At 70.1% G+C, this 54,917-nt stretch carries 58 protein-coding genes, 3 tRNA genes and 2 pseudogenes (2 of these 63 only partly in view); 29 read left to right on the top strand and 34 right to left on the bottom strand.

Annotated elements, in window-relative coordinates:
- Window positions 1-1,277 carry the 5' portion of a molybdopterin-dependent oxidoreductase gene (locus tag ASG70_RS13425; RefSeq protein WP_156399995.1) on the bottom strand. 307 nt of this gene lie to the left of the window's left edge, so the window shows 1,277 of its 1,584 coding nt (coding positions 1-1,277); the start codon lies at window positions 1,275-1,277; its stop codon lies beyond the left edge, outside the window.
- Window positions 1,278-1,353: 76 nt separating this feature from the next.
- Between ASG70_RS13425 and ASG70_RS13430 the strand changes: the two genes are divergently transcribed.
- Complete coding sequence (locus tag ASG70_RS13430; RefSeq protein ID WP_056884358.1) at window positions 1,354-1,587, top strand: hypothetical protein; 234 nt, start codon at window positions 1,354-1,356, stop codon at window positions 1,585-1,587.
- Window positions 1,588-1,617: 30 nt separating this feature from the next.
- On the top strand, window positions 1,618-3,156 hold the full coding sequence (gene purF, locus ASG70_RS13435; protein WP_056884359.1) for an amidophosphoribosyltransferase: 1,539 nt from the start codon (window positions 1,618-1,620) through the stop codon (window positions 3,154-3,156).
- Window positions 3,157-3,187: 31 nt separating this feature from the next.
- Here purF and ASG70_RS13440 read toward each other — a convergent pair whose 3' ends face one another.
- Together ASG70_RS13440 and ASG70_RS13445 are read right to left on the bottom strand one after the other, a co-directional pair.
- A complete protein-coding gene (locus ASG70_RS13440) occupies window positions 3,188-3,424 on the bottom strand; it encodes a hypothetical protein (RefSeq protein ID WP_056884360.1) in 237 nt (78 codons plus the stop codon).
- 151 nt (window positions 3,425-3,575) lie between these two features.
- Window positions 3,576-4,079, bottom strand: a complete 504-nt coding sequence (locus tag ASG70_RS13445) for a hypothetical protein (protein WP_156399996.1) — start codon at window positions 4,077-4,079, stop codon at window positions 3,576-3,578.
- Window positions 4,080-4,317: 238 nt separating this feature from the next.
- On the opposite strand from ASG70_RS13445, the gene purM reads away from it, so the two are divergent.
- The 4 genes from purM to ASG70_RS19370 all read left to right on the top strand — a co-directional run bounded on the left by purM (window position 4,318) and on the right by ASG70_RS19370 (window position 6,977).
- Entirely contained in the window at window positions 4,318-5,430 is a 1,113-nt protein-coding gene (purM, locus tag ASG70_RS13450; protein WP_056884362.1) for a phosphoribosylformylglycinamidine cyclo-ligase, read from the top strand.
- A gap of 49 nt (window positions 5,431-5,479) precedes the next feature.
- Entirely contained in the window at window positions 5,480-5,857 is a 378-nt protein-coding gene (locus ASG70_RS13455) for a hypothetical protein (RefSeq protein ID WP_056884363.1), read from the top strand.
- Window positions 5,858-5,886: 29 nt separating this feature from the next.
- Complete coding sequence (locus ASG70_RS13460; RefSeq protein WP_056884364.1) at window positions 5,887-6,381, top strand: hypothetical protein; 495 nt, start codon at window positions 5,887-5,889, stop codon at window positions 6,379-6,381.
- Between the two features lie 125 nt (window positions 6,382-6,506).
- Window positions 6,507-6,977, top strand: a complete 471-nt coding sequence (locus ASG70_RS19370) for a hypothetical protein (protein ID WP_056884365.1) — start codon at window positions 6,507-6,509, stop codon at window positions 6,975-6,977.
- An 86-nt stretch (window positions 6,978-7,063) separates the two neighbouring features.
- On the opposite strand, the gene ASG70_RS13470 is transcribed toward ASG70_RS19370, so the two are convergent.
- The 4 genes from ASG70_RS13470 to ASG70_RS13485 form a co-directional block, all read right to left on the bottom strand.
- Window positions 7,064-7,612, bottom strand: a complete 549-nt coding sequence (locus tag ASG70_RS13470) for a cysteine hydrolase family protein (protein WP_082590763.1) — start codon at window positions 7,610-7,612, stop codon at window positions 7,064-7,066.
- Window positions 7,609-9,150 carry a cytosine permease gene (locus ASG70_RS13475; RefSeq protein WP_082590765.1) on the bottom strand — a complete coding sequence of 514 codons (1,542 nt, stop codon included), beginning with the start codon at window positions 9,148-9,150 and terminating at the stop codon, window positions 7,609-7,611. Before ASG70_RS13475 ends, ASG70_RS13470 begins: the two co-directional genes overlap by 4 nt.
- Window positions 9,151-9,289: 139 nt before the next feature.
- Entirely contained in the window at window positions 9,290-9,487 is a 198-nt protein-coding gene (locus tag ASG70_RS13480; RefSeq protein WP_056884366.1) for a DUF3073 domain-containing protein, read from the bottom strand.
- A 167-nt stretch (window positions 9,488-9,654) separates the two neighbouring features.
- Window positions 9,655-10,764 (bottom strand): Glu/Leu/Phe/Val dehydrogenase dimerization domain-containing protein, encoded by a 1,110-nt coding sequence (locus ASG70_RS13485; protein ID WP_200949282.1) that lies wholly within the window; start codon window positions 10,762-10,764, stop codon window positions 9,655-9,657.
- A gap of 199 nt (window positions 10,765-10,963) precedes the next feature.
- On the opposite strand from ASG70_RS13485, the gene ASG70_RS13490 reads away from it, so the two are divergent.
- The 3 genes from ASG70_RS13490 (at window position 10,964) to ASG70_RS13500 (ending at window position 12,913) form a co-directional block, all read left to right on the top strand.
- Window positions 10,964-11,152, top strand: a complete 189-nt coding sequence (locus ASG70_RS13490) for a BldC family transcriptional regulator (protein WP_056884367.1) — start codon at window positions 10,964-10,966, stop codon at window positions 11,150-11,152.
- 100 nt (window positions 11,153-11,252) lie between these two features.
- A complete protein-coding gene (locus ASG70_RS13495) occupies window positions 11,253-12,413 on the top strand; it encodes a CaiB/BaiF CoA-transferase family protein (protein ID WP_082590767.1) in 1,161 nt (386 codons plus the stop codon).
- Between the two features lie 119 nt (window positions 12,414-12,532).
- The gene (locus tag ASG70_RS13500) at window positions 12,533-12,913 is read left to right on the top strand and encodes a hypothetical protein (protein WP_056884369.1); all 381 of its coding nucleotides are present in this window, start codon (window positions 12,533-12,535) and stop codon (window positions 12,911-12,913) included.
- 95 nt (window positions 12,914-13,008) lie between these two features.
- On the opposite strand, the gene ASG70_RS13505 is transcribed toward ASG70_RS13500, so the two are convergent.
- Window positions 13,009-16,296: a response regulator gene (locus ASG70_RS13505; RefSeq protein ID WP_056884370.1), complete on the bottom strand. Its 3,288-nt coding sequence runs from the start codon at window positions 16,294-16,296 to the stop codon at window positions 13,009-13,011.
- 132 nt (window positions 16,297-16,428) lie between these two features.
- Between ASG70_RS13505 and ASG70_RS19700 the strand changes: the two genes are divergently transcribed.
- Both ASG70_RS19700 and ASG70_RS13515 read left to right on the top strand, forming a co-directional pair.
- Window positions 16,429-18,687: a patatin-like phospholipase family protein gene (locus tag ASG70_RS19700; RefSeq protein ID WP_200949283.1), complete on the top strand. Its 2,259-nt coding sequence runs from the start codon at window positions 16,429-16,431 to the stop codon at window positions 18,685-18,687.
- A gap of 38 nt (window positions 18,688-18,725) precedes the next feature.
- A complete protein-coding gene (locus ASG70_RS13515) occupies window positions 18,726-19,358 on the top strand; it encodes a DUF2231 domain-containing protein (protein WP_056884372.1) in 633 nt (210 codons plus the stop codon).
- A 10-nt stretch (window positions 19,359-19,368) separates the two neighbouring features.
- On the opposite strand, the gene ASG70_RS13520 is transcribed toward ASG70_RS13515, so the two are convergent.
- On the bottom strand, window positions 19,369-19,695 hold the full coding sequence (locus ASG70_RS13520) for a spore germination protein GerW family protein (protein WP_056884373.1): 327 nt from the start codon (window positions 19,693-19,695) through the stop codon (window positions 19,369-19,371).
- Window positions 19,696-19,776: 81 nt separating this feature from the next.
- On the bottom strand, window positions 19,777-20,163 hold the full coding sequence (locus ASG70_RS13525) for a hypothetical protein (RefSeq protein ID WP_056884374.1): 387 nt from the start codon (window positions 20,161-20,163) through the stop codon (window positions 19,777-19,779).
- A gap of 173 nt (window positions 20,164-20,336) precedes the next feature.
- On the opposite strand from ASG70_RS13525, the gene ASG70_RS13530 reads away from it, so the two are divergent.
- The 4 genes from ASG70_RS13530 (at window position 20,337) to ASG70_RS13545 (ending at window position 22,862) form a co-directional block, all read left to right on the top strand.
- Window positions 20,337-21,005 (top strand): helix-turn-helix domain-containing protein, encoded by a 669-nt coding sequence (locus ASG70_RS13530; protein ID WP_056884375.1) that lies wholly within the window; start codon window positions 20,337-20,339, stop codon window positions 21,003-21,005.
- A complete protein-coding gene (locus tag ASG70_RS13535) occupies window positions 21,002-21,715 on the top strand; it encodes a class I SAM-dependent methyltransferase (RefSeq protein WP_056884376.1) in 714 nt (237 codons plus the stop codon). Before ASG70_RS13530 ends, ASG70_RS13535 begins: the two co-directional genes overlap by 4 nt.
- Window positions 21,712-22,311, top strand: coding sequence for a hypothetical protein (locus ASG70_RS13540; RefSeq protein ID WP_056884377.1), 600 nt, complete (start codon window positions 21,712-21,714; stop codon window positions 22,309-22,311). Before ASG70_RS13535 ends, ASG70_RS13540 begins: the two co-directional genes overlap by 4 nt.
- A gap of 77 nt (window positions 22,312-22,388) precedes the next feature.
- Window positions 22,389-22,862: a GNAT family N-acetyltransferase gene (locus tag ASG70_RS13545; protein ID WP_056884378.1), complete on the top strand. Its 474-nt coding sequence runs from the start codon at window positions 22,389-22,391 to the stop codon at window positions 22,860-22,862.
- An 859-nt stretch (window positions 22,863-23,721) separates the two neighbouring features.
- On the opposite strand, the gene ASG70_RS13550 is transcribed toward ASG70_RS13545, so the two are convergent.
- From ASG70_RS13550 to ASG70_RS13565, 4 genes are all read right to left on the bottom strand, one after another.
- Window positions 23,722-24,141 carry a hypothetical protein gene (locus tag ASG70_RS13550; protein WP_156399998.1) on the bottom strand — a complete coding sequence of 140 codons (420 nt, stop codon included), beginning with the start codon at window positions 24,139-24,141 and terminating at the stop codon, window positions 23,722-23,724.
- A 302-nt stretch (window positions 24,142-24,443) separates the two neighbouring features.
- Entirely contained in the window at window positions 24,444-25,517 is a 1,074-nt protein-coding gene (locus ASG70_RS13555; RefSeq protein WP_056884380.1) for a sodium:calcium antiporter, read from the bottom strand.
- Between the two features lie 130 nt (window positions 25,518-25,647).
- Window positions 25,648-26,001: a DUF1622 domain-containing protein gene (locus ASG70_RS13560; RefSeq protein ID WP_056884381.1), complete on the bottom strand. Its 354-nt coding sequence runs from the start codon at window positions 25,999-26,001 to the stop codon at window positions 25,648-25,650.
- Window positions 26,002-26,049: 48 nt separating this feature from the next.
- The gene (locus tag ASG70_RS13565; protein ID WP_056884382.1) at window positions 26,050-27,780 is read right to left on the bottom strand and encodes a ubiquinol-cytochrome c reductase cytochrome b subunit; all 1,731 of its coding nucleotides are present in this window, start codon (window positions 27,778-27,780) and stop codon (window positions 26,050-26,052) included.
- A gap of 165 nt (window positions 27,781-27,945) precedes the next feature.
- On the opposite strand from ASG70_RS13565, the gene ASG70_RS13570 reads away from it, so the two are divergent.
- Window positions 27,946-28,503, top strand: coding sequence for a MarR family winged helix-turn-helix transcriptional regulator (locus ASG70_RS13570; protein ID WP_235531498.1), 558 nt, complete (start codon window positions 27,946-27,948; stop codon window positions 28,501-28,503).
- Window positions 28,504-28,519: 16 nt separating this feature from the next.
- Here ASG70_RS13570 and ASG70_RS13575 read toward each other — a convergent pair whose 3' ends face one another.
- The 4 genes and pseudogenes from ASG70_RS13575 to ASG70_RS20435 all read right to left on the bottom strand — a co-directional run.
- On the bottom strand, window positions 28,520-28,990 hold the full coding sequence (locus tag ASG70_RS13575) for a hypothetical protein (protein WP_156399999.1): 471 nt from the start codon (window positions 28,988-28,990) through the stop codon (window positions 28,520-28,522).
- A 294-nt stretch (window positions 28,991-29,284) separates the two neighbouring features.
- Window positions 29,285-30,331, bottom strand: coding sequence for an SDR family oxidoreductase (locus ASG70_RS13580; protein WP_056884385.1), 1,047 nt, complete (start codon window positions 30,329-30,331; stop codon window positions 29,285-29,287).
- A 62-nt stretch (window positions 30,332-30,393) separates the two neighbouring features.
- Entirely contained in the window at window positions 30,394-31,665 is a 1,272-nt protein-coding gene (locus ASG70_RS13585) for a glycoside hydrolase family 15 protein (RefSeq protein WP_200949284.1), read from the bottom strand.
- Between the two features lie 72 nt (window positions 31,666-31,737).
- Window positions 31,738-32,163 (bottom strand): annotated as a pseudogene (locus tag ASG70_RS20435) (trehalase-like domain-containing protein); the annotation flags it as partial.
- Between the two features lie 1,111 nt (window positions 32,164-33,274).
- On the opposite strand from ASG70_RS20435, the gene ASG70_RS20440 reads away from it, so the two are divergent.
- The 4 genes and pseudogenes from ASG70_RS20440 to ASG70_RS13595 all read left to right on the top strand — a co-directional run.
- Window positions 33,275-33,980: replication initiator (locus tag ASG70_RS20440; RefSeq protein WP_369818914.1), on the top strand; the 706-nt coding region annotated here is incomplete at its 3' end.
- 1 nt (window position 33,981) lies between these two features.
- Window positions 33,982-34,543 (top strand): annotated as a pseudogene (locus tag ASG70_RS20060) (replication initiator); the annotation flags it as partial.
- Between the two features lie 282 nt (window positions 34,544-34,825).
- Window positions 34,826-35,038: a helix-turn-helix domain-containing protein gene (locus tag ASG70_RS20065; RefSeq protein ID WP_235531500.1), complete on the top strand. Its 213-nt coding sequence runs from the start codon at window positions 34,826-34,828 to the stop codon at window positions 35,036-35,038.
- 176 nt (window positions 35,039-35,214) lie between these two features.
- Window positions 35,215-36,309 carry a tyrosine-type recombinase/integrase gene (locus tag ASG70_RS13595; RefSeq protein WP_200949285.1) on the top strand — a complete coding sequence of 365 codons (1,095 nt, stop codon included), beginning with the start codon at window positions 35,215-35,217 and terminating at the stop codon, window positions 36,307-36,309.
- Window positions 36,310-36,321: 12 nt separating this feature from the next.
- On the opposite strand, the gene ASG70_RS13600 is transcribed toward ASG70_RS13595, so the two are convergent.
- Window positions 36,322-36,398: transfer RNA gene (locus ASG70_RS13600), tRNA-Phe, on the bottom strand.
- 171 nt (window positions 36,399-36,569) lie between these two features.
- On the opposite strand from ASG70_RS13600, the gene ASG70_RS13605 reads away from it, so the two are divergent.
- Window positions 36,570-37,493: an NADP-dependent oxidoreductase gene (locus tag ASG70_RS13605; protein ID WP_056884388.1), complete on the top strand. Its 924-nt coding sequence runs from the start codon at window positions 36,570-36,572 to the stop codon at window positions 37,491-37,493.
- A gap of 60 nt (window positions 37,494-37,553) precedes the next feature.
- Here the strand turns inward: ASG70_RS13605 and ASG70_RS13610 are convergent.
- From ASG70_RS13610 to ASG70_RS20070, 9 genes are all read right to left on the bottom strand, one after another.
- Window positions 37,554-37,627 (bottom strand) — tRNA-Asp (locus tag ASG70_RS13610).
- Between the two features lie 30 nt (window positions 37,628-37,657).
- Window positions 37,658-37,730: transfer RNA gene (locus tag ASG70_RS13615), tRNA-Glu, on the bottom strand.
- A gap of 136 nt (window positions 37,731-37,866) precedes the next feature.
- On the bottom strand, window positions 37,867-38,253 hold the full coding sequence (locus tag ASG70_RS13620; protein ID WP_056884389.1) for a GntR family transcriptional regulator: 387 nt from the start codon (window positions 38,251-38,253) through the stop codon (window positions 37,867-37,869).
- On the bottom strand, window positions 38,250-39,302 hold the full coding sequence (locus tag ASG70_RS13625) for a PHP domain-containing protein (RefSeq protein WP_056884390.1): 1,053 nt from the start codon (window positions 39,300-39,302) through the stop codon (window positions 38,250-38,252). The genes ASG70_RS13620 and ASG70_RS13625 overlap by 4 nt, the downstream gene beginning before the upstream one ends.
- A 15-nt stretch (window positions 39,303-39,317) precedes the next feature.
- Entirely contained in the window at window positions 39,318-40,760 is a 1,443-nt protein-coding gene (locus ASG70_RS13630; RefSeq protein WP_056884391.1) for a GuaB1 family IMP dehydrogenase-related protein, read from the bottom strand.
- Between the two features lie 26 nt (window positions 40,761-40,786).
- The gene (locus tag ASG70_RS13635; protein WP_056884392.1) at window positions 40,787-41,644 is read right to left on the bottom strand and encodes an SDR family NAD(P)-dependent oxidoreductase; all 858 of its coding nucleotides are present in this window, start codon (window positions 41,642-41,644) and stop codon (window positions 40,787-40,789) included.
- On the bottom strand, window positions 41,641-41,871 hold the full coding sequence (locus ASG70_RS13640) for a hypothetical protein (RefSeq protein ID WP_056884393.1): 231 nt from the start codon (window positions 41,869-41,871) through the stop codon (window positions 41,641-41,643). Before ASG70_RS13640 ends, ASG70_RS13635 begins: the two co-directional genes overlap by 4 nt.
- Complete coding sequence (locus ASG70_RS13645) at window positions 41,868-43,019, bottom strand: hypothetical protein (RefSeq protein ID WP_156400000.1); 1,152 nt, start codon at window positions 43,017-43,019, stop codon at window positions 41,868-41,870. Before ASG70_RS13645 ends, ASG70_RS13640 begins: the two co-directional genes overlap by 4 nt.
- On the bottom strand, window positions 43,016-44,020 hold the full coding sequence (locus ASG70_RS20070; RefSeq protein ID WP_056884395.1) for a pirin family protein: 1,005 nt from the start codon (window positions 44,018-44,020) through the stop codon (window positions 43,016-43,018). Before ASG70_RS20070 ends, ASG70_RS13645 begins: the two co-directional genes overlap by 4 nt.
- Before the next feature lie 60 nt (window positions 44,021-44,080).
- Here ASG70_RS20070 and ASG70_RS20075 point away from each other — a divergent pair, with 60 nt between their 5' ends.
- Window positions 44,081-44,884: an alpha/beta fold hydrolase gene (locus tag ASG70_RS20075; RefSeq protein WP_056884396.1), complete on the top strand. Its 804-nt coding sequence runs from the start codon at window positions 44,081-44,083 to the stop codon at window positions 44,882-44,884.
- On the opposite strand, the gene ASG70_RS20080 is transcribed toward ASG70_RS20075, so the two are convergent.
- Window positions 44,881-45,621 carry a hypothetical protein gene (locus tag ASG70_RS20080; protein WP_056884397.1) on the bottom strand — a complete coding sequence of 247 codons (741 nt, stop codon included), beginning with the start codon at window positions 45,619-45,621 and terminating at the stop codon, window positions 44,881-44,883. The two genes, ASG70_RS20075 and ASG70_RS20080, sit on opposite strands and share 4 nt — an antisense overlap.
- A 361-nt stretch (window positions 45,622-45,982) precedes the next feature.
- Here ASG70_RS20080 and ASG70_RS13665 point away from each other — a divergent pair, with 361 nt between their 5' ends.
- A complete protein-coding gene (locus ASG70_RS13665) occupies window positions 45,983-46,192 on the top strand; it encodes a hypothetical protein (protein WP_056884398.1) in 210 nt (69 codons plus the stop codon).
- A gap of 70 nt (window positions 46,193-46,262) precedes the next feature.
- Here ASG70_RS13665 and ASG70_RS13670 read toward each other — a convergent pair whose 3' ends face one another.
- Entirely contained in the window at window positions 46,263-46,685 is a 423-nt protein-coding gene (locus ASG70_RS13670) for a hypothetical protein (RefSeq protein WP_056884399.1), read from the bottom strand.
- 297 nt (window positions 46,686-46,982) lie between these two features.
- Between ASG70_RS13670 and ASG70_RS13675 the strand changes: the two genes are divergently transcribed.
- Window positions 46,983-47,282 (top strand): hypothetical protein, encoded by a 300-nt coding sequence (locus ASG70_RS13675; RefSeq protein ID WP_056884472.1) that lies wholly within the window; start codon window positions 46,983-46,985, stop codon window positions 47,280-47,282.
- 397 nt (window positions 47,283-47,679) lie between these two features.
- On the opposite strand, the gene ASG70_RS13685 is transcribed toward ASG70_RS13675, so the two are convergent.
- Window positions 47,680-48,243, bottom strand: coding sequence for a DinB family protein (locus ASG70_RS13685; protein WP_235531501.1), 564 nt, complete (start codon window positions 48,241-48,243; stop codon window positions 47,680-47,682).
- A gap of 456 nt (window positions 48,244-48,699) precedes the next feature.
- On the opposite strand from ASG70_RS13685, the gene ASG70_RS13690 reads away from it, so the two are divergent.
- A complete protein-coding gene (locus ASG70_RS13690) occupies window positions 48,700-50,028 on the top strand; it encodes a hypothetical protein (protein WP_200949286.1) in 1,329 nt (442 codons plus the stop codon).
- A gap of 161 nt (window positions 50,029-50,189) precedes the next feature.
- On the opposite strand, the gene ASG70_RS13695 is transcribed toward ASG70_RS13690, so the two are convergent.
- On the bottom strand, window positions 50,190-50,486 hold the full coding sequence (locus tag ASG70_RS13695; protein WP_056884402.1) for a hypothetical protein: 297 nt from the start codon (window positions 50,484-50,486) through the stop codon (window positions 50,190-50,192).
- A 771-nt stretch (window positions 50,487-51,257) separates the two neighbouring features.
- On the opposite strand from ASG70_RS13695, the gene ASG70_RS13700 reads away from it, so the two are divergent.
- Window positions 51,258-51,533 (top strand): hypothetical protein, encoded by a 276-nt coding sequence (locus ASG70_RS13700; RefSeq protein ID WP_056884403.1) that lies wholly within the window; start codon window positions 51,258-51,260, stop codon window positions 51,531-51,533.
- 110 nt (window positions 51,534-51,643) lie between these two features.
- On the opposite strand, the gene ASG70_RS13705 is transcribed toward ASG70_RS13700, so the two are convergent.
- The gene (locus ASG70_RS13705; RefSeq protein WP_082590806.1) at window positions 51,644-52,369 is read right to left on the bottom strand and encodes a YdcF family protein; all 726 of its coding nucleotides are present in this window, start codon (window positions 52,367-52,369) and stop codon (window positions 51,644-51,646) included.
- Window positions 52,370-52,388: 19 nt separating this feature from the next.
- Window positions 52,389-53,156 (bottom strand): GntR family transcriptional regulator, encoded by a 768-nt coding sequence (locus tag ASG70_RS13710; RefSeq protein ID WP_056884404.1) that lies wholly within the window; start codon window positions 53,154-53,156, stop codon window positions 52,389-52,391.
- A 165-nt stretch (window positions 53,157-53,321) separates the two neighbouring features.
- Here ASG70_RS13710 and ASG70_RS13715 point away from each other — a divergent pair, with 165 nt between their 5' ends.
- The 3 genes in view from ASG70_RS13715 to ASG70_RS13725 are tightly spaced (at most 12 nt apart) and all read left to right on the top strand, a layout consistent with a single transcriptional unit that may run on beyond the window.
- Window positions 53,322-53,786, top strand: a complete 465-nt coding sequence (locus ASG70_RS13715) for a hypothetical protein (RefSeq protein WP_082590771.1) — start codon at window positions 53,322-53,324, stop codon at window positions 53,784-53,786.
- Window positions 53,786-54,034, top strand: a complete 249-nt coding sequence (locus ASG70_RS13720) for a hypothetical protein (RefSeq protein ID WP_156400002.1) — start codon at window positions 53,786-53,788, stop codon at window positions 54,032-54,034. Before ASG70_RS13715 ends, ASG70_RS13720 begins: the two co-directional genes overlap by 1 nt.
- Window positions 54,035-54,046: 12 nt before the next feature.
- Window positions 54,047-54,917 carry the 5' portion of an FtsK/SpoIIIE domain-containing protein gene (locus ASG70_RS13725; protein ID WP_056884406.1) on the top strand. It continues 731 nt past the right edge of the window, so the window shows 871 of its 1,602 coding nt (coding positions 1-871); its start codon is at window positions 54,047-54,049; its stop codon lies off the right edge, out of view.

Consider the following 54,917-nt stretch of genomic DNA (forward strand, 5'->3'; position numbering starts at 1 on the left):
GGGGTGTCGATGCGGGCCTGCGTCTTGACCGTGCCGTCGATGGCCCAGTCGCGCTGGGTCCAGTACGCCTTGTCCTTGGCGTAGGTGGTGGCGGTCAGCCTGGTGAGCCACTTCGTGGCACCGACGAACCCGTACAGTCCCGGCGTGACGAGTCGGGCGGGGAAGCCGTGGCGCGCGGGGAGCGGCTGGCCGCCCATGGCGACGGCCACCATGGCGTCGCGGTCGTCCGTGAGCGCCTCGACCGGGGTGGAGATCGTCATGCCGTCGGTCGACTCGCTGAAGATCTGGTCGACGCCCTGCTTGACGCCTGCGCGCTCGAGCAGGTCGCGGACGAGCACGCCCTGCCAGCGGGTGGAGGAGATGTAGGGACCGCCCACCTCGTTGCTGACGCAGTTGAGGGTGATGTCGCGCTCGACCATGGGCATCTTCACGAGCTCGTCGAAGGTGATCGAGAACGGCCGCTCGACCATGCCGTCGACCTCCAGCTTCCAGCTCTCCACGTCGACCCGCGGGATGACCAGGGCCGTGTCGACGCGGTAGAAGTCCTTGGGGTCGGTGACGAACTTGGTGATGCCCTTGACCTTGCCGTCCAGGCCGGTCGGCAGCGGGTCCGCCGTGCTCGCGGGGGCGGGGAGGCTCACCGAGGCCGGCAGCGTCGGGGCCGCGGCGAGCCGCTGGCCGAGGGCACCGACCGCGGCCGCGCCCACCGTGGCGCCGGCGGCGCCGACGAGGAAGGTGCGGCGACCGGTCGTCGACGGCACGCCGTCGGCCTGGGCCGAGTGGTCGAGCGGTGACTCGTGGTGGTCGCCCGCGGATGCGGACGCGGCTGCCCGGTGGCCGGGGAGCAGTCGTAGAAGTCCGTGGAGCACGGCGACACCGACCACTGCGGCGGCGAACGCGGGCAGGACGTCGACCGGCGAGGCGGTCGGCCGCAGCAGGGCGGCCAGGCCCGCAAGGCCCGCGAGCACCACGACGAGCGCGCCGGCGAGTGACGGCCTGCGTCGCGCCACCAAGCCGATGCCCAGCGCGGCCAGCGCGGTGACCACGGCGACGCTGCTGAGCAGGACCGCCTTGTCTGCGGTGCCGAACGTCCGCACCGCCCACTCCTTGACCGGTGTGGGCGTCGCGTCGACGACGGTCGAGCCCACCGCGAGCACGGGCGATGACGCGGGGTCGACGAAGGCAGCGACGAGGTGGCCCACCGCCATCCCGGTGAGGGCGGCGAGGAGGCCGCACACGGCGTACCCGAGGCGCTGGGTCTTCGTGGTCGGCTGCATGGACGTCATTCGTACCCCGCCCCGCTGTGGATGGGTACGGGTCCGGCGCCCTGCGGTGGGCGGGTAGCGTGACAGTGTGCCTCCCACCCGTCGTCGCCGGCCCAACTTCGTCGCCTTCATCGCCACGGGGGCGATCCTCGGCTTCGTGGTCGGGTCCGCCTACGCCTACCTCGGCGGGAGCCAGGACACGACGGAGTACGGCCGCAGCTTCAGCGACTCCTCGGCCGTGCTCTTCCTCGGGCTTCTGGGCGCTTGCGTGCTTGGGCTGGCGGCTGCGGTCCTCGCGGTCCTGCTGGAACGCCGCGACTGAGGCCTCCGCCGCTGTGGGAGACTGGCGCACGTGGCACGCGGCGACGGACAGCTGACGCACGACCTCCTCCCTGGTGAGAAGGGCCCGCAGGACGCCTGTGGGGTCTTCGGCGTCTGGGCTCCCGGCGAGGAGGTGGCCAAGCTCGCCTACTACGGCCTCTACGCGCTGCAGCACCGCGGGCAGGAGTCCGCCGGCATCGCGACCTCCGACGGCCGCTCGATCCTCGTCTACAAGGACATGGGGCTGGTGTCCCAGGTCTTCGACGAGCGCTCGCTCGCCTCGCTGCGCGGCCACCTCGCGGTCGGGCACTGCCGCTACTCCACGACCGGTGGCTCCACCTGGGAGAACGCCCAGCCCACCCTCGGCGGCCACGCCGAGTCCACCGTTGCCCTGGCGCACAACGGCAACCTCATCAACTCCGCCGAGCTGCGCGACCTCGTCGCGGACCGCAAGGCCGAGGGGTTCAACCACGGCGGCGGCGAGCTGGTGCGCGGCAACACCACCGACACCGCGCTGGTGACCGCGCTGCTCGCCGATGACCCCGACCGCTCGCTCGAGGCCGCGGCGATGGACCTGCTGCCCCGGCTCCGGGGTGCCTTCTGCTTCGTCTTCATGGACGAGCACACCCTGTATGCCGCCCGCGACCCGCAGGGCATCCGCCCGCTGGTCCTGGGCCGCCTCGAGCGCGGCTGGGTCGTCGCCTCCGAGACCGCGGCGCTCGACATCGTCGGCGCCTCGCTGATCCGCGAGGTCGAGCCGGGCGAGCTCATCGCCATCGACGAGGACGGCCTGCGCTCGCAGCGCTTCGCCGAGACCGACCGCAAGGGCTGCGTCTTCGAGTACGTCTACCTGGCCCGCCCCGACACCACCATCAACGGCCGGGGCGTCCACGAGTCGCGGGTCGAGATGGGTCGCGCCCTCGCGCGGGAGCACCCGGTCGAGGCCGACCTGGTGATGCCGACGCCCGAGTCCGGCACCCCGGCCGCGATCGGCTACGCGCAGGAGTCCGGCATCCCCTACGGCCAGGGCCTGGTCAAGAACTCCTACGTCGGCCGCACCTTCATCGCCCCGTCGCAGACCATCCGCCAGCTCGGCATCCGGCTCAAGCTCAACCCGCTGCGCGAGGTCATCAAGGGCAAGCGCCTCGTCGTGGTCGACGACTCCATCGTGCGCGGCAACACCCAGCGGGCCCTGGTGCGGATGCTGCGCGAGGCCGGCGCAGCCGAGGTGCACGTGCGGATCTCGAGCCCGCCGGTGCGCTGGCCCTGCTTCTACGGCATCGACTTCGCGACCCGGGCCGAGCTCATCGCCACCGGCATCGGGGTCGAGGAGGTCTGCACCTCCATCGGCGCCGACTCCCTCGGGTACATCAGCGAGGAGGGCATGGTGGCCGCCACCGAGCAGCCGCGCGACCAGCTGTGCACGGCGTGCTTCTCGGGCCAGTACCCGGTCGAGCTGCCCGACTCCAGCCGCCTCGGCAAGAACCTCTTCGAGACCCTGCCGCTCGACGTCGACGGCGTGAGCCTCGGGGTCTCCGGCGGGGCCGCCGACGCGCTCACCCGCCCCTGACGCCCAACCTTCTCTCGTTCGAGGTATTCGCCTACCCGGACCTGGTTGCCGAATACCTCGAACGAGGCTGGGCCGAGGACGGTCGGCGCCGGGCTGACAGCCGGGCATGGGCGGCGACCACCTGGTCCATGAACCGCCGTTCCTCCAGCCGCAGCCCCACGAGGTCAATGCGCAGGACGGTGTGGTCGGCCAGCGCGAGCTCGTTCTGGCGCAGGTTGTCGTCGGTGACGGCCAGCCCGAACCGGTGGCCGACGCCGTCGATCTCCACGGCGAGACCGATGTCCTCCCACGCCGCATCGAGGTAGACCCGTCCGCGAACGCCGTGGCGCAGCGCCTGTCGGGTCGGCTCCGGCAGGCCGCGGGCGCGGCACAGGCGTGCGAAGTCGAGCTCCCCGAGCGACTGCGCACCGAGGGCGACGTCACGGGCGATGACCGCTATCAGGCGCCGCCTCGTCCGCCCTCGCGTCGCCTCGGCCGCCTGGAGCAGCTGCGCACCGGTGCAGAGCCGCTGCCAGCTCGCCCTCCACCCGTCGCGCGAGCTTGTGCACCCGCAGCCCGTCGACCGCCCGGACCGCAGCCGTGTGCCTGACCGACACGTGGACCACGTCGTCCTCGAAACCGGTGAGCCCGGCCGCCTGGAGTGCGCTCACCCCGTCGAGGGCGGCGATGCCGGCACCCACCTCCCACACGGCTCGTCGCCGCCACGCGCCGGGGCCCAGAGGGCCCGTGTGGACCGCGACGGTCTGCCTGCCGTGCAGGCGCCAGCGCCCGGCCGACACCTCGCGACGAACCATGCGGTCGTCGACCCCGATCCCGGCGAGCGTGTCACGGGACAGCACGCCGTCAGTGGCCTCGGCCAGCCGAGTAGCAGCGGCACGCCGCCAGCTCGTCGTCCGAGATGCCGGGACGCCCGTCGTGGTCATGCGACGACGCTGGCTCATGGAACGGCCGCGGGGTGGTCGTCCACCGCCGACGTGTGGACGCCCGGGCGGTGGGCGACCCCCTGTGGACGGCGACTCCCCACCGGTCGAGGTATTCAACGACCCGATCGTGGTCGGCGAATACCTCGACCCGGGGGGCTACGGGGGGCAACCAGGACAACAGGGCAACAGGGCGGACGGGCGAACCGAGGGGCGGCGGGCGGGGACTAGGCTGGCCCGCGTGAGCGAACCGATCACCTATGCCTCCGCCGGTGTCGACGTCGAGGCCGGTGACAGGGCGGTCGAGCTCATGAAGGCCTCCGTGCGCCGGGCCACCCGGCCCGAGGTCCTCGGCGGCCTCGGCGGGTTCGCGGGCATGTTCGACGCGAGCGCCATCGCACGGATGACCCACCCGGTCCTCGCCACGTCCACCGACGGTGTCGGCACCAAGGTCGCGATCGCCCAGGCGCTCGACCGCCACGACACCATCGGGTTCGACCTCGTGGGCATGGTCGTCGACGACATCGTCGTGTGCGGCGCCGAGCCGCTGTTCATGACCGACTACATCGCCACCGGCCGCGTGGTGCCCGAGCGGGTCGCGGCCATCGTCTCCGGGATCGCGGCGGCCTGCGAGCAGGCCCGCGTGGCCCTCGTGGGCGGCGAGACCGCCGAGCACCCGGGGCTGCTGGACCCCGACGAGTACGACGTCGCCGGCGCCGCCACGGGCGTCGTGGAGCACGCCGACGTGCTGGGACCGGACCGTGTCCGGGCGGGTGACGTCGTCCTGGCGCTGGGTTCGAGCGGGCTCCACAGCAACGGCTACTCCCTCGTCCGACGTGTCGTGGCCTCGGCCGGCTGGGCCCTCGACCGTCACGTCGAGGAGTTCGGCCAGACGCTGGGGGAGGAGCTGCTCACCCCGACCCGGGTCTACTCCGCGGACCTGCTCGACCTCATCCGGACCGACGGCATCGACGTCCACGCCCTGTCGCACGTCACCGGTGGCGGACTGGCGGCCAACCTCGCCCGCGTCCTGCCGCAGGGCGTCCTCGCACGCCTCGACCGCTCCAGCTGGACGCCGCCCGCGGTGTTCTCCACCGTCGGCGCCCTCGGTCAGGTGCCCCGCGCGGACCTCGAGCGCACCCTCAACATGGGCGTCGGGTTCGTCGCCATGCTGCCGGCCGACCAGGTCGACGCCGCGACCCGCGAGCTGTCGTCCCGGGGCATCCCCGCCTGGGTCCTCGGCGAGGTCGAGGCGCTGGAGGGCGCGTCCCTCGAGCCCGGGGTCGAGGTCGTCCACGGAGCCAAGGGCGTCGACGGCGGCGCCGTCCAGGTCGTGGGTGACCACCCCGCCTGAGTAGCGGCACGGATGGGGCGGCCCGTGGGGCAGGCTCCACACTGTCGCCATGGACAGCGGGCCCACCACGGACAGCTGCCGCGGCGCCCGTTCGACGACGACCTGGTGCTGGTCGGCAGCCGTCGGCACCCTGGGCGCCCTCGGCCTCGTGTTCGTGGCCATGGCGTTCACGGCCCTGCTGGGCATCGTGGGCACCGTCGCCGGCGCGGTGACACCCGGGCACCCGCTCGACACCACGCCGGTCACGGTCGTCACGACCCTCGCCGTCCTGCTGTGCCTCGGGGTCTCGTGGGGACTGGGCTGGGTCGTCGCCGGAGCCGCCGAGGGCCTCACCCCGCGCTGGCTCGCCGGGCTCACCACCGGCCTGCTCGGCGTCGGGGCCGGTGCGGTGGTGCTGTCCCTCGGGCTCGGGCTGCGCCCCTTCTAGGACGGGACGCAGCGGCGTACCGTCAGCAGATGGACGCGGAGCGGGCCGAGCGCGAGGACGTCGTCGTGCGCCAGTACCGGTTCCTGCTGCGCACCGCCCCCGCCGACGCCCTTGAGATGGCGCACGTGGAGGCGCTCTCGGGGCTCGGGTGGCGCGACCGCGGGCAGGTCCTCGCCGCGGTGCAGGACGGGCTCGTCGCCGGCCTGCGGCTCGACCGTGGCGACGTGCGGGCCCTCGCCCACCTCGTGACCCTGGGCGAACGCCGAGCGCCCGGCGCCTTCCTCGCGGCCATGCACCCGCCCACCCTGCGCCGGCTCGCGGACCTCGTCGTCCTCGCCGAGGCCTCCTTCGGGCTCTTCGGCGGGTATGCCGCCTGGGACGGCAGCGACCCCGTGGCCGCCGAGGAGCCGTGGACCGACAGCGGGTTCGCCGAGCGGTGGAGGACCCCCCTCACCGTGCGGGTCAGCTACCTCGACTACGCGGGCGGACCCAGCACCCCGGACTCCTTCGGCCGCGGCCGCTGAGCCGGGCGGACTCGCCTCGTTCGCGCCCGCACGCCCGTCGTGGCGTCCTACCCTGAGGCATGACGAGCAACCGGTGGGGTGGGGACGGACGTCGAGCTGACGCGGCGGGAGCTGAGGAGGACCCGGTGGTCCGGCAGTACCGCTACCTGCTGAGGACGGCTCCGGCCGACGCCCTCCAAGCGGCCCACGACGAGGCGCTGTCCGGTCCGGCCGCCGGCGTCCGCGGGCCGGTGCTCGAGGCCGTGCGCCAGGCGTTCGTCGCCGGTCAGCGGCTCTCGCCGGACGCGACCTCCGCGACGGCTCGGCTCGTCGTCGTCGGCGAACGCCGCAGCCCCGGTGCGTTCCTCGCGGCCTGCGAACCGGGCGTGCTCCGGGTCCTGGCCGAGGCGGTGGTCGGCTCGGACGCGGTGTTCGGCCTCTTCGCCGGGTATGCCGCGTGGGACGGCGCCGACCCCGCGCCCGCGGACCCCGGGGTCGACCAGGGCGGAGCCCGCGTCATCGGCACACAGCCGGACCCGGCCGCGGAAGCCAAGGCCTTCGCGACCGGCCACGGGAGCTCCATCCTTCCCTGGGGCGGCGCCGGGGCAGGCTACTGACTTCTGGTCCGAGCCTCGGGGGATGCGTGCATCTGGCGCCCCTGGGACCGCCTCGGTGGCGTAGCGGGCTGCCGGCCGTGACCGTGCTACGCGAGGCTGGCGAGCAGCTCGTCGGTGGTGGCGAGGGTGACCAGCGGTCCGTAGAGGGCCATGACGTCGAGCGCCTTGGCGTGGTTGTCGTCGGTCGAGCCGGCGCACGCGTCGGCGACGACGGTGACCGAGGCGCCTGCGTCCGCGGCGGCCAACACCGTCGAGATGACGCAGCAGTCGGTGGCCACCCCCGTCACCACCAGGCGTGGGCGCTCGCCCACCACCGGCAGCAGCTCGGCCCACTTGCCGAACGTCGGCGCCGTCACGACCCGGCCGGGCAGGTCGGCCACCTCGTCGGTGAGGGCGTAGAGCGGGTCCTCGTCACCGACCAGGGCCCACGGGAACTCCTCGTAGTACGGCGCCCACGCGCCCTCGGGACGCTGCGGTGCGACGAAGCGGGTCAGCACGGTCCGGTCACCGAAGGCGCGCGCGAGCCGGGCCACCTGGGCGGCCGCCGCGCCGTACCGGGGGGCGCACCAAGCGCTCGCGGGGTCGCCGAAGACGTGCTGGAGGTCGATGCCCACCAGCCAGGCCGGCTGGGTCACGCGCCGACCCCGGCTCCCGGCCCCTGCTGCGGGTGGCCCTCCCCGTGGCCTTCGAGGTGGCCTTCGAGGCCGGTGTCGAGGTGCTCCTCCTGGCGCCGTACGGTGCCGCGCCGCAGGGCGAGCGTGCCGACCAGCCCGATCACCAGGGCGAGCAGCACGCCGAGGTTGGCGTAGGCCCAGTCGCCGTCCTTGCCTCCGAGGCCGAGCGGACCGAGTAGGTAGCCCTGCCAGTTGTTCCACGAGGCGTCGTCGGCGAACAGGTTGACGACCAGCCCCCAGCCGACGACCGAGGCCACGACCATCAGGCCGATCGACACCCAGTCCCACGCGCCGTAGCGGCCGCGGGCGTCGAACAGCGCCTCCTCGTCGTAGTCGCGACGGCGGAGCCAGATGTCGCCGATCATGATCCCGGCCCAGGCGGCGAGCGGGACGCCGAGGGTGATGAGGAACGACTGGAACGGGCCCAGGAAGTCCTGGGCGAAGAAGACGACCCAGATCGTGCCGAGGGTGAGGATGACGCCGTCGACGAACGCGGCGCTCGGCCGGGGGATGCGGACGCCGAGCGAGAGCAGGGTGAGGCCCGAGGAGTAGATGCCGAGGACCGCGCCGCTGACGAGCGCGAGTATCGCGGCGACGAGGAACGGCACGAGCACCCAGGTGGGCAGGATGGTCGCCAGGGTGCCGACCGGGTCGGCCGAGATGCCGTCCATGAGCTTCTGGTCAGAGCCGGCGAGCAGCAGGCCGTAGAGGACGAGCAGCACCGGCGCGAGCGCCCCACCGAAGGTGTTCCACCAGACGATCGAGGCGCCCGAGGCGTCGCGGCGCTGGTAGCGCGACCAGTCGGCGGCGATGTTGATCCACCCGAGCCCGAACCCGGTCATCACCAGCACCAGCGCGCCGACCACCTGCTGGGTGGTCCCCGCCTTCAGGGCGCTCACGGCGTCCCAGTGCACGTGGTCGACGGTCATCGCGACGTACACCACCGTGACCACGCCGGTGATCCAGGTGAGCCACGACTGGAGCCGCATGATCACGTGGTAGCCGGCGACGGAGGCCAGCACGACGAGTGCGGCGGTGACCAGTGCGGCCACGACCTTCGTCGCGGTGCCACCGCCCCACCCGAGCTCGCGAAAGATCGTCGCGGTGGCCAGGGTCGCGGTGATCGCGAGGAAGGTCTCCCAGCCGATCGAGGTCAGCCACGAGATGACGCCGGGCACCTTCTGCCCGGTGACCCCGAACGCCGCCCGCGACAGCACCATGGTCGGCGCCGAGCCGCGCTTGCCGGCGATCGCGATGACCCCGCAGAGCAGGAATGACACGACGATGCCGACGACGGCGACCAGGACGCCCTGCCAGAAGGAGATGCCGAACTGGAGGGCGAACGCGGCGTAGCTGATGCCGAAGACCGACACGTTGGCCGCGAACCACGGCCAGAAGAGGTCGAACGGGCGGGCGGTCCGGTCGGCCTCGTCGATGATCTCGATGCCGGTCGTCTCGACCCCGAGGCGCCGCGTCTGCTCACGCGTGTCTGTGCTCATGGCGGGAGCGTAGACCCGCGGGCGCGCTCCGACGCCGCAGCGCCGCGGCACACGCGCATGGCGGTGTGCCGCGGGACTGCGGTGACACACGGGCCCGAGGGCCCGCGCATGAGGTGAGGTGGTTGGTCAGGCGCTCAGGTCATCGCTGACCCGACGCCCACTTCCCGTACTCGTCGTACTCGTCCTCGCCCGCGGAGTCGTTGGAGACTCGCTCCGGCTCCGCGTAGGAAGACCCGTGCAGTTCTTGCTCAAGCGAACTGAAGTCGGTGTTCGGGGAGAAGTACTTCAGCTCCCGAGCAACCTTCGTCTGCTTGGCCTTGGCCCGGCCGCGCCCCATGGCGTGACCCCCTCATGCGTCTGGCGGGACGGCATCGCTGGGTACGAGTCGTCAAAGTGACGGCTCGACTCCGCGGAGCGGTCCCGGGAATCGTGTATATGTCGTGGGGCCAACGCTACAGGAGCGTGGCAAGTTTGGCCGCAGGACTCCCGTCTTGCGGGACGACTTCAGCGGGCCGGCAGCCAGATCCCGCCGGCCGCCTTGGCGGCCATCCGCTCCTCGGCGATGTGGTCCGCGGCCGCCGCCGGGGTGCTGCCGTGGGCGTCGGCCGTCCGCAGCACCTCGAGGGTGTGGTCGAAGATCGCCGTGGCCGCCTTCTTGGCGCGCTCGAAGTCGAAGCCGTGGAGCTCGTCGCTCACCTGGATGACGCCACCGGCGTTGACCAGGAAGTCGGGGGCGTAGGTGATCCCGCGCGCCTTGAGCTGGTCGGCGGTGCCGCCGGGGCCCTCGGTGACGAGCTGGTTGTTGGCGCCGCCACAGACGACGGTGGCCTGCAGGGCGGCCACGGTCTGCTCGTCGAGGGCGCCGCCGAGGGCACAGGGGGCGTAGACGTCGATGTCGGACCGCACGAGCGCGGCGGTGTCGGCGACCACCTCGACCTCGGGGTGGGCGGACCGGAGCGCGGCGACCGCGTCCTGGTTGACGTCGGTGACGACGACCTTCGCGCCGTCCTCGAGGAGGTGGCCGGCGAGGATGTGCCCGACCTTGCCGACCCCGGCGATGCCGACCGTGCGTCCCTCGAGGGTGGGCTTGCCCCACAGGTGCTGGGCGCACGCGCGCTGGCCCTGGAACACGCCGTACGCGGTGAGCACCGAGGAGTCGCCCGCGCCGCCGTTGGCCTCGGACCGGCCGGTGGCGAAGCGCGTGGTCTCGCTGACGACGTCCATGTCGGCGACGTAGGTGCCCACGTCGCAGGCCGTGACGTAGCGGCCGCCCAGGCTCTCGACGAAGCGTCCGTAGGCGCGCAGCAGCTCGGGCGTCTTGTCGGTCGCCGGGTCACCGATGATCACGGCCTTGCCGCCGCCGAGGTCGAGGCCGGCCACGGCGTTCTTGTAGGCCATCCCCTTGGACAGGCGCAGCATGTCGCTGAGCGCGGCCTCCTCGGAGGCGTACGGGTAGAAGCGCGTGCCGCCGAGGGCCGGCCCGAGGGCCGTGCTGTAGATGCCGATGATGGCGCGCAGGCCGGTCTCCCGGTCGTGGCAGAACACCACCTGCTCGTGCTGGGACATGGAGGCGACGGCGGAGGTGGCGGAGGACGGCGCGGAGGACGTGGTCACGGTGGTGACTCCTGGAGCTCGGGAGGGCGCTGACGGGTTGGCTCGGCGCGGGTCGCGCGCCTGCGCACAGCGTATTGCGACCACATGGTGGTCGGGTGACTAGTCCCAACGGACCATTACGGACCACCCGTAAGGAATGTTCCCAAGAGGTCCCGCTTGTCCGATTATTGAAAGACGTCCCCTGCACGAGGAGAAAGTCATGGTTACTCGCACCACCGAGGTCGAGAAGTTGCTCACCCCCGCGGAAGTCGCGTCGTTGTTCCGCGTGGACCCCAAGACCGTCACGCGTTGGGCGAAGGCCGGGAAGCTCAACTCGATCCGCACGCTCGGAGGCCACCGCCGCTACCGGGAGGCTGAGGTCAGGGCACTTCTCTCCGACGTCATCTGAGCCGCTGGCCGACCCCCGGGGGCAGGGCCCGGGGATCGGCAGCCAGCGCTCGTCGTCGTCCGTCACCCCACGGGACGGTCGCATTCGCTAGGTTGCCCCGATGGCGCCTGACCCGGATACCGTTTCAGCACAAGCGGTCCCACGTCCAGGTCACGGTCCGCTCGCCGGGCTGAAGGTCGTCGAGATCGGGGGCATCGGTCCCGGGCCGTTCGCGGCAATGCTGCTCGCCGACCTGGGCGCGGACGTCGTGCGCGTCGACCGGCCGCAGGAGGACCTGCGTGGCACCCACGCCGTCCTGCTGCGCGGCCGTCGATCCGTGGTGCTCGACCTGAAGTCGGCCGACGGGCTGCGCGCCGTCATGGAGCTCGTGGGTCGCAGCGACGTGCTCGTCGAGGGTTTCCGTCCGGGAGTCGCCGAGCGCCTCGGCTTCGGACCCGACGAGGCGCTGCGCCGCAACCCCCGCCTCGTCTACGGCCGCATGACCGGCTGGGGCCAGAGCGGGCCGTATGCCGCGCTGGCCGGCCACGACATCACCTACCTCGCCGTGAGCGGGGTCCTCGACGCCTTCGCCGGTGACGACGGGCGCCCGGTGCCGCCCCTCAACCTCCTGGGAGACTTCGGTGGCGGCGGGGCGATGCTCGCCCTAGGGGTGGTGTCGGCAGTCCTGCACGCGCGCGCGACCGGTGAGGGGCAGGTCGTCGACGCCGCGATCGTGGACGGGGTCGCGAGCATGACGGCCATGCACCAGTCCATGCTGGCCTCCGGCCTCTGGTCGGCGCCGCGCGGCGAGAACCTCCTCGACGGCGGAGCGCCGTTCTACCGCTGCTACCGGACGCGCGACGACCGGTGGGTGGCGGTCGGGGCGCTCGAGCCGGCCTTCTACGCCCGGCTCCTCGAGGGACTCGACCTGTGGTCGCCGGAGCGCGTCGCCGGGCAGCTCGACCGCCAGTGGTGGCCGCGGATGCACCGTGAGCTCGAGATGCGGTTCGGCCTGCGCACCCTGGCCGAGTGGACGCGGGTGTTCGCCGGGCTGGACGCCTGTGTGGCACCGGTCCTCACCATGGAGGAGGCGCGCACCGACGCCCACCTGCGGGCCCGCGGCACGTACGCCCACGAGCCGGGTGGTGGGCCCGCCGCCCACCAGCCGGGCGCCGTACCGAGGTTCTCGGCGACGCCCGGACGACCGGGCGAACCGGCGCGCGAACCGGGTGCCGACACCGACGAGGTGCTCGGCGAGCTGGGGCTTGGGAGGACGGACTAGCCGCGCTCACCCGAACGGGGGACCGGACCTTCAAGGGTTGGCAAAGTCCGACCATTCAACATCCCCCATCCCTGTTTCATCATCACGTAACTTGCGCACGTGAAACCAAGGAGTGACCAGTGACCAACAGCCTCGGCGTCTTCGTGCAGGACCAGATGAACCTGCTCGGGTGGAACCGTGCCGTCCTCGCCGAGCGCACCGACATCGACGAGTGGATGCTCGCCACGATCCTCGACTCCCCGGTGCTGGCCGGCTGGCCCGAGGGTGAGGACATGCTGGCCCTCGCCCGGGCGCTCTCCGTGCCGGTCCGCGAGATCGTCCTGCGGGCTGCCGAGGGCTGCGGCCTGCACGTCATGGCTCCGATGAGCCCCACCGAGACCCTTCTCCTCGCGTCCAACGAGGAGCTCATGCGCGAGGTGCGCCGGCGGCTGGCCCTCGGGGCCCGTACCGGTGGCTACCTCGCCACCCCGGTCCAGCGCTGGGACGTCGAAGCGGTCTGACGGGCGGCACGCCGCGCGAGCGTGACCACGCTCGCGCCGAGCACCCCCGGGCTCGGTACCGGTCGACCCGCCTCCGTGGTGGGGCCTGCGTGTCCTCAGGCCCCACCACGGAGGGCGGCGGCGTACTCCTCCAGCGCTGACACCGCCTGCTCACGAGCCCTGGCCAACGCGGCCAGGGCTTCGTCGTCGGCGAGCCCGCCCTCGTCGCCGAGGTCCTCCAGCAGCTTGCACACCGTCGCGAGCCAGGTCGCGCCGAGGTTCGCGGCGCTGCCCTTGAGCGCGTGGGCGGCCCGGCCCATCTCGTGCGCGCGGCCGGCGTCCCGCGCCTCCACGAGCGTGGCCATGGTCTGGGCCGAGCCGGTGCCGAAGCGGCTGATGAAGCGCAGCAGCATCGACGGGTCGCCGGGGTCGAGGTCGAGCAGCTCACCGAGCCGGGCGGTGTCGAGGACCTCGGGGTCGAGATCGGGCACGGTGGCCCCCTCCTGCTCCACGGTGCCGCCCGGCTCCTGCTCCGTGGCGCCCTCGGACGGCTCGTCGGGCGCCCCGACCTCCTCCGGCTGGGGGACCCACCGGGCCAGGGTCGCGCGCAGCAGTGCCACGTCGACCGGCTTGGTGAGGAAGTCGTCCATGCCGGCCAGCAGGCAGCGTTCGCGCTCGCCGGCGATGGCGGCAGCGGTCATCGCGACGATCGGGACGCGCGCACCGGCGTCCTCCCGGGCACGAATCGCGCGTGTCGCGGCATACCCGTCCATCTGGGGCATCTGGCAGTCCATGAGGATCGCGTCGTAGGCGTCCGGGTCACCCAGGTAGGTGGAGACGCCGACCACGCCGTTCTCGGCGACCGAGGCGGCATACCCGAGGCTCTCGAGGATGCCCACGGCGACCATCTGGTTGACCGCGTTGTCCTCGACCACGAGGACGTGGCCGAGCCGACCGGTGGGGACCTCGGGGTCGGGCCGGGGCGCGACGAGGGGGGCAGGCAGGCTGTCGCGGCCGGCGCCCGCGGGCGCCGACGCGACCGTGGCGAGGCTGTCGAAGAGGTGCGAGGCGAAGACGGGTTTGGTCAGCGAGAGGTCGATGCCGGCGTCGGCGAGCGCCGCGGTGTCGAGGTCCATCGAGGAGCTCAGCAGGATGATGCGGGTCCGTGCGAACCGGCCGTCACCGCGCACCATGCGGGCGAACTGCTCGCCGTTGACGCCGGGCATGAGGTAGTCGAGCAGCACGATGTCGAACGGGGCGCCGCGCCGGTCGGCCTCGTCGAGCAGGCCCAGGCCCTCGACCCCCGACGACGCCAGTGCGGCCTCGACCTTCCAGGCGGCGAGCTGCTCATCGAGGATGAACCGGTTGGTCTCGTTGTCGTCGACGACCAGCACCCGCAGGCCGGCCACTGCGGCGGTGCCGGGAGCGGGCCGGCGGGGCAGCTCGGCGGCCGGGGCGAACGTGGCGGTGAACCAGAATGTGCTGCCCGACCCGGGTTCGCTGTTGACGCCGATCTTGCCGCCCATGGCCGTCACGATCTGGCGCGAGATCGCCAGGCCGAGGCCGGTGCCGCCGAACTCGCGGGTGGTGGAGGTGTCGCCTTGGGAGAAGGCCGTGAAGAGCCGGGACTGGACTTCGGGCGTCATCCCGGCCCCGGTGTCGCTGACCTCGACGCGCAGGACCACTGTGTCGTCACCGGTGTCCTCGACCGAGGCCCGGACGACGACCTCACCCCTGGCGGTGAACTTCACCGCGTTGGATGTCAGGTTGGCGACGACCTGGCCGAACCGCACCGGGTCGCCACTGACAGCCAGGGGCAGGTCGGGCTGGCAGGAGACCGCGAGCTCAAGGCCCTTGGACCGCGCCTGCTCCACGACGATCGTGCTGTTCTGCTCGATGACGGCCCGGGGGTCGAAGTCGACCCGCTCGAGGTCGAGGCGCCCGGCCTCGATCTTGGACAGGTCGAGGATGTCGTTGACCAGGGACAGAAGGTGGCGACCTGCGGCGTCGATCCCGTCGGCGAGGCGGCGCTGGCGGTCGGTCAGCTCGGTGCGCCCCAGCAGCTCGGACAGTCCGATGACGCCGTTGAGCGGGGTGCGGATCTCGTGGCTCATGGTGGCCAGGAACTCGGACTTGGCCACGGAGGCGGCCATGGCGTCGTCACGGGCCCGGGCCAGGCGCTCCCGCGTCCACTCGCGCTCCGCGACCCGGGCGAAGAGGGCGGAGGCCTGACCCATGGTGACGCCGTCGGTGTCGGAGAGGGCGGTCGCCGCCCGGGTGTCCATGACGATGACGCAGGCGGTGCGGTCCTCGGCGACCACGGGGACGGCCACGAGCATGGTGCCCTCGGTGGTCGTGGACACCTCGGGGGTGCGCGAGCCGACCGCGAGGCGGGTCAGGCGCAGGGCCTCGGTGAGGTCGGCCTCGGGTGCCTCGCGGACGCCCTCGACGGGCCTCAGGCTGCCGTCGTCGTCCACCATGCAGGCCGCGACGGGGCGCCAGCCGGTGTGGGTGGCCACGTCGACGAGGATCTGGGGCACGACGTCACGCAGGCTGGTGGCCCCGTTCGCGGCGGTGGCCATGGCCGACAGCAGGGCCAGCGCCTGCTCGGCGTCCTTGCTGGCGGTGATGTCCTGGGCGGTGCCGCCCATGCGGACGACCTGGCCGTCGCCGTCTCGCGCCACCCGCCCGCGACCCCGGATCCACGCAAGGGCGCCGGTCGTGCGGACCACGCGGGCGTCGAACTCGAAGACGTCGTCACCGGCCATCGCCTGGCCGATGGCGGCGGCGACGGCGTCGCGGTCGTCGGGGTGGAGGTGGTCGATGAACGACTGGTAGTCGGGGACCAGGCCGCTGTCCGGCTCGACCTCGTAGATCCGGTAGAGCTCGTCCGACCAGGTGACCACGTCGTGGGCGACGTCCCACTCCCAGCTGCCGATCCGGGCGATGCGCTGGGCCTCCGCGAGCTGGTGCTCGCGCCGCTGGAGGGTGTCGATCAGCCGGCGCTGGTGGCTGTACTCGGTGACGCGGTGCAGCCACCCGACGTGCCCGCCGTCGTCGTCGCGGATCGGGGTGTGGCTGACCAGGGCCCAGAACCGGGTGCCGTCCTTGCGCAGCAGGCTGCACTCGAGGTTGTCGCCCGGCTCGCTCGTCGTCCGCAGGTCCTGCAGGTGGTGGCGGAACTCCTCCCTGCCCTGCTGGTCGAGGGTCTCGAAGACCGACAGGCCCTGCATCTCCTCCGGTGTGCGGCCGAGCAGGGCCGCGAGCCGGTCGTTCGCCAAGACCGTGCGGCCCTCGCCGTCGAAGACCCACAGGCCGTCCGGTGACGCCTGGACGAGCCAGCGGCTGAGGTCCTGGGGGTCGGGCCCCCCGGCGGCGAGATCGTGCACAAGGGAGATCTTCACCGATCAACGCCACCCAAGCACGGTCAAACACTCGTTTTCGAGACCAGACATCTGCACGCGGGCGAGCCTTCCGACAACCTGACCGCCGCCGCTAGCGTGGACGACCAGCCGACGCACCTCCGGGGGATGCCCATGAGCACGGACCAGAACCCTCCGCTGACGGTCCCCGAGCCGCTCGGCCGGCCCGAGGCCTACGCGAGCCCTCCCGCCACCTGCGACGTCGTCATGAAGGGCGGCATCACCAGCGGCATCGTCTACCCGTGGGCCGTGTGCGACCTCGCGACCCGCTACCGCCTGGTCAACGTGGGTGGCACCTCGGCGGGGGCGATCGCTGCGGCGGCGGCCGCGGCAGCGGAGTACGGGCGGCACCGGCCCGGCGCCGGGTACCCGGTGCTCGCGGGGCTCCCGGGGGTGCTGGGTGGCACGCACCAGGGGCGGTCGCGGCTCTTCACGCTGTTCCAGCCCCAGCGCCGTACCGCGCCCCTGCACGCCCTGTTCGTCGCCTCGCTCGGAGGCGGTGGCGGTGGGTCACGGACCGGGCTGGCCCTGCGTGGCCTCCGCTCTGCCGCCATGGCCGCGGGCGGGTGGTGGCGCCTGCTCCTGGGGGCGCTTGCGGGCCTGCTGCTGCTGGTCGCCGCGGGCGCGTCCGGCGCGGCCTGGGGGCTGCTCGCCGTGGTGGCTGCCGTCGTCCTGGGTGCGGGGGTCGGGCGCCTGGTCGGTCGCGCGCCGGTGGCCCTGGGTGTCGCGGTGCTGGTCCTCGTGGCGGTCGTGGTCGCTGTCGGGGTCTCCGGGGCGGGGACCTGGGCGACGACGCTCGTGGGCGTGCTCGGCTGGCTGCTCCTCGTGGTCGGACTGCTGGCCGGGACGGTCTGGGTGCTCGGCCGGGTGCTCCTGCGCGACGTGCCCGACAACCTCTACGGGATGTGCAGCGGTATGGAGGGCGACGGGTTCGAGGGCAGCGCCGCGCTGACGCCCTGGCTCACCGACCTCCTCGACCGGGCGGCCGGCCTGCGGTCCGGTGCGGCGTCGGGTGCGGCGGCGGGTGCGGCGGAGAGGGGGCCGCTGACGTTCGGGCACCTCTGGGCCGGACCCGGTGCGCCTCGCATCGCGGGCACGGCTCGTCCCGAGTCGCCGGCGATCAACCTCGAGGTGATGACGACCTGCGTGACCCGCAGCCGTCCCTACCGCATGCCCTTCGAGTCCGTCGGGTTCTACGTCGACCCGGGGGGGCTGCGGCGGCTCTTCCCCCCGGCAGTGGTCGACTGGGTGCTGGCGCACCCCGCCCCGGTGGGCGGCTCGCCCACCGACCGCCGGCGCCGCCGGGTGGCCGACGAGCTGCTGGCCCCCCTCGTGCCCTTCCCCGCGGCAGCTGACGTGCCGGTCGTGGTGGCGGCCCGCATGAGCCTGTCGTTCCCCGTCCTCATCAGCGCCGTGCCGCTGCACGCGGTGGACCGGGCCACCAACACCGAACCGCTCGACCGCATCAGCGCCGCCCTCACGGCGGTCGCCACCGAACAGGCGACCGAGGCGGACGCCGCCCCGGGCGACCTGGTCTCCGAGGACGCGGTCGTGCGCGAGGCGGTCCGCCGGCTGCGGGCCGAAGGAGTCTCGCTGCGTGCCGACCGGGTGTGGTTCTCCGACGGCGGGATCACGAGCAACTTCCCCATCCACTTCTTCGACAGCTTCGCCCCGACGCGGCCGACGTTCGGCGTCAACCTGCGACCGCACCACCCGGCGCATCCGCCCGTTCCCGGTGACGAGTCGAGCTCGGTCTACCTGCCGATCGGCAACGGCGCGGGCCGCGCGCAGGCGCCCAACCTCTTCGACGCGGCGGGGCCGACGCTGCCGGGCTTCGCCAAGGCGATCCTGGACACCATGCAGAACTGGAACGACCTGCTCCAGCTGCCACTGCCGGGCTTCCGCGACCGGATCGCCCACGTCAGCCTGTCGCCCGAGGAGGGCGGCATGAACCTCGCCATGCCGCCTTCACGGATCGCGGCGCTCGCGCGCCGGGGTCAGCTGGCCGGCCAGGTCCTGCGGGAGCGGTTCTCGCTGCCCGGGGAGAACGGCTGGACCGGTTGGGAGAACCACCGGTGGCTGCGGCTGCGTACCAGCCTGTCACTGGTGGAGGTGGCCGGAGGACAGGTGGAGCGGGCCCTCGGCCCGGCCGGCAGCCACCCGGACGGAACCCACTCGTTCAAGGACCTGCTCGACCTGCCGGTGGGTGGCGCGCCGTCGTACAACTGGGAGAACCAGACGCAGCGCCGTCGCGCCCGTACTGCGGTCGCGGCGCTCGCCGGCGCCTCGCCGACCGACGTCCCGGAGACCCAGCGCCTCGGCCACAAGGCGCCGCAGCCCATGCCGGCGCTGCGGATCACCCCGCGCGAGTGACGGGTTTGGCGGGTGCGGTCCGGGGGCACTGGCCGGGCATGACCTCCGCGACCGCCGACCACCTTCCCGACTCCACCCCGTCGGTCACCGTCGGGGCGCCGCTGCTCGTGCGCCTGGTGCAACAGCTGGAGCGCACCGCCGCGCTGGACCGCCTCGCCCCGGCCCTGGCAGGTCTGGCGTCACCCGCCGGGAGGGAGCCTCTGCAGCGGATCCTGCTGGGGCGGGACGTGGGGCATGCTCTGCACCCGTTCCTGACCGACCTGCCGATCGGGTTCTGGACCTCGAGCCTGGTCCTCGACCTGCTGGGTCATGGCAAGGACCGCCCAGCCTCCCGGCGCCTGCTGGCGGCCGGGTTGGCTGCGGCCGTGCCAGCCGCCGCCACGGGTCTGGCGGAGTGGCGGCAGACCTCGCGGCCGGAGACCAGGGTCGCGTCGGCGCACGGGACGCTCAACGTCCTGGCCCTGGGCCTGTATGCGGGTTCGCTCGCCACGCAGGAGCGGTCACCGCGCCTCGGCCTGGCGCTCAAGCTCGCCGGCACCGCGGTCACCGGGCTCTCGGGCTTCCTCGGCGGCCACCTCGTGGTGGCCCGCCGCACCGGCAGCCGCCACCCTGCCTACCGGTCCGACGGCACCGGCCCCGTCCTCTCGCGCCCGGGCACCGCCACCGGCTGATCAGGCCGGGTCAGTGACGGCGCAGGACCGACCGCAGCACGAGGAAGAGCACGATCGCGAGGACCTGCCCACCGATCGCGACGCGGGTGACGTCGAGTGCCGGCTGCCACGAGACGTCGGGCCCCTTGACGACGAAGACGCCGATCGGTCGCGCGTCCACCCCGCCTCCACCCCCCGACCCCTCGTTGGCCTCGGCCGTGCTGGTGCCCCCGCCCGCCCCTCCGCGGACACGGGCAACCGGCACGATCAGCGTCCCGTCGTGCTCGATGGGTTCGCCGAACACACGCTTCACGGAGAGGTCACTGGTGACCTTCGACAGCAGTTCCTGGACGTCCATCCAGCCACCGTAGGTCGGTCGAGGTGGACCGACTCAGGGCCAAAGGGCCCTGATGCTCAGGCGGCCGGTGAGGTCTGGCACTCAAGAGCAGGTGCGGGTGAAGGCGGTGGCGCCCCGCCGCAGCTCGAACCGCTCTCGATGGCCCTTGTCGTCGGAGAAGATGATGACGCTTCCGCTGCGGGTGACCCGGCCTGCCTGGTACGGGTTGTCCCATCCCCTGGGTGGGTTGCCGCTGCCGTCGTCGAGGAGCCCGCCCACACGCTCGTAGAACCTGCCGTCGACCTGCAGCTCGTCGATCCCGCAATGCGTGTAGAGCGAGAACGCCTGGCCGCCCGAGTCGACCGACCGGGGCGCCACCGGGCTCACGGGTTCGTTGGGCAGGTGGGTCGGAGCGCCGCCACATCCGGTCAGCACGACCAGCAGCGCCGAGAGGGCAGAGCACCGGAGCGCGAGGGTGCGTGTCGTCATGCCGAAGGGACGCCCCGCTGGGGCCGGTGGTTCCCCACCCTCACGAGGGCCTCGTGTGGGCTGCCGTCAGGAAGGACGAGACCCGCAGGCCAGTGGTCTCGCCTGCGGGTTCACAGGGGGCTGCTCGGCTAATCGCAAGTGAAATTGCGCAAATCTGCTTGCGCGTTCGCTGCGTGCACGGCATCGTGGGCTTCGTGTCCGACGACTCTCCGCGCATGTCCCCCACGAGGATCTCCGACCCCAAAGCGGTCCTCGCGGTCACGCATCCGCTGAGAATGCGACTGCTCGGCGAGTTGTCGCGGCGGGGGACGGCTCGCGTCGTGGATCTGGCCAGTGGTCTTGGCGAGCCGGCGAACTCGGTCAGTTTCCATCTCCGGCAGCTGGCCAAGTACGGGTTGATCGAGGAGAACCCCGAGCGGTCCGAGAACGGGCGGGAACGCTGGTGGCGCATGACGTCCGACCGAGGCTTCGAGATCGACCTCGATGCGATGCGGCAGCTCGAGGGCGGGGAGGCCGCGGTAGGTGTCCTTCGCCGCGTCGCCGAAGGCCACGTGCTCGCGCTGCATCGCGCCATCCAGGAGCCACCGGCCCCCGCCGACCTCCCCAGCGGCCAGCAACGCACGATCAGCGACGACTTCGCGGTGCGCCTCAGCGACACCGAACTCCAGCAGATGCGCCGCGAGTTCGCGGAGCTCCTCGACCGCTGGACCGACACCTCCCGCACCCTGAACGACGTCGACGACGGCGTGGAGCGCCGCGCCTACTACGGAGTCGTCATGGCCGCCCTCGTCGAGGACATCGGCGCCACCACGTACGGACCTCCCAAGGAGCAGCAGCAATGACCAGCACCGACGCCGTCACCTCTAGAGCCCCTGACTACGACGGCTTTGCGGCCACGTACGCCTCCGCCAACGACAACAGCCTGTTCAACGCCTGGTACGCCCGACCCGAGATGCTCCGCCTAGCCGGGGACGTCAGGGGAAAACGGGTCTTGGACGCAGGTTGCGGCCACGGCCCTCTCATGGTGGCGCTGCGCGACCACGGCGCCGTCGTGGCCGGGTTCGACCTCAGCCCAGCGATGATCGACATCGCTGCGGACCGCCTCGGCAGCGACTCGGACGTCCGGGTCGCCGACCTCTCCGCACCGCTTCCATACGACGACGATGAGTTCGACGTCGTCACCTGCTCACTGGCTCTGCACTACGTGCAGGATTGGGCACCGGCCCTTGCGGAGCTGCGCCGTGTGCTCAAGCCCGGTGGGCGGCTGGTGGTATCGATCATCCACCCCTTCGTCTACGCATTCTGCTACCAGGACGAGGACTACTTCGCCCTGACCCGGTACTCCGAGGACTACGAGCACGACGGCGCCACGTTCACCCTCACCTACTGGCACCGACCACTGCAGGACGTCATCAACGCGTTCCTCAACGCCGGCCTCGTCATCACCAGTGCCACCGAGCCTGCTGCGGATCCAGACACTCCCACCGAGCTCCTACCCTCTGAGGGGCGCCGCTTCATCTGCTTCTTGTTCTTCGCCCTCGAGTCGCCATGACGGGACCGGCCGTCGTCGACCTCGACCACCTCGAGCCCGGGCTGCGGGCATGGGTGGAAAGCCTGGCAACCTCCGGACCGGTGCTCCTTCGCCGCGACGGGCAGACCATCGCCACCCTCACGTACTCCTCCGCAGTTCTCGAGGGCACCATCGTCCCCGCCCCTGCGACCAAACACGCGACTAAGGGCAGCGACCTGCGCGAGGGCGCCAAGGTCCTGGCGACGACGATGCGCCTCAGCGGTCCCGCACGCGAACTGCTGCGCCAGTCCTTCGGCCTGGACTGGGTCGTCCTCGATTTCCACGACGCCCCGGACACCGCCGATGTCGTTCTCACCTGTGCGCACAGCCCTCAGCTCACCCACCGTTGGACCCTGCTCTTCCCGCACGCACAGATCATCGTCACCGAGATCCTCGACCCCGAGTTCGGCCTCGACATGCCGGGTCCCGTCGGCCGCTTGCTCGATGCGGGCGCCCACGCCTACCTACCACCGAAACCACTCGAGCAGGTGGCCAAGAACGTGCAGCTCTATCTCGCTGGCCGAGCACACGGCGCACTCGGCTCGTCACCACCCGCGACCCACCAGCTCGACTCTTGACAGCATCGCGGCCCCCGGCGGATCGCGCCGAGCCGATCAAATCTCCCGGTCAACTGTCGCGCGGAAGGGCTCGAGGTATGTCCGTCATAGGGCCACTTAACTTGGCAGACCTTGAGACCCTGATCGCAGTGCAGCGAGAGGGCGCGGTCGCGAGCCTCGGCCATATCTTCCCGCAGAAGACGCATCCTTTCCCTGAGCACCAGGTTCGTGAGGGGTGGAAGCGTGAGATCGCTGACCCCGATGTTGACTGCTTCGTCATCAACGACGCCGGACGAGTGGCTGGATTCGCCGCGACGCGAGCTGATGAGCTCCTGCACTTCGGTACGGCTGTCTCGACCTGGGGCACTGGGCTCGCCGGTCTCGCTCATACGGAGCTTCTGGAGCACCTGAGGGCGAAAGGGCACCGAGAGATCTTTCTGAGAGTCTTCGACGAGAACACGCGCGCTACCCGCTTCTACCTACGGCGCGGGTGGGTCCGAACTGACGAAACCACGCGAACCACCTTCCCCCCGCATCCGACGCTACGACGCTACGAGCAGCGACTCCCATGACGTCCGGAACTCCCGCAGTCCGGTCGCGCCGACGACTGCACGGTTCCCATACTGGCGAAGTGCCCGCCGCAAGAAAAAGCGTTAGCAGGAGCGACCCCGGGAAGCACGAAACCCGCGGGCCAGTGCTCTGACCTGCGGGCTTGTGGTGGCCAGGGGCGGGGTCGAACCGCCGACCTTCCGATTTTCAGGAGTTCGGAGGGGGTCTAGAGGGGCTTCGTTGGTCCGAATTCGTGCTCAGCAGAGGGAAGTCCAGTCCGGTGTCGTCCGTGATTTCGGATGTCCGTGTTAGCAAATCCGTTAGCAAGATCCGCCCTGGTGACCACGCGGGTCTGCGCAGTGACCCGGGCCAAACAGACGGAAGGGTGACCCGCTGCGATGCGGGTGTGGAGCCGGCCGAACGGGTCTGAGAACCACGCGACCGACGGCGGTGAGGGCTGGGGCTTGCGGCAGCCAGGCACGCGCCGGCCCCTGCCGTCACCAGCGCAGTAAAGGGTGAGGTGGCCGGAGCTGAGGGCGGCGTCCTGGTACTGGTCCGGGGCGCGACTTCTTTGTCTGTTGGTGTGGGGTGCGGTGGGGTGCGCGAGGACGGCGCGCCAGCGCCGCCCGCAGCGCGGGGCCCCATCNCTCCTCACCGATGCCCCGGAGCATGGCCGGCCGAACGTCCGCTCATGCCTGCGGGTTCAGGCGGCCTCGCCGGTGAGGACGGGGTAAGAGGGTGCCGGTTGCCGCCAGCCTCCCAGGAGCAGCCTCCGACCCACGGCGCCTGAGCGCGTTCGCGGTAGCAGCCCAAGGGCAGCTGGGCTCAGCCGTTGGCCTCTTGGTGCAAACGCGCCCGAACGGTGCCGCGCCTTCGCTCGGCCTACCGTGCAGCTCCCTGACCGGCCAAGTCAGCCCGCAGAGCCCATCTGACCGCCCCCAGACAGATGCCCAGCGCCGCGCAGCCAGCTGCGATCGCGAACTCCAACGCCACCACCGCGCCATCCGTGCGGAAGTGCAGCAGACCCGCGACCGCGACGGTCAGAACCAGACCCTCCAGTCCCCCACCGACCAAGCCGGCCGTGGCATGCCACACGGCAGAGCCGGCAGCTGGCAGACCGCGAGACCGTCCCGCCACCACGGCCATGCAGCAGGCCACGATGATGACTCCATCGAAGGTGTAGGTAAGCAGGGTGAATGGGGTCTGTAGCGGCTCGGAAGCATCGGCGAGCAGCACAAACTGGCGAGGCAACAGCCACGCCACGCAGACCACGCCGGCGACGGTGCCCAGCAGCGCCGACATCACAAGGTGCCGCCCCCGCACCCATCTCCGCCCGTCGGAAACACTCATGCACCTGCCCCCGCTCAGCTCCGCGAGACACCACTCGCAGCCGATCATCGCCCCCTCTACGGACCGCGTCCAGTCCTTGCGGCGCACGCGATCGGAGCCCCCACGAGTGCCCCCGTCAGTCGTGCCAGGGAACGAACGGATCTGCCGCGGTCCGGGTGGTCGAGCCGACCAGCTGCGACGGCTTGGCACGTTTCCGCACAGTCGCGCAGTTCACTTCTGCGGTTCGGGTGACGCGGGGGGACTGTCTGGGCCACCTACTGCGGGAGGACGATGAGGCCGATGACCCCGGCGGCGTAGAGCAGGAGGACGGCGATGCTGTCGATGCCCAGGCGCGCGTGCTGCTTGGCCGGGCGGAAGAGCAGGCCCGCCATGTAGACGATGGTCAGCAGGGCTGCCAGCCCGGTGAGGTAGATGTCGGCCGCGTGCGCGTTGGGTAGGACCGCCTTCCCGGACACCAGCACGGCTAGCAGGAACAGCACCGGGAGAAAGGCGTTGCCGCCGAAGATGTCACCGAACGCGAGTTTGTAGTCGCCTTGCTTCGTGGCGGTCAGTCCGGTGCTGAGCTCGGGAAGCGAGGTCGCGGCGGCGAGGACGGTGGCCCCGAACAAGGCGCCGGACAGTCCGACCTTGTCGGCAGCTGCGGTGCCGCTCTCCTCCGCCAGGGCGCCGGCGACGAGGGTGGCGACCGCCGCCGCACCGAAGATGAGGACGACGCGGGTGGTGCTGATGCCCTTGCGGGCGGCCTCCGCGGACCGGGTCTTCTGGGAATGGCCGCGAGGTTTGGGTTGGCTGTCGGGCGCCTCACCGCTGTTGCTCCAGGGCAGCCTGGCGCCTGCACGCTGGGTCAGCATGAGCCCACTGACCCAGACCAGTGCGATGAGCACGACGTCGGGGCTGAGTCGGGCGAACACGAGGTTTTTGGGCAGCTGGGTGCCCATGACGACCACGACGAGCACGGCCAGGACGATGGCGCCTTCGACGACCAGGGTCAGGCTTGCAGCCTGGTAGGTCAGCGGTCGTCGTTCACGGACCCCGAACGCGTCGAGGGCGACCAGGACGACGGTCTGGATGGCGATACCGCCGAGGATGTTGCTGACGGCCACGTCAAGCTTGCCGCTGGCGGCGGCGCTGTAGGTGATGGCGATCTCGGGAAGGTTCGTGGCGACCGCGAGGAGGATGAGGCCGCCGAGGGCCTGTCCGAGGTGGAGCCGGTCGGCGAGAATGTCGGTGTAGTTCGACAAGGGGATGCCCGCAACCCAAATCACGGCTGCGGCTCCGACGAAGATCAACAACTCGATTCCGAGGGGTAGGTGCGGCAACAGGTTCATCAGCGCACGCTCCTTTCAACGAGAGTCCACCCTTGGGCGATTGACGAACGGTCACCGCTTTGAGGCGAGGTGCCGGGCAGTGGCATCGTCGCCGTGTCCAATGTTGTGGTCGACGCCCAGCGGTTGGTGGTCACGCGTCTGCCTGACCTGGCTGGTGCTGCCAGGGCCATCTACCGGAGATCTCGAGCTCGAGGGAGAAGCTGAGGAACGTCCGGATGGCGACGATGAGGGCGAGGACGGCGACGCTGCTCAGTGTTGGTGTGACCGCGACCGTGCGGATGATGTCGGCCGCGACCAGCAGCTCCAGGCCGAGCAGGATGGAGCGGCCGAGCTGTTGACGGAACCGACGGTACGTGTCGGGCTCTCTCATGCGCGCATTCCTGGCGGCGCGACTGGCTGCAATGGCTGCGCCTGCGACCAGTACGGCGACGCCTGCTGAGTCGATGCCCTTGCCCACCAGCTCGATGGCGTCACTGAACTGCATGCTTGTTCCAATCCGGTTGTCTGAACGGTCGGTCTACCACTGGCGACGTCACTCGTCGCGCTGCCTCGTCGGACCGCCCACGTGCTCATGACGAAGGGCCGAATGCTGCTGCTCAGCGACATCATGAGCGTGCCGCTGGTCTGAGGGTGCGGGGCGTGCAATCTGGTCCGACAAATAGAGGCGCGCCACTACATAACGCAACCGTCGCCACCGTCTCCGTTGCGTGACCTGGTTCGGTGTGCCGTTCCCCACCACATCGGGCCTCGTGGCGGCGGCGCAGTCATCGTGGACCGGGTAGCTGTGGTCCGACTGCACGGACGCCAAGTGGGTTCCGAGCTCGGGTTGTTCGTGCGACAACAGGGCCCAGGTTTCGTCCGGGGAGAGGCGATCGTGCCGTTCGATGAAGCCCCCTCCGGCGGTGCGCACGAGGATGCCGGTCTCCCGTCCGTGGATGACGGTCGCGCGGTCCCGGCGCTGCAGGGCCAGGCAGGTGCGGTAGGTGACCCAGGCGACGGCGGGTGGAGCTGTCAGGACTGCGACGCGCAGGGTGGTGGTGATGGCCTCGATGGACAGGTGCAACTTGAGCGCGATGATGTCGTTGCCGCCGGCGAGGAGCAGGCACCCGTAGAAGGTGAGAGCTGCGGCGCCGATGGCTGTGCGGGTGGCGGCGTTTCTGGGCTGGTCGAGCAGGTGGTGCTCCTGTGGTCCTGCGCGGGTGGCCCACCGTTCCAGGAACGGGTAGGCCGCGGCGAGCCCGTACATGGTGGGAATGAGCAGCACGCCGGGGATCAGCACGTTGAGGCTCAGTGTGTGTCCCAGGGCGTGGATCTCCCAGGACGGCATGAGCCTCAGTGCTCCCTCGGCGAAGCCCATGTACCAGTCGGGTTGGGAGTCGGCCGATGCGGCGGTGGGGTTGTACGGGCCGAAGAGCCAGATCGGGTTGATGGTGACGAGCGCGGCGATGAGGGTGGTCGTGCCGAAGACGATGAAGAAGAAGCCGCCGGCCTTGGCGGCGTACACCGGCATGAGCGGGAAGCCGACGACGTTGCGGTTGGTGCGCCCGGGTCCGGGGAACTGGGTGTGCTTCTGGACGACGACGACGAGCACGTGCGTCACGGCGAGGCTGACGAGTAGGGCGGGGATGAGCAGGATGTGGGCCACGTACAGCCTCGGGATGATGGCGTCGCCGGGGAACTGGCCTCCGAAGACCGCGAAGGCGAGCCATGAACCGACCACCGGAATGGAGAGCATGAGCCCGTTGGCGATGCGTAGGCCCGTGCCGGACAGCAGGTCGTCGGGCAAGGAGTAGCCGGCGAATCCCTCGATGACCGCCAGCAGGGACAGCGTCACCCCGATCACCCAGTTCAGCTCGCGCGGTTTGCGGAACGCGCCGGTGAAGAAGACCCGCATCATGTGAACCGAGATGGCGACGATGAACAGCAGCGCCGCCCAGTGGTGCGTTTGGCGTATCAGCAGGCCGCCGCGAACCTCGAAGGAGATGCGCACCGTTGACCGGTATGCCTCGCTGACGGTGAGGCCATCCAGAGGGACGTAGGAGCCGTGGTACACGACGTGCGCGCTGCTCGGCACGAACCAGACCGTCAGAAATGTCCCGGTGACCAACAACACGAGCAGGGAGTACAGCGCCACCTCCCCGAGCATGAACGACCAGTGGTCCGGGAAGACCTTACGCATCAGGTTGCTGAGGGGCTTGGCGGCTCCCGTGCGGTCGTCCAGCCACCCGGCGAACCCCCTGAGCGCCCTGTCGGTCCGCCTCACACCGTGTCCTGAGACGTCGCCGCCAGCAGCAGGGGGTAGCGGCGCGACGTCACGCACCCGCCGGCTCGCGCCACGTGCTCGTTTGGCGTGGTCGCTCGGCAAGGCGGACTCCTCAAGTCTCCAATTGTGCAATGATTGCGCTCATGCAACTGTTATGACGATGACATGCCACCGGTGCACCTGCAAGCGCAACAGTTGAGGCACCGCAACGACTGGCATACTCAAGGCATGACCCCACCGCGCGAGGCACCTGTGGACGACCCGGGACGGCAGGCCGATGCCGTCATGCGGGCCGCTCGGGTGCTCATGGGCGTCGTGGCGCGCTCGGTCGCCGAGGTCGAGGACCAGGTGTCGCTACCGCAGCTGCGCGTCCTGGTGTTGGTGGCCGACCGGGGAAGCATGAACCTCGGCCAGGTCGCGGAAGCGCTCGGCGTGCATCCCTCCAACGCGACGCGCACCGTGGAGCGGCTCGTGGTGGCCGGCCTCCTGCGCCGAACCGAAGACCCTTCCGACCGGCGTTACCTCGCTCTCGAGCTCACCGACGCTGGCCACGACGTCGTGCAGGGGGTCATGGGCCACCGGCGCGAGGCCATTGCGGCCATCATGTCCTCCATGACCAGCGCCCAACGTCGCGCTCTGGCACGCGCGCTGGAGTCCTTCGCGGCCGCAGCCGGAGACCCACCCCACGGCGAGGAAGCCTTCCTCCTGGGACTGTCGCACTGAGGCTTGCCGTTGGCGGTCAGGTCGGTCCGTGTGGGGGCAGCTGCAGGCCCACGTCGTGCATCGCGGGACCGCTGACGACGTAGATGTTGCCCGCGGCGATGTCGACGGCCGCCGCGGTGAGCCACGCACTGGTCGGTGTCCCGAGGCCGGCTGCGTCGATGGCTCGCGTGAGTGCGTTGCGGACGTCATCCAGTTCGCCGCCCCTGGTCTGGAGGTACGCCTCGTACACCGCTTGCTGTAGTTGGGCGTCACGTCGCCGGCGCACCAACGCCTGAAGGTCCGGGTCGTCCTCGGGGACGCTGAGACCGAACGGGTGCGGGGGCGCAGGCAGCTCGAGCAGGTCTGAGCGCGGGCCGGTCGACTGCTCACGTCGGATGTCAGCTTCGCGGGGTGCGGGATTGGCGAAGGCGGCGAACGTTGCTGCAATGGTTGCGTCGGTGAGGGCGACTCGTTCGCGGCCAGGAGCCCACGCCGCCAGCAGGAGCATGCTTCCAGCGTGCAGACGGTCCACCCATCGCGCCACGGGGCGAAGCTGCCCACCCCGGTCAGTGGAGAGGACGACCGCCTGGGTCACGTGCCTCAGGCCGAGCACGCGAGCTGTCGCTGTGGCTCGGCCGTCGAGGCAGGCGCCGACGGTGGACGCGACCCACCGCGGGGCAAGGATGAGAGCTATCCCGTACGTGAGCCTGACGGCGTCGCTGGGCCTCATCTGCACCCTCCTCACTGTGACCTGCCCTACCTCAGCATCTGACGTGTGTCGGTAGCGTTTGCGTAGGTGCGATCATCTTCGCCGTACCAGGGCCGAGCTCGCACCCGCTGCGGCTGCCGCCGCGGCGACCGAGGCGCCCAGCAGGCCGTGATGTCGTGACGCCCACGTCTGGACGCTGCGCCCCGTCGAGCGGGAGTCGAACCGCCCGTGGGTCCCGAAGTCCTTCGACGCGTCGGCGGGCTCCCACAGGTTGGCGGGCGCGTCTGGCGGTTGGGTTTCGTCCGTCTGCTGCGACGACACCCCGGTACGCGCCAGGTACCGGTCGAGCAGCCCAGGTGCGACCGCGTTCGCCGCCAGTGTCCCGACGGTGCTGCCGCCCACCCAGTACTCGCGGCGCTCGGGGTGGTCAGCCGCGTGCACCACCATCCGGGCCGCCACTTCAGGCTGATAGATGGGCGGCACCGGCTGAGGCCGACGCGGCAGCCGGGACAGGACCCAGGAGAACTGGGGCGTGTTGACCGCGGGCATCTGCACCATGGTGACCTTCACTGGGCTCTTGTCGTGTAGCAGCTCGCACCGCAAGGACTCGTGGAAGCCCTGGATCGCGTGCTTGGCCCCGCAGTAGGCCGTCTGCAGCGGGATGCCGCGATAGGCAAGCGCGGACCCCACCTGCACGATGACGCCTCGGCCTCGCTCCTTCATCCTCGGCAGGACGGCCTTGGTGGCGTACACGTACCCCAAGTAGCTCACCTCGGTCACCCGGGCGAACTCCTTGGCCGTGATGCCCTCGAAGCGGCTGAACACGGACGTGAACGCCACGTTCACCCACACATCAACAGGGCCCAGCTCGTGCTCGATCCGGGCGACCGCCTGCTCCACCTGTTCAGCATCAGCCACGTCGACCTGGACGCACAGCGCCTGCCCGCCGGCCGCGCGGACCTCTTGGGCCGCGGCCTCCAAGCCCTTTTCGCCGCGAGCGATGAGCGCGACATGGGCACCGCGGCGACCGAAGGCGATAGCGGTTGCTCGACCGATGCCGCCGGAAGCGCCGGTCACGGCGACGACCTGAGGATTTCGAGCGTCTGGCTCCTCGCATCGGTGATGCCGACCTTGACTCATGATCTGTCCTTTCCAGCTCAGGGCACGGCGCCGCTGAGCGTCCTTCGGCCAACCAGTGGCGCTCAAGTCATCGGGACATGGCTCGGTCCCGCGAGCCGGGCTGCGGCTTCGATGAGCAGGGCGTGGACGAATGCTTGGGGGTAGTTCCCTCGCAGTTGCCTTTGCTCGACGTCGTACTCCTCGGTGAACAGTCCCGGCGATCCGCAGGCCGCGCGGTTGCGCTCGAACCAACGCATCGCCTGCGTGTGGTCGCCTTGCTGGTGGGCGGCCATAGACATGTGGAAACCGCACAGCAAGAAGGCGCCTTCGGCTTCCCCCAGCGGGCGCGCGTCCTGAGGGAACCGGTACACGTAACCCTTCACGCCCAGCTCGCGTTCCACTGCTTCGACCGTGGCGACGGTGCGCGGGTCCCGTGCCGGCACAGCCCCGCGCAGACCGGGCAGCAGCAGGCTGGCATCGACGCGTTCGTCGTCGGGTGAACGCATCCATCGTCCTGACTCGTGCACGCAGTCAGCGGACGTATCCGACACGATCGCGTCTGCCAGTGAGGTCCACGCCGCCCCTTGGCGCGAGGGTGCATGGCGCCCTAGGGCGCGTAAGCCAGCTGCGCACATGAGACGTGAATGCGTCCAGCGGCGCGGTTGAAGTTCCCAGATGCCGGAGTCGGCCTCCTGCCAGCGGCTCTTGATGGCGGCGACAGTCACTTCCGCGGCGCGCCACTGCTCAAGGTCCAACCGGTCCTTGCCGGCCGCCGCTGCCAGCAGCAGGAGCACCTCACCGAAGTTGTCCAACTGGAACTGCTCGTAGACCCAGTTGCCGACCGTGCTCGTCGCGCCCGGGTACCCGGGCAGGTCCAAGCTGCGCTCCGAAGGCACTGGGCGGCCGTCGATCGTGTAGGCAGGCGCGAGCCGGTCGCCGTCAGCCAAGACGCGCTCAGTGACGAACGCGACGGCGCAGTCGAGCAGGTCGACGTCGCCACATGCGGCCATGGCCTGCCCGGCGTAGCACTGGTCACGTATCCACGCATACCGGTAGTCGTAGTTGCGACCCTGGGCCGCCCGTTCGGGCAGCGACGTCGTCGACGCCGCCACCATCGCGCCAGTGCTTGACGTCATGCCTCGCAGGAACGCCCGTGACTGACGCGCATCGTCCGCGGCGACCGTGACGTCCATGGACGGCGTCGACTGCTCCCACGCGTACTCGGTTGCCTCCCACGTGCTGTCGGGGTCACGCAGTCGCCGCCGTGCCAAGGACTTTGTGGAGATCTCCAGGATGAGGTCACGGTGCTCGCCCTCCTGCAGAGTCAGCTCAAGTTCAAGAGCACCGCCAGCCACGGGACGCGCTTCCTCGGCGCCGCTCCACCTCACGTGCAGTCCACCAGTGCCCCCCCGCCACACCCCATCAGCGCGCGAAAGCCGGGACAGCCCGTACCGGCCGAACTCCGCCCGGGGCGCCAGCAGAATCCGCACATGAGCTGGACCGGACCTCGCAACCACCCGCCGAAGCAGAACTGCGGTATCGACATCCCCCGGAAAGGCCAGCGCTTCCCGACACTCGACAAAGCCAGTCTCCGTAACCCACCGGCTGCGCCAGATCAACGACCCGTCCTCGTACCAGCCACCCCACACGGAACGGCCCACCGGTGTCACCGAATACGCGCTCGGCACCCCGAGCAATGACGCAAACACCGCATCGTCGTGCCAGCGAGGTGCGCACATCCAAGCCACATCACCACGGGGACCCACCAAAGCCCCCCGCTCACCGTCCCCCAGGAAGGCGTACTCCCGCAGCACATGGGGAGAAGCCACCGAGGCGACGGAAGCGGCACGCATACAATGTTTCTACCACGCAATCATTGCGCTTGCGCAACGATGGTTCGAACCTCTGTCCGCGGCGCCATCTACTGGGTCCCCAGTCACGAGAGATCTCCTCGCGCTCCTCGAACCTCAACCGACCCGCCGTCCGATGTCGAGGTCCCGGGCGGATGCCACCACAGCGCAGCAGGTACGTGCGCACGGTGCTCGTCGGCAACCCCAACGTCCGCGCCGTCGGCTTGGGCCCATGACCGGCTCGCGACCGAACCCAGATCTCGTCGACCTGCGCCGGCGACAACCCTTGATAACGACGGACCATCGCAACCTCCTCCGATCAGAGAAGTGTTGCGCTGACCCCTAGAGAGCACCCCGCGATCCGCGTGCGCGACGCCAGACCGGCGGACGACAAACGCGGGTGCGCATCCTCCTCCGGCTCATCTAGCGCTTCCTCGACCCCTTCGGCGACGCCGGCGCCGCCTGCCGGCGCTATAACATTCTGGCTCGCGATTGTCAGAGAAGCACGCCCCCCACCCTCGTCTGCCAGACGACCTCCTTCCCGACGGCCCTGAAGGCACGACGTCGTTCTCCACGCGCCCGAGTCACGAGCTGGTCGTGGACCTTTCGCTGCTGGAGTTACTCTTCGGGCCCGGCAGGGACGCAACGCGTGGGGGTCCTTGGCGCAGGCTGACGCAGACTTCCAAACGCTCCTCCTGCCCAAACAGGCCATCCTTGGTGTGTTTCGAATCTTGGCGAGCGACGAGGTCAACCTGGTGGTTTAGTCGACGTGACCACAGAGGGCTGATGCACGTCACTGCGACCTGATCGACGCGGGGTGAAAGCAGACACCCAGCAACTAACGGATCTGCCCCTGGCCGAAGGGGACGCCCATTGGGTAAAGGCTGCGTCAAATCTCGACCCCCAGACCGACAATCAGTGGACTGAGGCCCTTCCGCGGTGGACGGTGAGTGGTGTCGCACCGCATGGTGTGACTGNTGCGGCTGCTGACCTCGCACCGCCCGGCTTCCTCCAACACACAGTGGGGCCGCCCTCGGACTGGGTGTGCCGTGCGGCGCGAGGTCAGCACAGAGGCCGCACGGCACACCCTCACCAGGGAAGGGGGTGGCCGTTCATGTCGCAGGAGACACGCAACGCGTTGTGGGCTGGGCTGCCCCGCCCCCGGTTCGACGACAACCACCAGCTGCACCTACCCGGGTACGACCAGCACCAGTCGAAGCAGATCCTGGCGCGGCTGCTGTCCGACGACCTCGACGACTGGTCAGCCGCCGCCTCCCGGGTCGGGTTCTGCTCCAACCCGGTCCACCTCGTCGGCTCGTCCACCACGATCGACCGGGCCACCGGCGAGATCCTGGCGTCGTACTCCTCCGCGGACGAGCCGCTGGGATCGACGGTGGTGCGGTGCGGGAACCGGCGCGAATCCGCGTGCCCGTCCTGCTCCCGCCTCTACGCCGCCGACATGTTCCAGCTCATCCGGGCCGGGGTCAGGGGCGGCAAGACCATCCCCGACCAGGTGGCGGACAACCCGCTGGTATTCGCCACCCTCACCGCACCCTCCATGGGACCGGTACACGGCACCCGCGACAACAACCGCCGCTGCCGCCCCCACGCCACCGGAATGCACAGTTGCGTCCACGGCCGACGAACCTCGTGCATGACCGTCCACGCCGACGACGACCGTCAGCTGGGACAGCCGCTGTGCGCCGACTGCTACGACCACACCTCGCACGTGGTGTGGCAATGGTGGGCGCCGGAGCTGTGGCGCCGGTTCACCATCACCCTGCGCCGCACCCTCGCCCACCACCTCGGCATCCCCGCCANCACGCTGCATGAGGTGGTGACGGTGCAGTACGCCAAGGTCGCCGAGTACCAGCGCCGCGGTCTGGTCCACTTCCACACCCTGATCCGCCTCGACGGTCCCCGTGATGTTGAGGGTGGGTTCGCGCCCGCCCCACGCCAGGTCACCGCGGCCATCCTCGCCCACCTCGTGCGCGAGGCCGTGGCATCGGTCCGGTTCACCGCCCCACCGGTCCACGACCACGACGCCAGCCGGGTGCTGGCGTTTGGTCGCCAGGTCGACGCAAGACCGGTCACCCCCGCCCGGCGCACCGACGACCCAGGAACGGTCTTGTCGCCGGAGCAGGTGGCCGGGTACCTGGCCAAGTACGCGACCAAGGCCGCCTCGGACACCACCGACCACTCCAACGCCCACCTGCGCCGCATCCAACACACCGCCGACCAGCTCGGTCGCCGGGTCGAGGACGACTGGGTTAACCGCGGTCGCCAAGGCCCCCTGGCAGATCTGCCGTACGGGCTGCTGGGGAAGTGGGCGCACGAGCTCGGGTTCCGCGGCCACTTCGCCACCAAGTCCCGCCGCTACTCCNAGCCAGACGCCGTGCCCAACAGCTCGTCGCCGACGCCAACCGACGCGGCGAAACCATCGACCTCGCCGCGATGGAGGCGCAGCTGCTGGCTGTGGACGACGACCAGGCCACCACCGTCGTCATCGGATCATGGACCTACAGCCACACCGGGTGGGACACCCCCGGCGACGCCGCCCTCGCCAAAGCCGCCGCCGCAGCCGCCCGCGAGCACGACCAGGAGCGTGCAGCCCAGCGCAGGACAGACCTCAACAAGAACTGTGATGAGCAAGGAGCGAGTAGTCATGAAGGAAGACGGAAGTGAACGGGTGGTGATCCACGCCGAGAAGCTGCTCTACCGCGCGACCGAAGCGGCAGAGTGCCTCGGCGTGAGTCGGGCCAAGATCTACGAGCTGATGCAGTCTGGCGTACTGCCGAGCGTGCGCTTCGACGGGTGCCGCAGGATCCGGAGGGATGATCTTCGGGCCTTCGTGGAGTCGCTTCGCGGGGTGGCCTGATGGCTCCAGTGAAGGACGGGGTAACCCGCCGCGGGAGCACCTGGTCGTATGTCATCCGTGTCTCGAACCCCGTGACTGGCACCAGCAGGCCCAAGTGGGTCGGCGGCTTCGCCACCGAGTCCGAGGCCAAGGCGGCACGCGACCGTGCGCGGGTCGCCGCTCGACGTGGGGAGTACGTGGACCAGAACCGGGTGACGGTGAGGACCTACCTCGAGGAATGGCTCGCGGGTCACGCGGCGGCGGTCAAGCCCAAGACCTGGGCCGGCTACCGCGACGACGTGCGGCGGTATGTGATCCCGCACATCGGTTCGAGCCGGCTGCAGGGCCTACGTCCAGCCACCCTGTCCAAGCTCTACGCCGACCTGGTCAAGGGAGGTGGTCGCGATGGACGGCCGCTGTCGGTGCCGACGGTGCGTCACGTCCACCGAACGCTGCGCAAGGCACTCAACGACGCCGTGATGATCGACGGGGTCCTGGCGTCGAACCCTGCCCTGAAGGCCAAGCTGCCCCGAGACCCGGGAAGGGAGCCGCGCCTGGTGTGGACCGCCGAGGATCTGCACGCCTTCCTCGACTCCATCTCGGCTCACCGACTGCACGCCTTCTATCGAGTGGCGGCCTTCACGGGTGGTCGCCGAGGAGAGGTATTGCACCTGAGGTGGACAGACGTCGACCTCGAGGCCGGCATGCTGAGGTTCGAGGGGTCGACCAACGTCATCGATGGTGAGCGCATCGACGGCACCACCAAGGGAGGGCGCAGCCGAGTCGTCAGCATCGATGCCGGAACCGTTGCCGTGCTCAAGGACCACCAAAGCCGCCAGGAGGCCGACCAAGAGCTTGCCGGGCCTGAGTGGCAGGGCAACGGCCGGGTCTTCACCACACAGATGGGCGCGCCGCTCTACCCGGACACGGTCACCCAGCTGATGCCGAAGCTCATCGAGGCCCACAACAACCCCACGACCCGGGCCACGCGGGGCCACCCAGCACTGCCGCTGCCAAGACCACAAAGGCCGCTTCCATCGATCCGGCTGCACGACCTGCGCCACCTTCACGCGACGCTGCTCCTGCTCGAGGGGGTGCCGGTGCACGTCGTCGCCAACCGGCTCGGACACAGCGACCCGGCGGTGACGCTGCGGGTCTACGCACACGTGCTACGGGAGTCCGCCGCGGGCGTCGCGGACATCTTCGCCCGTGCGGTGTCCACCGAGGCTGTTAGCAAAAGCGTTAGCAAGAACGACCCCGAACAACACGAAACCCGCGGGCCAGTGGTCTGACCTGCGGGTTTGTGGTGGCCAGGGGCGGGGTCGAACCGCCGACCTTCCGATTTTCAGTCGGACGCTCGTACCAACTGAGCTACCTGGCCGTGGGTGGTGCTGATGCATGCCCGGAGTCCGGACATGCAGTTCGCGGCGATCCTGGGGCCGTAGCCCGTGGCGGACCGTCGCGACTGCAGGATCATAGCCGATCCGGGCGACCCTCCTCACATCGAGGCGCGAACCGGAATGGGGCCGCACGCGCGCCGGTTGTCCCGAGCATGAAGGCCATCACCTACGCCGAGTACGGCGACCCCAGCGTCCTCACCCTCACCGACGTCCCGGAGCCCAAGGTCGGTCCCGGTGAGGTGCTGATCCGCGTGCGCAGCGCCTCGGTCAACCCGGTCGACTGGAAGGTCGTCGCCGGCTACCTCGACCCCATGATGAACGTCGAGCTCCCCGCCATCCCGGGCTGGGACGTCTCCGGCGTCGTCGAGAAGGTCGGCCTCGACACCCCCGAGTTCGAGGTCGGCGACGAGGTCATGGCCTACGCCCGCAAGGACTGGGTGCACGCCGGCACCTACGCCGAGCTCGTCGCCGCCCCCGTCCGCACGGTCGCGAAGAAGCCGAAGGCCCTCGACTGGCACCAGGCCGCGGGCCTGCCACTCGCCGGCCTCACGGCATACCAGCTGCTCACCCGGCTCGGCGCGAAGCCCGGCGAGACCGTGCTCGTCCACGCGGCTGCCGGTGGGGTGGGGATCCTCGCCGTCCAGATCGCCAAGGCCCTCGGCGCCCGCGTCATCGGCACCGCGTCCGAGAAGAACCACGAGTTCCTGCGCGGGCTGGGTGCCGAGCCCGTGGCGTACGGCGACGGGCTGGCCGAGCGAGTGCGTGCGCTGGCGCCCGAGGGCGTCGACGTCGTGACCGACTTCGTGGGCGGTGTGCTGGACGTGACCAAGGCGGTCCTTGCCGACAGCGGGCGCCACGGGTCCGTCGTCGAGGGTGAGGTCGCCGACGAGAGCGGGCTGTACCTGTGGGTGCGTCCCGATGCCGAGGACCTGGCCGCGCTCGCGGACCTGGCGGACGAGGGCAAGCTCACCGTGCCCGTCGCCGACGTCTTCCCCCTCGCGCAGACGGCCGACGCCTTCACCGTGAGCGCCGGGGGCCACGTCCGAGGCAAGGTCGTCATCACCGTCAGCGAGTGACCGCAGTCCGCAGACGCGAAAGAGGCCCACACTCTCGTGTGGGCCTCTTTCGTTCTCGAGCGACCCCGACCGGGCTCGAACCGGCGACCTCCGCCGTGACAGGGCGGCGCGCTAACCAACTGCGCTACGGGGCCTTGGGTGGTGCATGTCGTGCTGGTGGTGCGTATCCCCAACGGGATTCGAACCCGTGCTACCGCCGTGAAAGGGCGGGGTCCTGGGCCGCTAGACGATGGGGACCGGTTCAACGGCCCCCCGCCGTTAGCGCCAGGCGCGGATCCGTCGAGGACTCGGAAAGCATAGGGGGTGACTGCCGCGATCTCCAAAACGGGGTCCGAGCGAGCCGCCGGGGCAGCCTGCAGCGGGCCTCGGACGCTCAGGAACCGGTGCCCGTCCGGGCCGCACGCAGAGCCTGGCGCACCGCGTCGAGGGCGGTCTGGTCGTCCATCCCGACGTCGACGACTGTCGTCGCGAAGGCCCGCGCAGCCGTCCGGAGGGCCACCTCCGACGACTGGGACTGCGGGGCGACGACGGTGCCGGCGCGGCTGCGGGTCGTGACGAGGCCGGCTGCCTCGAGCTCCTTGTAGGCGCGGGCCACGGTGCCCGCCGCGAGGCCCAGCTCGGTGGCGAGTCCCCGGACGGTGGGCAGGCGTTCGCCCTCGGCCAGGCCACCGGTGGCGATCAGGTCGCCCAGCTGGTCGCGGACCTGCTCGAACGGTGCGAGCGGCGAGTGCTCGTCGACGCGCAGGACGGGGTGGGTCACGACGCACTCCCCGTCCACTCGAGGAGGCGGTCGACGTCCCAGGTGGTCACGATCCGGTCCCACGGCACCCCGAGCCGCTCGGCGCGCTCGCACCCGTAGGCCTTCATCTCCAGCTGGCCCGGGGCGTGCGCGTCGGAGTCCACGGCGAACAGGCAGCCGATGTCGACGGCGAGGGCGAGCAGGTCGTCAGGGGGGTCCTGCCGCTCGGGGCGGCTGTTGATCTCCACCGCCGTGCCGTGCTCCGCACAGGCCTCGAACACGGCCCGGGCGTCGAACTCGGACTGCGGGCGCTTGCCCCGGCCACCCTCGACGAGCCGGCCGGTGCAGTGGCCCAGGACGTTGACGCGCGGGTTGGAGACGGCGGCCACCATGCGACGGGTCATGGGCGCGGCGTTCATGCGCAGCTTGGAGTGCACGCTGGCGGTCACGAGGTCGAGCCGCCCCAGCATCTCCTCGGTCTGGTCGAGGGAGCCGTCGTCGAGGATGTCGACCTCGATGCCCTTGAGCAGCCGGAAGCCGTCGCCGAGCGAGGCGTTGACGGCGTCGACCACCTTCAGCTGCTTGGTCAGCCGCTCGACCGTCAGGCCGTTCGCCACCCGCAGCTGGGGCGAGTGGTCGGTGAGCACCAGCCACTCGTGGCCGAGCTCGACGGCCGTCAGGACCATCTCCTCGATGGGGCTCCCGCCGTCGGACCAGCTGGAGTGCGAGTGGCAGTCGCCGCGCAGGGCGGCGAACAGGTCCTCGCCGCCTTCGACGAGCGGCTTCGCCTTGTCCTGCAACGTCTCCAGGTAGGCGGGCAGCTCCCCGACGACGGCCTCGGCGATGACCCCGGCGGTGGACTTCCCGATGCCGGGCAGGGCCTGCAGCGTGCCGGCCTCGGCCCGCTGGGCGAGCTCGTCGTCAGGCGTCTCCCGGACCGTGGCGACGGCCTTGCGGAAGGCCTCGACACGGTAGGTGCCGGCTCGTTCCCGCTCCAGCAGGAACGCGATCCGCCGCAGCGCCTCGTCGGGCTCGACAGGGGCCGACAACGGGGTGACGGTGGCAACCACGGGTGGAGCCCCTGCTCACCAGGACGTGTGCAGCGGTCGGCCCTCGGCGAACCCCGCGGTGCTCTGGAGCCCGACGATCGCACGCTCGGCGAACTCCTCGACGGTGCGTGCCCCCGCATACGTGAAGCTCGACCGCACCCCCGCCACGATCTGGTCGATGACGTCCTCGACGCTGGGGCGGGCCGGGTCGATGAACATCCGCGCCGAGGAGATGCCCTCCTCGAAGAGCGCCTTGCGGGCCCGCTCGTACGCCGTGTCGCTGGCGGTGCGGTTGCGGACCGCGCGGCTCGAGGCCATGCCGAACGACTCCTTGTAGCGGCGGCCGCGCTCGTCGGTGTAGAGGTCGCCGGGGCTCTCCAGGGTGCCGGCGAACCACGAGCCGACCATGACGTTGGAGGCGCCCGCGGCCAGGGCCAGGGCGACGTCACGAGGGTGCCGTACGCCGCCATCGGCCCAGACGTGCTTGCCGTGGTTGCGTGCCTCAGCGGCGCACTCGAGGACCGCCGAGAACTGCGGGCGTCCGACGGCCGTCATCATCCGGGTGGTGCACATGGCGCCCGGCCCGACACCCACCTTGACGATGTCGGCGCCGGCCTCGACGAGGTCGCGCACCCCGGCCTCGGAGACGACGTTGCCGGCCACGACGGGCACCTGCGGGTCGAGGGCGCGGACGGCCTTGAGGGCGTCGAGCATCTTCTCCTGGTGGCCGTGCGCGGTGTCCATGACGAGCAGGTCGACCCCGGCGTCGAGGAGGGCGCTCGCCTTGGCGGCGACGTCGCCGTTGATGCCGACCGCGGCCGCGATGCGTAGGCGGCCCTGGTCGTCGGTGTTGGGCGTGTAGAGGCGGGCACGCAGGGCGCCGGAACGGGTGATGATGCCGACGAGGTTGCCGGCATCGTCGACGACCGGGGCGACGTGGTGGTGGGTGGTGGCCAGGAGGTCGAAGGCCTCCTCCGGGTCGGTGCCGTCGGTCACGAGGACCGGGTGCGCCGACATGACCTCTCCGACCTGGGTGAACCGGTCGACGCCGGTGAGGTCGGCCTCGGTGACCACGCCGACGGGGCGCTTGCCCGACTCGTCGACGACCACGGCCGCACCGTGGGCGCGCTTGGGCAGCAGCCCGAGGGCAGCGCCGGCGGTGTCGTGGACGTGGAGGGTGATCGGGGTGTCGTGGACCAGGTGGCGCTGCTTGACCCAGGAGGTGACCTCGGTGACCACGTCGACCGGGATGTCCTGCGGGATGACCGCGAGCGCCCCGCGACGCGCGACGGTCTCGGCCATGCGGCGGCCCGCGATGGCCGTCATGTTGGCGACGACGAGGGGGATGGTCGTGCCGCTGCCGTCGGCCGAGGCGAGGTCCACGTCGAGGCGGCTCGTGACGTCGGAGCGGCTCGGGACCATGAACACGTCGTCGTAGGTCAGGTCGAGCTGGGGCTGGAGACCGTTGAGGAACTGCACGCCCCGAGTCTAGGCGCGGGTGCGGGTCAGGCCTTGAACTGCTGCCGGACGATGCCGTCCCACACGCGGTCGCCGCCGAGGGTGCGGGCCGCGATCATCGCGCGGGCCGCGGGGGTGACGACGTAGCGCGAGCGCGGTCGCCCGGACTCCACGGCCTTGAGGACGACCCGGGCGACCGACTCGGGCCCCGTGGCGAGCACCGGGTTGGCGTAGCCGTTGCCCGTCGCGCTCGCGCTCGCGGCGAGCAGCGCGGCATACGGGGAGTCCGGGTCGGTGCTCGCGGCGTCGGAGCCCATGGCAGTGTCCTCGAAGCCCGTGCGGATGAGGCCCGGCTCGATGAGGCTCACGTGGATGCCGAACGGGCGCACCTCGTTGCGCAGGGCGTCGGTGATGGCCTCCACCGCGTACTTGGTCGCGTGGTAGTAGCCGCCGACGGGCCAGGTGAAGCGCCCACCCATGGACCCGATGTTGACGATGCGCCCGGCGCCCGCCGCGCGCATCGCGGGCAGGACCAGCTGGGTGAGGCGCGAGAGCCCGAAGACGTTGGTCTCGAACATCTTCCGCACCTTGTCGAGATCGGTCTCCTCGATGGTGCCGTACTCGCCGTAACCGGCGTTGTTGACGAGCGCGCCCACGCGTCCGTGCTCGGCCTCGATGGCGCCCACCGCGTCGACCCTCGACTGCTCGGAGGTGACGTCGAGCGGCAGGACGCGCGCACCGGCCGCCTCGAGCTCGTCGACGGTCCCCGTGCGGCGGGCGGTGGCGTAGACGGTGTGCCCGGCCTTGACGAGGAGGTCGGCGGTGGCCGCGCCGATGCCCGACGAGCAGCCGGTGACCAGCACGGGACCGGTCGGTGTGGGGGTGTGACCGTTCGTGGCGCTCATGGGCGGGTTCCGTTCTCGCGCTGGGCGGCTCGTCGCACGAGCAGGCGCTCGGTGACGGTGAAGACGACCCAGCCGACGGCCAGGCCTGCGATGAAGACCACCCAGTAGCTGATGCCGTGGAAGAGTCGCGGCAGGCCTTCCCGGACCAGGATGAGCGTGCAGAGGCCGAGGACGAACGGCACGAGGAACGGGCGTCTCGCGGCCGGCCGGCCGGCGTCGGGGCTCATGGCTCCAGTGTGGCCGATGTCCGGTCGAGCGTGTAACGCACGACCTGGTCGCCGTCGCGCACCACCACGGCCCGGGGTTCGAGCAGCAGGAGGTCGAGCGGGTGGGAGGAGACGATGCGCGCGACCGGGTCGGCGTCCGGGTCGCCCCGGGCCGTACGGAGCTCGATGGCGTGGAGCGTGTCGCCCCAGTGCAGCGGGTCGGTGCGGACCGGGAGGTCGCGGTGGGTGGCGACGAGGCCGCTTGCCCGGGCGAGCTCGCCCCGTCCGGGGGGCGGCGTGGCCGCGGTGTCCTTCCCGGTGGCGAGGTCGAGGGCCCGGGACGTGCCGGGCCAGTCGAGGCGGACCGACCCGGCGGTGTCGAACAGGCGTGGCAGCCGGCCGCCCGGGCAGGGACCGAGCACCCTCGTCCACACGGGCTCGGCCCCGGTCGTGGCAGACACCACGCACTGCCCGTCCTGGACCACGGGCACCACGACCGGCCCGTCGGGCACGGCGAGGAAGGTCGACCCCGGCAGCAGGACCTGGCGGCCGGTGACCGGGTCGGTGACCAGCAGGCCGCCGCCGTCCACCGGGTCGGCGTGCGCGCGGGGCAGACCGCCGGCGGGAGACGCGGGCGCGCTGCTCGCGCCGGGTGACCCGCTCGAGCCGGCGGCCGGGGCCTTGTGGATCAGGACGGCACCGGTCGACTGCCACGCCTCGTGGCCCTTCGCGTCAAGGCCCACGAGGCGGCAGCGAGCTCCGGCGCCGGTGGGCGGGCAGGTCGCGACCATGGTGGTGCCCGAGCTCGCGGCGAGGGGGACGGGGGTGGTGCCCGCCGGCGCGCGCCAGGTCCAGCGCGCCGAGGCGTCCAGCCGTACGGAGTCGAGGCGTCCGGGGCCGGCGATGACGAGCCGTTCGTCGGCGACGTACGGCGTGCCGCCGCTGACCGATCCGAGCGTGACCCTGGTGCCGGTGCGCAGGTCCAGAGCGGTGTTGCCGCCAGCCAGGAGGGCGCGCCCCGCCACCACGGTGCCGCCGACTGACCGCGCCGACCAGTCGCCGCTGACGCCCTCGGTCCGCGGTGTCAGGACGTACGCGGTGACGGCGACCGCAGCGACCAGCACACCCACGCCGAGCGCGGCGATGTGCGTGCGACGGGATCCTCTCACGAGCCTCGGGGGCCGCGAGATGCGTTGCTGCGCGGGCGGATCCGGACTCCCGGGATCACGGGCGCCGGCAGGTGCTGCACCGGGCCCTCATACCCCTCCACCTCACCAAAGCGCTCGGAGTGGGCCATCCACGCCTCGCGGGCCGCGACGATGTCCTCGTGTCTGCGCCCCACGAAGTTCCACCACATCACGACCTCCTCCTCGAACGGCAGCCCGCCGAGCAGGAGGGCCCGCGCCGGCTCGTCGCCGTCGTTGGCCAGCCGCAGTGCGCTGCGGCCGGTGGGGAGGAAGGCGAGGGCCGCACGGGCGACCGGTGTCCCCTCGACGGCCACGCCGGGACTGTCGGCGAGGATGCCGTGCTCGAAGCCGGGGTCGACGTCGAGCGTGACGGTGGCGCCGGGGTCGAGGACCAGCTCGGCGCCCAGCAGGGGGGTGAACGTCTCGACGGGTGAGGCCTGGCCGGCGAGCGTGCCGAGGAAGACCCGGAGGGTGGCGCCCTCGACGCGCACGGCCTCGGGGACGTGGTGCTGGAACTGCCTCGGTGCGTCGAGGTGCGCCTGCGGGAGGGCCACCCAGAGCTGGGCGCCGTGGAGCGTCGTCGTCCCCGGCGTGGAGACCTCGGAGTGGGCGATGCCGAACCCGCCGGTCATGAGGTTGAGCTCGCCGGGCCGCACCAGGCAGTGGGTCCCGAGGCTGTCGCGGTGCTCGACCTCGCCGGTGAACAACCAGCTCACCGTCTGCAGGCCCGTGTGGGGGTGAGGTGGGACGTCCATGCCACCGGTCGCGGAGACGTCGTCCGGCCCGTAGTGGTCGGCGAAGCACCACGCGCCGATCATGGAGCGCTGCCGCTGGGGGAGTGTGCGCCGCACCGTCATCGCCCGCGGGCCGCCGAGGGGGACGTCGCGGGGCTCGAGGACCTCCACCGCTGCCGCGGCGCCGGCCCCGTCGTCGGGGGCGTCGGTGCAGACGGTCTCCTGCGGGTCGGTCTCGACGTTGCTCACGTGCCCAGTCTGCACCGCGGTGTGCGAGTCTGGCCCCGAGAGGGGTGGCCGGTGGCAGGGATGGGTTGCGACGGTGTCGCCGATGTCGTGGAGCGCGAACGCTGGCACCGACTGCCGGCAGGTCCGGTGCGGTCCCTCTGGTTCTCTCCGCCCACGGGTGGCATGTTCTCCCCGGCCACGGGTGGCATGGACCGCAGCGTCGTGATGTTCCCCGGTCTCGGCCTGCCGCGATACCTCCTCCCTCTGGCGCGCGCCCTCGCCGCGGGTGGCGCTCAGGTCGTGGTGTTCGATGCCCTGGCCTTCCGCAGGCGGCGGGGCCGCGTGACGCCGACCATCCACGGGCTCGCCGAGGCCGGGGCGCAGTGGCTCGGGCAGGCCGACCTCGGCACGGTGGTCGTCTTCGGGCACTCCACCGGAGCCCAGGTCGCGCTCGAGACGGTGCTGACCGTCGCGCCCTCGGTCGAGGTCGACGGACTGGTCATGGCAGGGCCGACTTTCGAGCCGGGCCAGCGACGGTTGCGCAGGCTCGCGCCGGCGGCGCTCAGGGCCTACCGGAAGGAAACCCCGCGAGAGCTGGTCGTGGTGCGGGACCTCGCACGGGTGCGCACCGACGTCATACGGATCGTCCTGTCGGGGCTGCGCCACCGGCCCGAGGCAAGGGTCGCGTCGCTCGAGCTGCCGCTGACCCTCACCGCGGGTGAGGGGGACGCGTTTGCCCCACGGGGGTGGCTGGATGAGCTCGCCGCAGGGGCCGGCGGCCCGACCCGGGTGGTCGTCCTCCCCGGGTCGCACAACAACGTGTTCCCCCACGCCGGTGAGGTGGCCGCGCTGGTGCGAGCGACGGGACGTCCCCAGGAGGACTAGAGGGAGACCACTCCCTGTGCCTCCTGGACGCGGTCCGGGGAGGGTGTCGGGAAGTGGGACGCCTGGCGGATGGTGCCGAAGGACCGCCGACCGACCACCAGCTGCCCGGCGACGAAACCGATGCCCACCACCGCGCCGACGACCGCGACGACGGCCGCGGGCGCGTCGGCGGCGCCCGCGACGAGTGCGGAGAGGGTCCCGGCGACGATGGCGTTGAACACCGTGAGGAAGATGCTGGTGCTCGCGATGACATGGCTGAACGTCCGACGCGGCCAGCCCATGAGGTAGGTGTGCATGAGCCCCGCCTGGTCGTCGTGGGGCGACGTCACGAAGTACGGCGCGAGGGTTGGGTCGATCTCGAGGTAGGCAGCCCGGAGCCGGTTCATGCCGAGGATGGTCGAGGCGTCGTCGATGCTGGCGTTGAGCACCCGAGCCTGGGTGAGCACACCCATCACGAGGACGGCTGCCGCGAGCCCGATGGCCATGACGTGAAAGGCGTTGCCGAAGCCTGAGCTCTGGGCGAACAGCGCCAGCACGACCAGGGAGGCGGAGGCCACGGTGAGGTGGATGGTGATCCGGCTCATGACCTCCGACCACATCAGGCCGCGGGTGGCCAACAGGCTCCAGTGCTCGGTTGCGAGGATCTGTACGCGGACGCCCACCGGCACCGTCTCCGGCCCTGACGCCGGCACCGCGGGCGTGGTGCCGGGAGGCAGCTCGGATGATGACATCGACATGACGACTCCTCTGCTGGCGACCGCGAAGAACAGTGTCCTCCCGGGACGGCGCCCCGGCCCCCTCGCGCAGAGTCGTGATCCGGCGAGTGGGGTGTTGGGAGGCGCACAGCGCCGTACCGTGGTGACATCGACGACGAGGGGGTCCCATGGCACGCTCAGCCCCAACCCGACCGTTCCTGTGCCGGACAAACCTCCACCACTCCTGGGAGTGGGCGCACACCGACGACGGCCAGCGCTACGTACGGTGTGGTCGCTGCCACAAGGAGCGCGAGTCCGGTCCGGGTGGCAACGTCACCGGACCCGGTGCCATGAGCGCCGGGAGCACCACCGGTATCAGTGGCGGATCGTTCTAGGCCGCCCCATGGACGTCCTCGTACCGATCCTCTTCAGCGCCTTGTTCGTCCTGGGCGCCGGTGCCTTCCTGACGCTCGCCGTCAGAGGTGTCATCGCTCGTCACCACGACCATCGGACCCCGCAGGAGAGGTGGGCGGACGAGCACGGCGACGAGGACCCGAACGTGCCGAAGATCCACGGCGGACCGAGCTGGACGGGGCCCGGACCCGGTTTCTGAGGGCTGGCCACAAAGCCAGTCGCGCTCTCGGCCCCTCGACCGGTCTGGCTGACATCCGGCGAGGAGGTGCTCAACCCTCTCCGCTGCGCAGGGCCACCGCCATGCTGGCCAGCAGCGTCGCGGACGTGCCGACGGTGACCAGCCAGAGGCCACGGTTCAGCTCGTACATCGACAGGCCCATCACCAGGATGCTGCCGAAGAACAGCAGGAGGTACGGCGCGAGGATGGCCGGCTTGGCAGGGCGCCGAAACTCCACTGGCCGGACGTAGTCCACGGCGAGCATGAAGATGACGAACAGGTCGAAGAGGGCGGGTCCGGCCCACCAAGGGCTGCGCGCCCGCGCGTAGATCACCAGGGCCACCGTGGCCGGAACGGCGAGCACGGCAATCACCACGCCCAGGGCTCGGTTGACCGCCATGCCGTGACGGGGCCGGGATGCGAACCCGACCGCTTGCAGGAGGTTCACGAGATTGACCACGGCCCAGGTGGTCACCGCTGCCCCCCAAGATGCGTTGTCCATGCTCCACCCAAGCACCGTGCGGCCGGGCGTCGCGCATGCTGGACGAGATCCCGCGCGGACCTGCGGGTTTGTGGGCCCCGTGGGGCTCGAACCCACAACCTACGGAGTGCCCGTCAGGCGTGCGGCCGTGAGGACTTTAGGCCGGTTCTCGTGCTTGGCGGCTGCCGCGTGGTTGTGGTTGTTCGGGCCGCGAATGCTGTCCTCGTGTCCTGCTCGGTGTCCTTCGCCCCGGGTGCCGACAGTGGGTTCGGGGAGGCGCATCATGGGGTCATGGACATTCGGCTGCTGTACTTCGATGGGTGCCCTCACCGAACGGTCGCTGAGGAACGGCTGCGTTCCGCGCTTTCGCGCGTCGGTCGGGAGGGCGAGGAGGTGCGGCACGTGCTGGTGGAGACCCCCGAGGAAGCGGAGCGGCTGGGTTTCATCGGGTCGCCGACCATCCTTGTGGATGGCCTGGACCCCTTCGCGAGTGGCGGTGAGCAGCCCGCGCTGGCCTGTCGGGTGTTCTCGACCCCGGAGGGCCGTGCAGGCTCGCCGACTGTGGATCAATTGGTGGAGGTGCTGTCATGAAGCGGGTCTTGGGGTTGGCGGTCGGTGTGTACGTGGGCGCTGCGCTCGTCGGGTTGGCACGGGAGCGCATGGGTCGCATCGCCTGCGGCTGCGCCGACGACTGCTGGTGCAAGCAACCGGGGCTGAGCGTGTTCCGTTGGGTCTTCCCGCGCGGTCACAAGAGCTCATGGACCGGCGAGCCGAAACCGCCAGAGGTCTTCTGATCCATGCGGGTCCTGTCGGTGAGGTGGGCAGAAGGAGCCACCGAACCGATAGCGGAGCAGTGGGGCCTGCCGGAGTGGCCGGGTCAAGGCTGGCCGCAGGCCATCACGGAGTGACGCGTAGCGGCCTTGATGCGGTCCGGAGGCGGGCGGACGGTGGAGCGAAGGGTCGGCGGCTCAAGGGTGAGGTGACCGGCTCAGCCGCCGCGGGTGCTGGTCAGGGTGAGTTGTCGTCTGTGGTGCTCGTAGTGCTGGGTGGGGTAGTGGTAGACGTCGCGGAGGGTCATGAGGTCCTTGAAGTAGGGATCCCAGCCGACCGGGAAGTGCATGCTCAGGTCGAGCGAGGCGGTGGACTGTCGGCGCAGGGATGCTTGCAGGCTGCTGATGACGCGGTCCATGAGTCGTTCCATGCCGGTGTAGCCCAGGGCGCGTGCTCCGCCCAGGGAGCCGAGGTAGTTGATGACGTGGAAGGGCCGGGTGCCGGCGTTCAGGAGTGCTGCGAATCGTCTGGAGGCGCCGTCGGGCAGGCGGGCGAAGGCGAGGACGAGGAGCCGAAGGTTCCGCACGAGCAAGTAGCCGAAGAGCATGTGGAAGAGCAGCTGCTCGTTGGTCCACTTGGTGCCCTCGCTGGGCTGTCGAAGCTCGGCGACCGTGGCCGTGTCGAGGAGATCGCGAAAGTCGGCGCGTACGCGGTCCAGCTCGGAGCAGATCTCCTCGGGGTCCACGGCAGCCTCCAGGTCGTCGAGTCGTCCTGGTGCCACGGTAGGCCGCAGCGGGGTCCGTGATCGAGCAACGAGTGAAGCTTCGAGCCCTGGTGACGTGATCGCCGGGGCTCGTTCGTGTCGGGCGTGGGGTGCGGTGGGGTGCGCGTAGGGCGCGAAGCGCCCGGAGCGCGGGGGCCCNCTCCTCACGGGTACCTGGCCCGATAAGGTCGGCGTGTGGCTGGCCTAACCCCAATAAACCAAGCGCTCACGCTGATTCCGAAGCGAGCCGAGGCGCGCCACGCTGACGAACTGCGAGACACATTCGTGGACTCAGGTATCGCCGCGGGTCTCGCGTCGGTCGACCATCAGATCATCTACGGTCGAAGAGGCACCGGAAAGACTCACGCTCTTCGGTATCTAGCCGCCACGCTGGGAGGCGCCGACGCTCTTGCTGTCTACTTCGACCTGCGCACTGTGGGCTCTCCGGGTGGCCTGTTCGTAGAGTCGGACGCAGTGGGCCTCACCGAACGCGCGAGCAGGCTGATGCGCGACCTCCTTCATCAGTTGTACGACGCAATCCTTGAGATGGCGATCACCGACGAGAAGCTCTTGGGCAATAGGGTGTTTACCCGTCGTCTGGATGCACTGCTTGAGGCGATCGGTTCTGTCACCGTCGTCGGCGAGATCGAGGTCGAAGACGCGGAAACCAGCGGTACGACACGCAAAGGCGGCGTGAGTGCTGAGGCGACGGGCAGCGCTTCTGGTTTGCGAGCTAGGCTGGGTGGCGAGCGAGCACGGACTGCCGAGGAACGTGACAGCAGTCGGACGATTCGGCGCGGCGAGGAACGTCTGCACCTGAATTTCACTGACGTGGCGAAAGCGCTGAGAGAGCTGGGCGCAGAGTTAGGCCGGCGCCGAATATGGCTTTTGATCGACGAGTGGAGCAGCGTTCCGGCCGCGATCCAGCCCTACCTGGCTGAGTTCCTTGTTCGTTGCGTCTTGCCACTGCAGCAACAGTTCACGGTCAAGATCGCCTCCATTGAGCAGCAAAGTCACTTTCGCTCAGTAGGTCGCGAAGGCGGTTCCATAGGCATCGAGGTGGGCGCCGACGTCTCGGCCAACCTTGACCTGGACGACTTCATGGTCTTTGAGCAGAGTGAGGAGCGGGCCAGAGAATTCTTTCTGGGCCTGTTCTACAAGCACCTCACCTCTGGGTTCGTCGCGCCGATCGATGGCCTCAATGGCCCTAATGACGTGGTCCGGCTTGGGTTCACCGACAGGCGGGCGTTGGACGAGCTAGTTCGCGCCGCCGAAGGAGTGCCTCGTGACGCGATCAACATTGCTGGCAACGCCGCCCTGAAGGCGCTTGACCGAAAGATATCTGTGCCGGAAGTTCGAGGTGCGTCGCGCACGTGGTACCACTCGGACAAAGAGGCCGCCCTCAAGGGCGTGAAGGGTGCTCAGGAGCTACTGAGTTGGATCATCGATGAGGTGATTCGCGGCCGTCGAGCCCGAGGGTTCCTGGTCAACCGGCGAGACGCGCAAACGCCCCTTCTTGTTGCCCTGTTCGAGGCGCGCGTATTGCACCTCGTAAGGCGTGGGTACTCGGCCCAAGATGAGCCCGGCGAACGATATGACGTCTATGTCATCGACTATGGCGCCTACGTGGACCTCATCAACACGAACTCGTCGCCACAAGGCATGCTGCCCGGGATCGAGCAGGAGACGTATGTAGATGTGCCGCCGCAGGATCTCCGCGCCATCCGTCGCGCGATCCTAGATATGGATCGCTTTACAGCCGCCAAAGGTGAAGAGCTGGCCAACCCTGATGGCGGAGGCTAGACCCAGGAGTCTGGGAAGCGTTCGTCGTCGGCGATGAGTGGGAGTCCGGGGACGCTATGGGCGACCAGGGACTGACCGTTCATGACCAACACGTGTTGTCGCTCGTCATCATCGACATCAGGTCGGCGCAGCCGGATGATCCCCGGACGCGCGAGCTGGACTTATTCCTGACGGCGCTTGTCAGCAAAGTAGTAGCCAATAGCTATGCCCAGAAGCGTGTGAAACGGCGTGAGGAGAAAACCTACCTGGGACGTGAGACGAGTCCAGACCTCTCCCGGCGCCCAGACGGCGATCGCCAATACCGCGAGAGTAAGGCAAGAGGTCAGCAACAGGAGCCAGTAGGTCAGGTACCAGCGCTCCTTGCGTCCCCGGCGCGCGTCTAGGCGAGCGGTGCCGCTGGCGCCGAAGCCCTGCGGCATCTCGTTCTCCACGAAGGGGTCTTCCCCCTGTACGCTCAAAGGTCCCTCCTGTAGAGGATGGGGCCGAGGTCGCCCCAGGGCGGCTCCGTGAGGGTGTTAGGACGTTCGTCAGGGTCCTCGCAGAGGTCGCCGTGCCACTCCAAGGGCTCGACTTGGGCGACGGACAACATGCCAGGCAAACAGTCTTCACACAGCACCGACACCCCCAGCACCTCCCCGATCGTGCTCTCTGCTCTCGCTGCAGGGAGTTTGTCACGGTCTGGAGCGGGTGGCGCCGGGTTCGGATCGATTGCTACTAGCCGAGGCGGGGGAATCTCCAACATCGCTTACGTGTCCCTTCGTGCAGGGTTTGAGGTGGTCTGCAAGTGCTCATGACTGACCGGTTCCTCTCATCGGGGCTGCGGCCGCAAGCGCGGCTGCATGGGTAGTCAGCTGATCGTACCGACTGTCACCACCGTTTGTACATGATGTGTGTCATCTGTGTGTGTAGAGTGCGGATGCATGTACACACCGGTTGTGGATATCCTGTGTAAAGAACACGTATGTAACTTGCACAGGATGTGGAAAAACCCTTGACACGGTGTACCCTCGTGCTTGTTACTTCAGTAATGAAGAGAGAGAGGAAGTCGATGGAATCTCCCGCCACCATCGAGTCCTGGAGCCCGGAGGGGCCTCTCTTGGAGCCGATCGCCTAGAGCCACGACGATCCACTAACTGCCGCCCAGCGGCAGCACGCAAGACACCCACCACAGCAGACCGAAGCCGCCAGTGAAGATGGCGGCGAGTCGGTGCACCCCGGAAGGGAAGAAAATGAGCAACACACAGGAGCAGGTCCGCGCGGACGGGGCAGGGGCTACCGCCGTCTCCAACAGGGACGTGGTGCGCCTCTCCGTCAACCTCGCAAACGATGTGGCTGGCGCCCTGAAGACGCTGTCCACGTCCCAAGGAGTCTCTGTCACTGAGGGCGTCCGTCGCGCCATCGCCTTGTGGAAGCTGGTTTCAGACGAACTGAGCAAGGGAAACAAGATCATGGTCGTCGAGGGCGAGGGTGACAACGCCAAGTTCCGCGAGTTGATCTTGCTCTGACGCCGCGGGAGTCGCTAGGGCCAGTCCCTGCCGGAAACGGTGGTGACTGGCCCTAGTGCTGCTCGGGAGGCCGTCGCGCAAGGCGTTCTGGCGACGGGCTCCGTTTGGGTTTAGATCCCGGGCGCTTCAGGTGGGTTGGTCCGGCTTCTGCCAGCCGCTCGACCCATGGGGCCTTGTTCGGCGGAGGCGTTGGAAGCATCTGGGGCCTCCCGCACGATCCGACTGGTGAAACCCGTTGCGACGAGGGATTGGTAAGCGTCCCAGACGCGTCTTGGAACCGTCTGTGGCGTGGCGAAACCCTGTTCTGCGTACACCCAGATTCGTTGTGTGTCCCCAACGAGCATGGTGAGGACCTTGTCCTGGTCTCCGATGGAGGTGATGTAGTCAGATAGGGACTGGGGGCGCGAGGAGCAGATGACGTCTAGCTCGGGCCAGAGCTTCCGGCAGGTCGCATACGCGCGGCGCTGTTGGTAGGGCCGGCTGATGATGGTTGCGGACGTCGGGTGGATGCCCTCGCGGTCGAGGAGTGCGCGGGTCATGGTGAAGTTTTCCCCGGTGTTCCGGGCATGCTCTTCGAGAACGATCGCCGTGTCAGGCACCCCGAGCTTTTCGGCCCGCTCGGCGTAGTGGACTGCCTCCCCTCGGGGGAATGTCTCGACCGTCGTTGGTGCGTTGGCTCCGGTGAAGACGATCAGAGGGAACCGGCCCTGGTGGTAGAGGTGGGCTGCGTGTTCGGCGACGCCGATGTCGTGACTTCCGAGCCCGATGGCGACATCGGTGTTTCGCGGCTCGTGGTGCATCTGGTGGTAGTCCCAGAGGATCTGGGCATCGTCCATGACGCTCACGGTGTCCTCCTCAGTCGGGCATGTCGTAGGTGTAGGTCCACGAAAAGCGTGACGCGGCGTGGACTCCGGTCGCGTACTCGACGGCATGCCCCTCCTTGGTCCTGGTGATCCGCTCCAAGATCATGACGGGCTCGCCGGCAGGAAGCTCGAGTGTCGAGATTTCATCGGGTGTAGGCATGCGGGCGTGGAAGGTCTCGGTGACCTGGTGGGGTTCGAGGCCCTGAAGCGTGAGGACCGCGAAGCCACCGCCGCGACCGGCTGGCCCCGGCGTCGGGTCGACCAGTGGAGTGCCCTCGACGTCCTCGGGTCGGTAGTAGCTCGTCAGCGTGTGGGTTGGCCGGCCCTCGAGCTTCACCGTGCGCGACCGCGCGTAGACCTGGCCTTCGGGGTCGACACCCAGAACTTCGATGGCTCTGGGTGGTGGGCTGACCAGGTCGACGGTCTGCGTCTGGTCAGTGCGATGCCAAGGCTGGCCCGATGCCTCACGGTCGGCAACGAAGGCCACGCTGTCGCCGTACTTCCACTTGCTCTTGGCGTACCGGTCTGCTCCGAGTCGGCGCATCGGGGGTCGTTCGCGCACGATGGTTCCTCGACGGCGCACGGGCGTGACCAGACCTTCGGCCTCGAGCAGGGCGACGGCGTTGCGGACGGTCTTGACGTTGACTCCGAACTCGATGGCGAGGTCGTCCTGCTTGGGCAGGGTCGAGCCAGGCGTGTAGTCGCCTCGCTCGATCTCGCCGCGCAACTGCGCCGCCAGCTCGCGGTAGCCCAAGCCCATCGTTCGTCCATCCGCTCTGGTCGTCGTCCACCATCAATGGTCATAACGCTAGCGGTAATGAACGTCAGGTAAGAAGTCGGTAAATAGAACCGGTTCTAATCGGGAGTCAGTGTTAGGTTCTCAATAGAACCACCTCTAAGTGGTTCACCGACGAGAGGGAGAGCCATGGCGATTCAGCAGAGGATGCGGGTTCCGTTTGAGGACGTCTTCCCGGAAGGGGCGTTCGTGGTGGGTGAGGTGGAGCCGGTCGAGGAGTACGAACTGATCCGGGCGGCTAGGGAGGCTGGTCGGGAGCCGGGGGATGTGCAGACGCGGGACAAGGTGACGGACAAGCGGGTCTGGCAGGTCCGGGTGGTCGACGGTGACTCCATGGCTCGGAAGGGTCAGACCGAGGTCGTGGTGAAGATCGGCGCTGACCAGCAGCCGGTGCCGCCGCCGAAGCTGGAGGGGCTCCCGTTCCGGCCGGTGATGTTCGAGAACCTGACGGTGACGGCATGGATTGATGACCGGGGTAACCGGCCGAACATCGCCTGGTCGTTCCGTGCGGACGGGATGCGTGCCCCTAAGCCTGGGGAGGTATCCGGATCCGGCAAGGTGCCGGCCGGTGCGCCTGAGAAGGGGGTCGCGTGATGCGCCCCGTTGAAGCCGTTCAGTGGGCCGACGCCCTCGACGTGGACGTGAGGGACGTTCCGGCCGTGCTCGGACTGGAGGTGTCGCGGATGGACGGAATGCGGCACGAGATGGCGAAGGTCCAACAGGAGCTGGCGGAGGCGCCGAACCGGGACATCGCTGTCGGGATCTGGCGAGCGGTATCGGCGTGGAGTGCTGCCCAGGGCCAGCTGATGGCCATCGCCGCCGACGCCCGTCGCACCGCCTAGGGGTGATGAGGGATGGCCAGCAGGGGTGGCATGTTCGGCAGCGACGACCCGGTCGCGATCATGGTCGAGGGCACCTTCCGGGCGGCGTTCCTGGCCGTGACGACCGCGCTGCGGCTGGTGCGTTTGGCGGTCCGGTTCCCGGTCGTCTCCGTGCCTGCGGGCGGGCTGGTGGCAATCGACTATGTGGTGGGCCGGTGGCTCGCCGTCGGACTTGTCGTCGCCCTGCTGGTCGCGCTGGTGGGGTGGCGGGTGGTGTGGGCGGATTCGTACCGGCGAACGGTGCGGCCGCGCCTGACCCGGGTGTGGCTCTCGGTGCTCTACCCGGCGAAGTGGGCGCGGATCGCACCGCGCCTCGGTCTGGTGGTCCCCGAGCGTGAGGGTCGGCGCAGCGGCTACACCTACGGGGCGCTGACGAAGGTCCACGTGTCCCCGGCTGGGATCGTGAAGGCCCTGGTGGTCATCCCGGTCGGGCTGACCTTGGACGACTACGCCCGCCGCTCCGAAGCCCTGGCGGTGGCGTTCGGGGTCCGGGAAGCACGGGTCACGCGGGCCGGGACGTCATCGGTGTGGGTCGAGCTGCACCGCGCCGACGTCCTGACCGCCACCGTCCGCCCACTGCCCGTGAAGGCCTTCGACCAGCTGAACCTCGCCGCTGTCCCTGTGGGTCGGCACGAGGACGGCACGGACTGGCGGTTCTCCCTGTGGGGCACCCATGTCCTCATCGCGGGAGCGACCGGGGCGGGCAAGGGGTCGGTGCTGTGGTCGCTGCGTGGGCTGTCTGCGGCGATCGATGAGGGGTGGGTGCAGGTGTGGGCCATCGACCCCAAGGGCGGCATGGAACTGCGGCCAGGGGAGCGGTTGTTCTCGAGGTTTGAGGACGGCA

Source organism: Phycicoccus sp. Soil748 (assembly GCF_001428025.1).
Taxonomy (GTDB): Bacteria; Actinomycetota; Actinomycetes; order Actinomycetales; family Dermatophilaceae; genus Pedococcus.

Excerpts from the sequence above, each read along its gene's own strand:
- ASG70_RS13635 (WP_056884392.1), bottom strand. The coding sequence starts at position 41,644 with ATGAGCGCCACGAACGGTCACACCCCCACACCGACCGGTCCCGTGCTG.
- ASG70_RS13710 (WP_056884404.1), bottom strand. The coding sequence starts at position 53,156 with ATGGGCTTGGGCTACCGCGAGCTGGCGGCGCAGTTGCGCGGCGAGATC.
- ASG70_RS13665 (WP_056884398.1), top strand. The coding sequence starts at position 45,983 with ATGGACGTCCTCGTACCGATCCTCTTCAGCGCCTTGTTCGTCCTGGGC.
- ASG70_RS13675 (WP_056884472.1), top strand. The coding sequence starts at position 46,983 with ATGGACATTCGGCTGCTGTACTTCGATGGGTGCCCTCACCGAACGGTC.
- ASG70_RS13640 (WP_056884393.1), bottom strand. The coding sequence starts at position 41,871 with ATGAGCCCCGACGCCGGCCGGCCGGCCGCGAGACGCCCGTTCCTCGTG.
- ASG70_RS13475 (WP_082590765.1), bottom strand. The coding sequence starts at position 9,150 with ATGAGCACAGACACGCGTGAGCAGACGCGGCGCCTCGGGGTCGAGACG.
- ASG70_RS13490 (WP_056884367.1), top strand. The coding sequence starts at position 10,964 with ATGGTTACTCGCACCACCGAGGTCGAGAAGTTGCTCACCCCCGCGGAA.
- ASG70_RS13460 (WP_056884364.1), top strand. The coding sequence starts at position 5,887 with ATGGACGCGGAGCGGGCCGAGCGCGAGGACGTCGTCGTGCGCCAGTAC.
- ASG70_RS13575 (WP_156399999.1), bottom strand. The coding sequence starts at position 28,990 with ATGCTCCTGCTGGCGGCGTGGGCTCCTGGCCGCGAACGAGTCGCCCTC.
- ASG70_RS13560 (WP_056884381.1), bottom strand. The coding sequence starts at position 26,001 with ATGCAGTTCAGTGACGCCATCGAGCTGGTGGGCAAGGGCATCGACTCA.
- ASG70_RS13705 (WP_082590806.1), bottom strand. The coding sequence starts at position 52,369 with ATGGACGATGCCCAGATCCTCTGGGACTACCACCAGATGCACCACGAG.
- ASG70_RS20065 (WP_235531500.1), top strand. The coding sequence starts at position 34,826 with ATGAAGGAAGACGGAAGTGAACGGGTGGTGATCCACGCCGAGAAGCTG.
- ASG70_RS13520 (WP_056884373.1), bottom strand. The coding sequence starts at position 19,695 with ATGGACGTCCAGGAACTGCTGTCGAAGGTCACCAGTGACCTCTCCGTG.
- ASG70_RS13715 (WP_082590771.1), top strand. The coding sequence starts at position 53,322 with ATGGCGATTCAGCAGAGGATGCGGGTTCCGTTTGAGGACGTCTTCCCG.
- ASG70_RS13570 (WP_235531498.1), top strand. The coding sequence starts at position 27,946 with ATGCCACCGGTGCACCTGCAAGCGCAACAGTTGAGGCACCGCAACGAC.
- ASG70_RS13495 (WP_082590767.1), top strand. The coding sequence starts at position 11,253 with ATGGCGCCTGACCCGGATACCGTTTCAGCACAAGCGGTCCCACGTCCA.
- ASG70_RS13515 (WP_056884372.1), top strand. The coding sequence starts at position 18,726 with ATGACCTCCGCGACCGCCGACCACCTTCCCGACTCCACCCCGTCGGTC.
- ASG70_RS13580 (WP_056884385.1), bottom strand. The coding sequence starts at position 30,331 with ATGAGTCAAGGTCGGCATCACCGATGCGAGGAGCCAGACGCTCGAAAT.
- ASG70_RS13535 (WP_056884376.1), top strand. The coding sequence starts at position 21,002 with ATGACCAGCACCGACGCCGTCACCTCTAGAGCCCCTGACTACGACGGC.
- ASG70_RS20080 (WP_056884397.1), bottom strand. The coding sequence starts at position 45,621 with ATGTCGATGTCATCATCCGAGCTGCCTCCCGGCACCACGCCCGCGGTG.
- ASG70_RS13540 (WP_056884377.1), top strand. The coding sequence starts at position 21,712 with ATGACGGGACCGGCCGTCGTCGACCTCGACCACCTCGAGCCCGGGCTG.
- ASG70_RS13555 (WP_056884380.1), bottom strand. The coding sequence starts at position 25,517 with ATGAACCTGTTGCCGCACCTACCCCTCGGAATCGAGTTGTTGATCTTC.
- ASG70_RS13720 (WP_156400002.1), top strand. The coding sequence starts at position 53,786 with ATGCGCCCCGTTGAAGCCGTTCAGTGGGCCGACGCCCTCGACGTGGAC.
- ASG70_RS20075 (WP_056884396.1), top strand. The coding sequence starts at position 44,081 with ATGGGTTGCGACGGTGTCGCCGATGTCGTGGAGCGCGAACGCTGGCAC.
- ASG70_RS13480 (WP_056884366.1), bottom strand. The coding sequence starts at position 9,487 with ATGGGGCGCGGCCGGGCCAAGGCCAAGCAGACGAAGGTTGCTCGGGAG.
- ASG70_RS13700 (WP_056884403.1), top strand. The coding sequence starts at position 51,258 with ATGAGCAACACACAGGAGCAGGTCCGCGCGGACGGGGCAGGGGCTACC.
- ASG70_RS13455 (WP_056884363.1), top strand. The coding sequence starts at position 5,480 with ATGGACAGCGGGCCCACCACGGACAGCTGCCGCGGCGCCCGTTCGACG.
- ASG70_RS13545 (WP_056884378.1), top strand. The coding sequence starts at position 22,389 with ATGTCCGTCATAGGGCCACTTAACTTGGCAGACCTTGAGACCCTGATC.
- ASG70_RS13525 (WP_056884374.1), bottom strand. The coding sequence starts at position 20,163 with ATGACGACACGCACCCTCGCGCTCCGGTGCTCTGCCCTCTCGGCGCTG.
- ASG70_RS13605 (WP_056884388.1), top strand. The coding sequence starts at position 36,570 with ATGAAGGCCATCACCTACGCCGAGTACGGCGACCCCAGCGTCCTCACC.
- ASG70_RS19700 (WP_200949283.1), top strand. The coding sequence starts at position 16,429 with ATGAGCACGGACCAGAACCCTCCGCTGACGGTCCCCGAGCCGCTCGGC.
- ASG70_RS13445 (WP_156399996.1), bottom strand. The coding sequence starts at position 4,079 with ATGACCACGACGGGCGTCCCGGCATCTCGGACGACGAGCTGGCGGCGT.
- ASG70_RS13550 (WP_156399998.1), bottom strand. The coding sequence starts at position 24,141 with ATGTCGGCGCTGCTGGGCACCGTCGCCGGCGTGGTCTGCGTGGCGTGG.